Genomic DNA, 57,671 nt, shown 5'->3' on the forward strand with positions numbered 1-57,671 from the left:
AACCACGCTCGCTGACCTGCTTGACCGCCTCGGCCTTGAACTCGTCTGTGAATCGCTTGCTCGCCATAGATCCTCCGATCCTCAAAAGACACTATCAGGTGTCTACGGAATCGGGGGCGTACCAGGTTGTACGCCGCTCGTCGGATCGGCAGAGAGCACTTACTCAGGGTTGTGTCCCCTCCAGCTACTTGTATAAGCGCCGTCAAGAACAAGCAACGGCTGCTATTCTGAAAGCCTTCCGGCTTCGCAAGTTTCCCTCGGGATGAGCGCCTATGAAGAATGCCAATGCTCAAGACAAATCTGCCGAAGAACTGCAGACTGCTGTCAGCGTCGATGACTGGCTTCGCGAGCAGGTGCTTCCAATTGCACACTCTGTTAAGGACGGTTCCATAGTTCTTCTGAGCTCGCAAGAAGTTCGCGAAATCCTAAAGTCACACCGTGAGCTCCGTGAATCTAGGCGAGCTCAGAAGAAGTCATGATGGTCAACGACTCGATTTAGCGTCAAGGTTTCAAACAGCTATGTTTGAGCATTCTGGCTCTGAGAGCGCCGGTTGTTGGATGTACTTCCAGAGGGGAGATCTGAATCAGCGACCTCCAGGCTGAAGAGGCCGAATTCCTGTAGATGAAGTTCTTGAACTGATTCGTTCTCTCGAGCCGAGTTGGCGTCTTGCCGCCTCACAGAGGCGCGTTTATTGCCCGGAGTGCTTTGTCGGAAAGGGCAGTAGCAGGCGGTGGCCGACACTAGCTAGCTGGCTTGATGCCCGTCAGTTGCGCTGCACTACGCATGGAGTGGTACTCGTTTACTTGGATCCTATGCACGGTCAGGATCCTGGGTACGCTCAATGCCAAATGGCCCCAGAGTTGCTAGAACTCTACGATTGGACCCAACAATGGCTTCGGATGGAAACCGAAGCAGTGTTGCGTGCGCAGCAAGAGTGCTTGTGGCGTCGCGATCTTGTTCACTTGATATGTCGTAACGGACGTCGGCGAGGTGCCACTCTGCTGCAGGGCTGGGAGCGTGGCAGCTTTGGCATTTGGGTTGGTACGGTCATGAGAAAGGAGGGAAGCTCAGTGCCGGCGAGCCGGGCAGGGTGGGCGTTCTGTCTGCTCCCGAACGATTGGGCACGCTCCTACTGGCTCATCGTGCCTGGCACTGCTTCCGCGGTGAAATCTCCGCCTTCCCCCAACTTCCGGCTATAGCTTGGCGATGGCTGGCACGCAGGTGGACTCCGAGACTGCACGGACTTCCCAAGAAGAAGTTCATAGAAATGATGGAGAACCTACTCGCGCATGCTAAGTGAAGCAGTCCAGTCGCCTGGCCATCATGATTGGGGCAACGAGCTAATCAGGGATGCTTATCGGGAGTAGGGCAGGTCCGCTCTCGACCCACGGCGAGCATTGGATATCGGGCCAAGTGCTGGGCGGTTGTTCTTTCGCGGCACTCCAAAGGACGGTGGCCGGATTGCCGGCCACCGCCCAGGATTACCGGACGATCTTTCCATTGATGATTGGATAGTAGATGGAAGGCGTCTCTTCGTTGAGATCGATCTCGACCAGGCTGGAGTCGGCGTGGTTCACCGTCAGCTCCCAGCGACGGCGTTCGCCTGCCACGTAGGCCTCGATGTCAGGGAACAGCTGTTTGATCAGTTCGCCGCGCGAGATCGGATAGGGCTTCGGGTTGGCCGGCGAGACGCTGACGATGACGAAGTCGTAGTCGCCGTTGAACTGGTGGCTGCTCAGCACGTACAGCGTGCTGCTGATCGTTGTGCCGTGCTTGATCTGCGCGTCCATGATCGGGCGGTGCCACTTCTTGTACAGCGCTAGCCATTCGTCGTGCTTGCCTGGCGGCACCTTGTAGTAACTGATGCCGACGCGGGGGCGGTCGGGCAGTGCGCGGCCAGAGAGCGCCTGGGCGGCCGCGCTCTGGATGCCGGCGACGGTGAGGGCCAGCAGGGCCAGGGTGGTGAGTAGTCGGGTCTTCATTCAATGTCCTCGAGTGGGTGGTGGATCAGAAAGTCGCCGTCAGGCCAACAAAGTACTGGCGGCCGAAGATGTCGTAGGTACTCGCGTGAGTGGCGCCGGGCGTGCCGCCGACCTGTGGCGGTGCCTTGTCCAGCAGGTTGTTGATGCCGGCGCGCAGCGACAGTCGCTCGCTGACCGTCCAGTCGCCGAACGCATCGAAGTAGTGGTACGCGTCGACGCCGGGCGTGGTCGAGGCCGGATTGGTGACCTTGGAGCTGTGCTGCTGCGCGCCGATGTAGCGCCAGCGCAGGCCCGCGCCGAACGCGCCCTGGCCGTACCGCACCTGGCTGACAGCCTTCCACTCGGGCACGTAGCCGACTGCGCCGGCGTAGTCGTAGACCACCCCGAGGGTCGGCAGGGATTCGTGAGAAATACAGCCGAATCCGCTTTAAGTTTTTGATGTTGCGTGCTTTTCTTCTTCATACGCCGCTGAGGCCACGAAGTGGCCTATTAGCACTTCGCGTCGAAACTGAATAGACAGAGTCCGCTACCCTCTCGGCTCGGCGATCTGCGTCCAGTGGGGCTCCAAAACGATCTCGGTGAATTGGAGAGGCGCGACCTTACGTTCCAGGTCGAGCGTGTAGTCTCCGAACCGATTGATGTGGCTGGTCCGATACGGCGACAAGCCGCCCAGAACCTCGGGATTCAACTCCATCCCCTCCTCCTGCAGGCTGGCCAACGTGCGTGTCATCTGGTCTACGTTGTGCAGGATGATCATATTGGCCACGAGCTGGTTGTACTTCACGACCTTTCGCTGCTCATGAAGCACGTTCTCGGCAATGATCCCTTCTCCGCCGAAGAAAACCCATTTGACGAAGCCATTGAACTCTTCGCTTTTGTTGGTGGCCGCCTGGATAGTCCGACGCATGTCCACGTCATCGATGTAGCGCAGCAAGAACAGCGTGCGAATGACCTTCCCAAGCTCCCGGAAGGCGAAGTACAACTTGTTCTTCCGGCTGTAGGTTCCCAGCCGGCGAAGGATCGTCGAAGCGGTGATCTTGCCCAACTTGATCGACACCGTGACCCGCAGCATGTCGTGCAGATGCGTTTCGATCAGGCCCCAGTCGATGCTGTCGCCGAACAGCGCCTGGATGTTCTTGTACGGGCGACCCGCCTCCGCGCGGAAGAAGGTCAGATCCTTGATGTTGCGAATACGTGGCATCAACTGAATGCCCAACAGGTAGGACAAACCAAAGACCGGATAACTCTGGGCCTGGGTATCCCCATGCACGATTTCAGGCTGGATATCAGACGTGTTGGCCAGCAATCCGTCCAGAATGTAGATCGCTTCGTGCACACCGCACGGAATGAAGTGACTGAACAGCGCCACGTACTTGTCAGAGACGTGGTAGTAGCCGATGCCGCCATAACCACCGTAGCGGATGTGGTACTCCGAGAGCAGGTTCTGCTCGTACATGCTCCACTTGGTGCCATCGGCCGACGCACTCTTGCCCGAGCCCCAGTAGCCAGGCAGATCGAACTTGTTGAACGTATTGATCACCTGCACGATCGCCTTGTCCAACGTGTCTTCAGTGACGTACTTGAGGTTAAGCCAGGAAATCTGGCGCCGACTGAAGCCCTTGATTGAGCGCGCAGTCTGGGTCGGGCCCAGGTTGCACCCGTAGCAGAACAGCGTAGTGATCACCCGGCGCATGAGATCGTCCACGCGCGCATTGGTGCCCGCAATCGGCCGGAAATGACGGTGCAGCTTGAGCCATTGAGCCGCATCGATCAGCACGTCTACGATACTCATCGCCGGCAGCCTCTCGGTGATAAGAGCATCGACCGTGGCAATGGCGCTGGAGATCTCAGGCCGTTGCAGCTTCCGGAGCACCAGGCGCCCATCCACCACATCGGCGTGGACGTTCTCCGGAAAACGTGCATCCACCGTGTCGGCCAGTGAGCTCAGCTCTTGCTGCAAATGGCGCACGAACTCGCTGGCCTCGGTGGCCAGACCAGATACCTCACCGTAGGCCTCCAGTTCCTGGGCGAATGTGGCCTCATCCACCAGTTGCTCTCGGTAATCGTCGTAGCGCTCCCCGTGGGGAATGAACAGATCACCGGATTTGAGTTCGTCTTTGATCTGGGCCAGCACAGCTAGCTCAAAGTACTTGCGATGCACCCAGCCCGGCCCCAGCGAGTCCGCTTTGCGGCCGAAGACGTGCCTGCGCCAGTTGACTGACAACCAGCCCAGATCCTTTTCAACATCCAGACCGATCGAGCTGGCCTCAATCATGTCCCGCCGCTGACCGCGGAGCGACAGCAGAGCAGCGATCATGCGTTCCATGCCCGCGTCCTGGCTGGTGGAGCGCAGTTGCATGATCTCCAGGCAGTTGAACAGCAACGGGCGGACAACGCTGTAAGGCTGGATCAGGAATGGCAGGTAGTTGCGGCCTGCGTACGCCATATGTTCATCGCATTCGGCCAGCAGTGTGGAAATGTCCGCCACCAGACTCAGTCCGATGGCATCCACACGCTGTGTGTCCGTTCCGTCGATCTGATAAGCCTGCAGGATCTCCTTGAGCTGCGCGATAAGCGTATCAGCACGCTTGCCGTGCTCTACTTGGTAGGCCAACAGTCTTTGCTGGGCCGTGTTCTCCAGGTTCTGCATCAGCCGGATGTACAGGTCGGCCGCATCGTCCAATGTCTTGGCGTACTGGGACCGAATGAAGATCGTCGCCAAGGCATAGCGCTTGGCCGGCTTGAGTTCGGCCAGTTCGCTGGCATCGAGCGCACGCGCCATGGCGCGGAACTGCTTCAGCTTCGGAACCGGAATATCCACGGCCGGCAACTGCTGGGCCAGATGTTGCAGGCGTTGGATATGTTGCAGATAAAAGCGCACTTCCTTATTGGTGGGCCGTTTGGGCTCGCGCTTTAGCGCATTCCAGCCGGTATATGTGGCATTGGCCGGTGCGGCCAACAGTTCCTTGATCAAGCTCTTGGCTGGCGCGGTCAAGGCCTCATTGATGCTGCGGTAATACTGCTCATGCACCTGCTCGCGGGCCTGAACCGCAATCTTCTCCAGCGTACTGAAGCCCGGCAGCTCAAAGCGATGGTGAACCAGCTCCTCCAGCAGCACGTTGATGATGTCGGCGATGACATGCTTGGTTTGAGCGGCGGCCTGGGCCACCGTTGCCAGCCATTCCCTCCCGCTGACATCCAGCGGACGAACGCGCAGGAACTTTCGCAGGCGCGCCATATGGGCGCGTTTAGCGCCGGAGACGTCGTAGCGATTCAAGTCTCGGATGGATAGCGCCCGGCGCAGCCCGGCTGCCTGGGCAATATGTTGCCGAATCCGTTCTGGGACATCGGCTAGGATCACGAAGTAGCCCAGCCGCTGGAACATCTTCAGGTGAATGAGCACAGCCAACTGAGTGGTTGGCTGGGTCGCCATGCTACGTGCGAGGCGCACTTCGCCGCCGCTGGGCGTGTAAATCTCGTCCAGTTCCTTGGCCGTGGGATCAGGTTTCAGGCGCGGATACGCGGTCTCGTGCAGCGTCGCCATGCAGTGCCCTGGTCAGGGTTGAGGTCAATCCCAGTGACGCCCGTCCTCGGCGCGCACGGAGGCTTCCAGAAAGCAGTGGTGGTTATCGGCAACGCGATGCATCTCATCCAGCAGCATGGCCATCCTCTCGTCCATGTCCGCGGCGTCGACCACCGGCATCGTGAGTCGGTACTCGCTTCCCTCGGCATCAAGCCGATGGGCTTGAAACGGGGATAGGCACATCGCCTCAATGCGTGCCCGAGCGCGGCCAGCGCCCCTGCCTCGGGGCGTAAACGGGCTCACTAGCAGGCGCAGCGTCAGGCTCACGGTCGCGGCCGGCGCTGGCAGCGCCGCCGAGGCGAGCGCGGGGGGCGGCGCGGCCTGGAGGCCGGCTTCAACGCGTTGGCGGGCGAACGGATCGCGGCCCTGGATGTAACGCATGGCCGAGTGCACGTCTCGCCATCCGACGTACTCCATCAGGGCTTTCACGTCCCAGCCGTTGTCATTGGCCCAGCCCGCAAAGCCCCGGCGAAGGGAATGGCTGCTGTAGCCTCCCACGGCCTCCAGACCTGCGGACTGAAACAGGTCGCGCAGCAAGGGGATCAGGCTGTTCGGATGCAACCCTTGGCTGCCGACGTTGCCCCATTGATCGACACGCCGGAACAGCGGGCCTTGAGTTAGCGCGGCTGCCTGCACCCAGGCCTGCGTGGCACTGACCGCGCACAAGCGCGACAGAGCGGGCACCTTGTACGTATTGCCTGCCGACTGTCTGTCGCCCTTGCTGCGCGGCAGGAAGCAGATCATTCCCTGCTCGGGTACCAGTTCCAAGTACTCAATCTGCAGCCGGATCAACTCATCGCCGCGGAATCCTCGCCAAAAGCCCAGTAACACCAGCGCCTTGTCGCGCATGGCACGCAAGGCATACGCGTGGTCGGCGCGCTCCTGGGCCGCCAGCGTGGCTTGGTCCAGCCACCCGACTACTTGGGTCAGCTGGGCCAGCTGCAACGGCGTGGCCTGCTTTTCGATTCGGGGGTGTAGCGTCTGAATGCCCTTGAGGACCTTGCGTACCAGCGGCGTACGCGTGGGATCGACGAACCCGTGCTCGGCGTGCCAATGCGCCAGTGCTGCCAGTCGTTGCTTCAGCGTGTTGATTGCTGCCTTGGGGGCCTGCTCGGCCAGATAGCGGGCCACGCTATCGGGCGTCGCCGGCAGATGGCCACCCCATTCGACCTCGAAGTGGCGCAGCGCCGAGGCATAGCTGCGCTGCGTGTTCTGACGCGTGGCCGCTTCGAGGTAGCGGTCCACATCGCTCACGCCTGGCAGCACTCCGCCGACGCGCAACCGGCCGGTTGTCGCAGCGTAGAGAGGATCGTGCACTCGGCACGTTGTCCGCCATGGCAACTGGCGATCACCCGCTCCAGTTCCCGGGCCATCCTGCGCAGATCCTCCATCCGGGCCTGGATATCAGCCAAATGACTGCGTGCCAGCCGATCTACGTCCATGCAGGACATCTGGTCGTCCCCGGACAACTGCAGCAGGCTGCGGATCTCTTCCAGACTGAAACCCAGATCCCGGCCGCGGGTAATGAAGCGCAAACGCTCGATATCGGCAGGCTCGTAAACGCGATACCCGCTGCCGGTGCGACCAGGTTGGGGTAACAGGCCGATCCGCTCGTAATAGCGGATGGTTTCCAGATGGCACCCACTGGCCTCGGCGGCCTGACTGATCTTCATGTGGCGACTTGACTCTGTAGTAGCTACGGACTTTACCTTGCCCCCTGTCCAGCCGCCAGCCTCCCGCCCGCGCGCCTCTACCCGTGTCCGGAGCTCTCCATGTTGCGCTCACGCCTGATCCGGTATGCCGCGTATCCCGCCCTGATGGGCGCGGTTCTGGCCGGCACGGCCGCAGTATTGGCCGATGGCCTGCCGGCTTGGCCAACCTTGGCGATCCTGGCGACCGCGGGCATTGCCATGGTGGCGCTGCTGGAGTGGCTGCAGCCCTACGAGCCGTCTTGGCGCCATAGCCAAGGCGACCTCAAAGCCGACTTGATGCATGGCGCCGTCAACTTTGGCCTGCTGGCCGGCACCGCCTATGGATTGCATGCCTTTCGCGGCCTGCTGCCCGCCGGCAGCCTATGGCCGACCCAGTGGCCCCTGATCGGGCAGATGCTGCTGGCGGGGCTGGTGATCGACTTGGGCCTGTATGCCATGCACCGCTTCAGTCATCGGGTGCGATGGGCATGGAAACTGCACGCTATCCACCACAGCGCTGAGCGCTTGTATTGGCTCAATGGAGAACGTCGTCACCCGTTGAGTGCACTGCTGATGGCCGGCCCGGGCTTGGGGTTGACTGTCGCCTTGGGTGCGCCGCCGCTGGTGATCAGTGCGTGGCTGACACTGATGAGTGTTCAACTGGCTTTCCAACACGCCAACTTGGACTACCGCGTTGGCCCGCTACGTCGCTGGCTAGGCGTGGCCGAAGTACATCGGTGGCATCACAAGCGTGACTATGAAGATGCCCAGGTCAACTTCGGCGAGTTCTTCATGATCTGGGATCGTCTGTGCGGCACCTTCCTTGATCGCCCTGAAACGCTGCGCGCCGGCGAGGTCGGGTTGCGCGAGGAAACGATGCCTGCCAGCTATTGGGCGCAGATGTGCTGGCCGTTTAACGAGGCTCCAGATCAACGGGATACGGCCTTTGCGCAATATCTTTGGCAAGGCGATCAAGCGCTACAACAAGGCGATCTCACGACGGCCTACAAACGGTACGAATTGGCCCACGTGCTCTCGCAGCACCGCACGCGCTTGCACGTGCGTAGTCATTGGGCGTTCGCAAGATGGGCGTGGCAAGCCCACGACATGCGCGAAATGGCTGGACAACTGCTGCGCCTGATGGCCGCTGCGACCCTGACATGGGTGTGGATGCCTAAAGGCAATACCGGTGGCGCTCGGGTAAACGCCTTGCGCACGATGCCGATTCCTTCAGAACTGCGTAATTACATGGAGAACACCCGATGAGTGACTGTGGCTGCCATCACGAGGCCAAGAACGCCCAGGAGCGACGTGTACTGTGGATTGCCTTGGTCCTCAACGCGGCCATGGCCGTCATTGGTGGCATCGCCGGCTGGATTGCCCATTCCACAGGTCTGCTGGCTGACGCGCTGGATATGCTGTCTGATGCCACCGCGTACGCCATTGGATTGGTGGCCATCGGACGCACGGCCCGCTTCAAGGCCAATGCCGCTTGGCTCAGTGGCAGCATTCTGCTGGTGCTGGGTATTGGCGTGCTGGTGGAGGTCGGACGACGGGTACTACAGGGCGCCGAACCACTCAGCGGATGGATGATCGGCACCGCGCTGCTATCGCTTGTAGTCAACGTCATCGTGTTGCGCATGCTCTCGCCGCTGAAGTCCGGGGAGGTCCATCTGCGAGCAACGTGGCTGTTTACCCGAGCCGACGTGGTGGCCAACATCGGCGTCATTCTTGCGGGCGTACTGGTGTGGTGGCTGGCCAATCCCTATCCCGACTATGTGATTGGCACCCTTATCGGTTTGTACGTGATCAAGGAAGCCATCGAGATCCTGCGTGACGCACGTCGGGCCAGCACGCAAGTGGGCAAGCCGACCGCGTGAAGATGCGTGTGCGAGCTCTGCCCGCGTTCCGCTGGCTGCTGGCGCTGAGCCTGGCACTGGGTGCCATATGGCACCCGGTGCTTACGGCGGTGGGCGAAATGCACGAGGCAGCCCATACGTGGTCCGGCGCTCACGCAGTGCTGATGACGTCCCACGCGGCCGCTGATGAGAGCGCCTTGGGCAAATCGCTCCATCAGTTACATCAACTCGCGCATTGCTGCGCGCACGCAGTCGCCGCTCCGGCGATGACTTGGGCGCCACCTCCTGCTCCGCAGCAGCAGGCCGTAGAGCCACACGCGGTGGAGACGGTGCCCACAGGGCCATTGGTCGATCCGTTCCGACCGCCTATTGCGGGCCAAGCGCTGGCGTAGGCCAGTCCTTAACCATTGGTCTGAACTTCTGGAGTGTTGCTATGCAAGTGCGACGTGCGGCGCTGGCCGCTTGGTTGCTGCTGGGTGCAGGGATACCTGCCTGGGCGGTCGACCCCATGACATTGGACGACGCATTCGACCGCGTTGCCCAAGCCCATCCAGACCTGCGCCTGGTGCAGGCACGTACCGCGGTACTGGCGGCCGAGCACGAGGGCGCCAATCAGCGCCCGCCTTGGACATTGGGTGCCGAGGTGGAGAATGCCCTGGGTACCGGAGATGCGAGAGGCTTGGACAGCGCCGAGTTCACCGTGAGTCTGAGCTCGGTGCTGGAGCGAGGCGGGAAACTGGATGCGCGCAGGGCCCTGGCGCAGAGCCGCATCGATGCGCTGGCTGTTCAGCGGGAAGCTCGTCGGCTGGATCTGTTGGCTGAAACGGCGCGGCGCTATCTGGCATTGGTTGCAGCGGACAAGGCCGCCAAGATTGCCCAAGTCGATATCCAACAGCGCCAGCGTACCGTGGCCGCTGCTCGTCAACGTGTGCAGGCCGGCGCCTCACCCGAGTCGGTGCTGTTGACTGCACAGGCTGCCTTGGCAAGAGCCGAGCTGGCCCAAGCAAGGGCCTCCCAGCAAGCCAGCGCTGCACGCCAGCATCTGGCCGCCCTCTGGGGGGAGCGTGAACCCGTGTCGGCGCCGGTCGCTGGCAACCCGCTCGCACTACCGGCGATCGGTTCTCTGGAAACCCTTTCCTCAGAACTGCAGCGTTCTCCCGAGCTGGCCCAGTTTGTCGACGAGCGGCGCATTGCCGAAGCACGTTTGAATCTGGCTCGCACAGCAGGCACGTCGGATCTGGCTTGGCAAGTCGGCGTGCGTCGGATGCAGGACACAAGCGACACCGCGCTCGTGGGGGGCATCTCGCTGCCTTTGGGTGCTCGAAGCCGGGCGCAACCAGAGATTCGTGCCGCTGAGGCGGAGTTGGAAGTGCTTTCGATCGAACGTGAGGCGCAGGGAATGGCGTTGTATTCCACCCTGGTCGAAGCCCACGGCCGTTACACCGTCGCCCGTGACGAAGTGGCCCGTCTTCAAGACGATGTGCTGCCCAAGCTGACCAAGGCTGAGCAAGCGGCCGAGCGTGCATATCGCGCTGGGGCCATCAGCTATCTGGAATGGGCGCAGCTGCAGTCCGAAAGGACCGCAGCTCTGCAGCAACAACTGGACGTCGCGCTCGATGCGCAACGTGCCCTCATCGAAATCCAACGGCTCACCGGCCAGGCCATGGTTGCCTCTGCCGCTGCCGCCACCTCCGGAGAGTTGACCCCATGAGCCGTTTCCCCTGGATCGCGCTGGCCCTGACATTGGCCCTGACGGCTTGTAGTGGCCCGGCACCCAATGCCCGTGGCGAGGCCGAAGAAGGCCATGAGGCCGAAGAACAAGGCGAGCACGAAGAACTGCCCCAACAGACCACGATCGAGGCCCAAACGGCACAGTCCGCCGGCATCCGCGCCGCCCGCGTGGGTCCTGGCCAGATCGCCGATGAGCAGGAAGTCCAAGGGCTGCTTACGCCGGTCGAAGGTCGCATCGCCCTGGTGACTGCACGTTTCCCCGGTCCTGTGCGTGCCGTTCGCGTAGGCGTGGGCGACCAGGTCAAGGCAGGACAGGTGCTCGCGACGGTGGAGAGCAACTTGAGCCTGACGACCTATTCCGTTACCGCCCCCATAAGCGGCGTGGTGATGGCGCGGACCGCCTCGGTCGGCACGTCTGCCGCCGAAGGCGCGCCCTTGTTCGAGATCGCAGATCTGTCCACCTTGTGGGTAGATCTGCATATCTTCGGACGGGACGCCGGGCACATCGAAGCTGGTGTGCCGGTGACCGTGAGCCGATTGAGTGATAGCGTTTCCGAGCAGACGACCTTGGAACGCGTGCTGCCCGGCACCGCCACGGCCAGCCAAAGCACGATCGCACGCGCGAGCTTGCGCAATGCCGATGGACGCTGGCGGCCAGGTTCCGCCGTTAAAGCACGCATTACCGTTGATCGCGCAGAAGCGGATCTGGTAGTCCCCGTGACCGCGCTGCAGACCGCCGAAGATCGGGACGTGGTGTACGTGCAACAGGGCGAGGTCTATCACACGCGCCCGGTGAAGCTAGGCCGACGCGACGCCGAACGGGTGGAAGTCTTAGAAGGCCTGAAGGCCGGTGAGCAGGTGGTGGTGGCCCAGAGCTTCCTGGTCAAGGCCGACATCGAGAAGTCCACCGTCGAAGAAGAAGAGTGAGGCCCGCCATGCTCGAACGCCTCATCCATTTTTCCATTCGCCATCGCTGGCTGATGCTGGTACTGACCGCAGCGCTTATTGCGCTCGGCGTGTGGAGCTATCGTCAGCTGTCCATTGACGCCACGCCCGACATCACCAACGTCCAGGTCCAGATCAACACCCAGGCGCCAGGTTACTCGCCGCTGGAAGCCGAGCAACGGGTGACATTCCCCATTGAAACGGCGATGGCCGGCTTGCCCCAGTTGGACTACAGCCGCTCGTTGTCTCGCTATGGGTTATCGCAGGTGACGGTCGTCTTCAAGGATGGGACGGACCTGTACTTCGCGCGCCAGCAGGTCGCCGAGCGCCTGCAGCAAATCACGTCTCAGCTTCCTGAGGGGCTAGATCCTGAGATGGGGCCGATCTCTACCGGTCTAGGTGAGATCTTCATGTACACGGTGGAAGCCGAGCCCGATGCCCGCAAGCCCGATGGCTCCCCGTACACGGCCACGGACCTGCGGACGCTGCAGGATTGGGTGATCCGCCCGCAACTGCGCACCACGCCTGGGGTGACCGAGGTCAACACCATCGGTGGCTTTGAACGGCAGATCCACATCACTCCCGATCCAGCGCAACTGGTAGCCCTGGGATTCACGCTCCAAGACGTTGTTGGCGCGGTGATGCGCAACAACCAGAACGTGGGAGCCGGCTACATCGAGCGCAACGGGCAGCAGTTCCTGGTGCGCGTACCGGGCCAGCTACGGGATGTGGACGCGGTCGGCAGCATCGTGCTGGATCGTCGTGATGGCGTCCCGATCCGCGTGCGCGATGTCGCCACCGTTGGCGAAGGCAAGGAGCTGCGCACCGGCGCGGCCACGCAGAACGGGCATGAGGTGGTCGTCGGTACGGCCTTTATGCTGTTTGGCGCCAACAGTCGCGACGTTTCTCGGGCCGCTGTGGCCAAGCTGGAGGCTGCCAACGCCAGTCTGCCCAAAGGTGTGCACGCCAAGGCGGTGTATGACCGCACGGCGTTGGTAGATCGCACCATAGGGACCGTTGCCAAGAACCTGATCGAAGGCGCGCTTCTGGTGGTGGTGGTGTTGTTCCTGTTACTGGGCAATGTCCGGGCGTCGTTGATCACCGCAGCTGTGATCCCGCTGGCCATGCTGTTCACCATCATCGGCATGGTGCGAGGCAACGTATCGGGCAATCTGATGAGCCTGGGCGCGTTGGACTTCGGGCTTATCGTGGATGGTGCGGTCATCATCATCGAGAACTGCCTGCGTCGTTTCGGCGAGGCGCAGAATGCGCTGGGCAGGCAACTCAACGATCAAGAGCGATATGACCTGACGGCTTCGGCAACGGCGGAAGTCATTCGACCGAGCCTGTTCGGCCTGGGCATTATCGCGGCCGTCTATCTGCCGATCTTTGCCCTCTCCGGCGTCGAGGGGAAGATGTTCCACCCCATGGCCATTACCGTCGTCCTGGCGCTGACCGGCGCGATGATGCTGTCGCTGACGTTCGTGCCAGCGGCCATTGCAACCTTCCTGCGTGGACGCGTGGCCGAGCACGATAACCGACTGATGCGCTGGTCACGAGCTCGCTACACGCCGCTGCTGGATTGGGCGCTACGCCGTCGATTGGCCGTACTGGGCGGCGCCACGGTACTGGTGGTCGCGTGCGGCATCCTGGCCACGCGGCTGGGATCGGAGTTCGTGCCCAGCCTGGATGAGGGCGACATCACGCTGCAGCCGATGCGGATTCCAGGCACGAGTCTGGAGCAATCGGTGGCGATGCAGGAAACATTGGAGAAGCGATTGGCGCAGTTTCCCGAGGTGGCCAACATTTTCTCCAAGATCGGTACCGCCGAGGTAGCCACCGATCCGATGCCCCCCTCGATGGCCGACACGTTCCTCATGCTCAAGCCGCGGGATCAGTGGCCAGATCCCCGCAAGCCCAAGGCAGAGTTGATCGAAGAACTGGAGCAAGCCGCCAAGAAAATCCCCGGTAGCAACTATGAGTTCACCCAGCCCATCCAGATGCGCACGAACGAACTGATCTCCGGCGTCCGCTCGGACGTGGCGATCAAGGTCTATGGCGATGATCTGGATCAGCTCGCACGACTTGCTGGCCGCATCGAGCGGGCAATGCGTGAAGTGCCTGGTGCTGAGGACGTGAAGTCTGAGCAAGTGAGCGGACTGCCGTTGCTCACGGTAACCCCAGACCCGGTAGCGCTGGCACGGTATGGATTGAATCCAGGAGATGTGCAGGAGACGGTGGCCACCGCTATCGGTGGTCAGGTAGCGGGCCAGTTCATTGAAGGCGATCGTCGCTTCGCTCTCGTGGTCCGGCTACCCGAAACATTGCGCTCAGATCCGGCGGTGCTGGCAGACCTGCCGATTCCGTTGCCCGAGGACAATAGTCCCGATGAGTCCAGCCGTGAGGCGACATGGCGTGGCGGTAGCCCTCGGACCGTGCCGTTACGTGAGGTCGCTACCATCCAAGTCGAGCGTGGACCGAACCAGGTGAACCGCGAGAACGGCAAGCGACGCGTGGTCATCACGGCCAATGTGCGCGAACGCGATCTGGGAAGTTTCGTGGGAGATTTGCGCACCAAAATCGGCGAGGAAGTGAAGATGCCGGAAGGCTACTGGGTGGCCTATGGAGGCACGTTCGAGCAATTGATCTCCGCCAGCCAGCGCCTTTCCGTAGTCGTTCCGGTCACCTTGGCTCTCATATTTGCTCTGCTGTTCATGGCCTTTGGGTCGGCAAAGGACGCTGCGATCGTGTTCAGCGGGGTACCGCTGGCGCTGACCGGCGGCGTCATCGCGCTGGCGCTGCGCGGAATTCCGTTGTCCATCTCCGCCGGCGTGGGCTTCATCGCCCTATCGGGCGTGGCGGTGTTGAACGGCTTGGTCATGATTGCCTTCATCCGACGCCTGCGCGAACAAGGCGATCCGCTGGATGAGGCCGTGCGCGATGGTGCGCTCGGCAGGCTGCGTCCGGTGCTGATGACCGCGCTGGTGGCTTCTTTGGGCTTCTTGCCGATGGCTCTCAATGTCGGTGCGGGTTCGGAAGTCCAGCGGCCCCTGGCGACCGTGGTGATCGGTGGCATCTTGTCCTCGACCGCCTTGACCCTGTTTGTATTGCCCGTGCTGTACCGGTGGTTACACCGAGAGCGCGACCGGCCCGTTCTCCCGACCACGGCGCTCGCATGAGGCAGCATCATGCCCAAGCCTGACCTGGAAATTGTGCGTGCGGCGATGTTCGCCGATCCCGGGGTGAAGGCGGTCGACGATCTGCGGTGGATGCCTGCCGCATCCGGGCTGGGCATTCAGGCCACGGTGACAGTGGCCTCATCGGCGGTGGACCTGGCCACAGTGCAGGCCGTCGTGGGCCAGATTCTCGCCACTCAGTTCGGCGTAACAGAACTACACCTGACATTCAACGATCCCGGGCCGGCACCGGCGCAACCGACCCGTGGGCCTATCGAAAAGAGGTAAAGCGGAGGGCGGCATTGCCGCCCTCCGAACCCTCAACCAATCCAACCGAAGGCAAACACCGTTCCCAAGGTCGTGCTGAGCGCTGCTACGCCCCACAACCCAAACGCTGATCCGTCGCAATCGCGTGCAGGTGGCGGCCAGCCTGGGGTCGGCTGGGCACGGAGGAGCGCGTGCTCGCCATAGCAGTGCGCCAGAGAGCGCCAGCAGGCCAAAGGCCAGGCCGAACACCAACGCCTTGTGCAGCCCACCGGGCGCGCCGGCAGCGTGGGAGCAGCACCCGACTAGTCTCGGGACTCATAGACTTGGTGCCCTGGCCAGGCGCAGGCGCCTGCCAGGACAAAGGCCACGCTTTGCCGGGCCCGCGTGAACGCCACGTAGTACTTCGCCGGTGAGGTGATACGGGAGGCGTCAGCGGTGCGCAGGAACTGGGCCAGGGGGCCATTGGGATAGATCAGCACGCGGGAGTATGTCCATCCCTTGGCTTGTCCAAAGTTGACCGCAGGATAGCCATCGCAGGCTTCCCGCCGGTCGTAACGCAGGACGGTGGGCGCGAACTGCAGTACATATTTTTGCACCAGAGTGGGTGCCACCACATAAATGCCCTCATGCCCGGTCAGCTCGCTATTTCCTGACTCGGTGCGCGGCATCTGCGGATACAGCGCATCGGCCAGATCACACAGCGACTGCGCACAGCGGTGGCTGATCACCCGATGCTGGATCTGACACAAGTTCCGCGCCTGCCAGGCTTGGAAAAGCCCCATCATGGCCACACCACGGTATTGCTGGTGACGCGGAGAATGGTTGGTGGCGTAGGTCGCCTGGCGGGTATCACCCACCAGCGTGATCTCGATGCCGCTGGAGAGCAGGCGCTCGACCAGGTCCAGGTCGTAGCCGGCCAAGTCCTGGACCTCATCGATGTAGAGCTCGTCGTACATGGCCGCCAAACGCTCGATGACACGGCCTTGGGTAAGCTCATCGCAGCGCACGGCAAAGTCAGCGGCGCGATCGGAATATATTCGATCGCCGGCCAGATAGTGACGAGCCACCTGACTACGGGGAGCACGATTGTTGGTCCTGCCCTCAACGAAGAGGATGGACTCCACGCGGGGCTGGGCACACAGCGCCGCCTGATAGGGCCGAATGCACTCGCGCAGCAGAAAGCTGTACCAACTGTAGAGCGACACGTGCGCCGGCACGGCGCCAGCCTGCCGTTCAAACGCGCGCCTGATCTCTTCCAGGTTCTCAAGCGTGTAGGTCAGGATGGCGATCCGGCGTTGCGGGCGCGCCAGGGACTGGCGCACCAACATCGTCGTCTTGCCCGAACCGGCCGCCGAGAGCAGTACCTGATTAGGCGATGGCACGCTGGACATAGTCCGGAAACACGATCGAGTGGGGACTATTGAAGATGGCCAACGCTGTATCGGTCTTGTTGCCCTTCATGAACTTCAACAGCGCCGCCTCATCGGCGAACGTTTTATCCAACACCAGATTCAATTGCGCCAGCGTATTTGCCTTGATCAATTGTTGCTCCAGCGAGGGTGCGTCCTCATCGGAGTCATAGTAGATGTAGTTCAGGAAATCAGCGTAGCGTTCCTGCAGCAGGGCTACGTCGCCGTCGTTGTCGGTAACGACAGCGGTTGGGATATCCAGGCGTTGGGCGATCTGCAGAAATCGCTTGAAGGCCAGGGAGTTGACCGAGATCACGTCCACGCCACGGGCCAACGGCGACACGCCGTGGTGATCCTTGAAGGCTCGCTGGACGATCAACTCGTCCGAGGGGCCCTCGACAAGGATCGCCTGCTTGGCCAGGATCAACCGCAGGGTGTCATGACCCGGCAGCTTCATGAAGTAGTCGTGCGTATCGGTCGGCAGTTGGTCCAGTTTTATGTGTCCGCGTGCACTGAAGAGGATCACGTTGTCCACGCCGAGCTTGTTCAACACGAAGCTGCTATGCGTTGCAATGATGACTTGCTGGGCGGTGGACAGAGCTGCGATCTTGTCGATCAGTTGGGTCATACTGGAGAAGGACAGATGATTCTCGGGCTCTTCTACCAGCAGCACGTGCGCAGCACCGGCCGCGCGCATGGCCAGTTTCGTTTTGACCGCACTCTGTTCGCCTTTGCCGGCGTGGGTGAAAGGAAGATCGTCCAGGTAGGGAGACAGACTGGCCTCCCACGTCGACCGCGCCGAGGTGTCCACACCCACGGTCAGCGTCTTATTGCTGACATCGCCCGCATTTTCGGCCAGGAACGTGTTGATGGCCGCCACGTCCGTTTCCTGGGAAAAGCTCTGCCGCATGCGGCGATAACTCAGCGACAAGGCCACGCGCTGAGCCGGAGAAAGCACCTGGTCGATGATGCTGCCGATGTAGCGATCCGTGCCTGAAAAGGTCTTGGCACTGGTGGTATCGATTATCGTGGAGTCGAATGGGATGCTGCGGGCGGTGACGCCATTGTTGGCGAAGGAATACCAGCGGACGGTGTAGTACTCCACCGGCAAGCTGCCCCCCTGGTGCTCGCGCAAATAGGCATCGAACTCGGGGCGATAGTCTTCGTTGAGTTCGATCAGCAGCCGAATGCCGGCCATGTCAGCGCCGAGGGAGTTGTTGGTACCCCGCAATGAAGCCAGGGTGGCATCCCGTCCGAGGTAAGCCTCGATCACGATCCGCGGAGGCGAACCAGGCTGTCCATCCCGCAGACGTGCCAGATACTCGTCGACAGCCGGTTGGTGGAACAGGTAGGGGGTGATTTCGTAGGCGATGCCTCGTCCGTGCAATTGGCCGGTCACGACAGCATGAATAGCTTCCAATAGCGTGGACTTGCCGACCTCGTTGTTGCCCACGATCAGGTTCATGTGGGGGTTGAGCGGCAAATCCAGGTGGCCAAACGCCTTGAAGTTCTCGATGACGACTCGTTCGATCGGCATGGTTCATCCCTGTACGACTGCAGCGCGAGCACGGCGCCCGGAGCCATCCGGACACGCCGGCATGGCGTTCATACTAAACCGGGCCAGTGGGGCGGATTTCGTACGGGTGAGACACCCCGGAGGCGGCTGGCGGCCGATCACGCGGGATAATTCAACATTATCCCGCCTGAGCAAAGCCGCCGCCGAACGGCCGCCTGCACTCTTTATTAGTATGTAATTACATGGTATGTAATACATTACGAAATAATTGGAGAACAGCATCATGGCGCGCGCAGGACTCTACAAAGGGGATGTCCAGAAAGCGCGTGACGCGCTGCTGGCCCAAGGCAAGAAGCCTTCCGTGGACGCGGTTCGGGTGGCTCTGGGCAACACGGGCTCCAAGACCACGATCCATCGCTACTTGCGTGAACTGGAAGAGGAGGAGGGCGGCGGTCCGTCACGTGCGGTGGCCGTGAGTGAGGCCTTGCAAGACTTGGTCGCGCGCCTGGCTGCGCGACTTCAAGAGGAGGCAGAAGCGATCCTCACCAGGGAGCGAGAACGCCATGGGGCCGAACTCCAGCGTCAGCAACAAGCGCTTTCCACCGCCCAACAGGAAGCCGCTGCCCTGGGCAGTCAGCTGCAGCGCACTGAGACCAGCTTGACGCAAGAGCAAGCCGCTCACGCCCTACTTCAGCAGAATCTGCGCGACAAGGTCGCGGAAATCGCCCAGTTGAATGAGCGCATCGCCGGCATGACGGTGCGGCTGGCTGATTACGAGGCGCATACGCGTTCTCTGGAGGACAAGCATGCCCACGCCCGGGAAGCGCTCGAGCACTACCGCGCTTCAACCAAAGAGCAGCGCGAGCAAGAGCTTCGCCGTCACGAGCATCAGATCCAAGAGCTGCAAGTAGCCTTACGTCAGGCCAATGAAGCCTTGGGCGCGAAGAATCAGGAGCTGTTGGTGCTTAACCGCGACAATGGCCAATGGCTGGAGCGCCATGGGCGGATTGAGCGTGAGCTTGTCCAGTTGAGGCAGGTCCACGAAGGCCAACACAGCGAGATCGTGGCGTTGCGCCAGACCGCAACGGACCACATGGCACTGCAGGAGCGCTGGAAGACTGACGTCAAGGCCTTGGATGCCCTGCGCAGCGAGCTAGCTCAAGTCCAAGACACCCTTGCGCAGGAGCGTGAGCGCCGCCAGAGCGCTGAAGCCGATGCGTTGCGTGCCAACGCGCGTCTTGAAGCGCTGGAGCCCCTGCTGAATCAACTGACGCCGGCACAAAATACGGTGAAGAGAACCCGGCGCAGCAGTACGCAGGGTGGGGGAGCGGACTAACGAGGCTACTCGTTTGCCTGCTAGCGGCCGGGATAGCGCTCCCCAGTCCAGTACGCCCATTCCATAGGTACGACCCAGTCTACGAACAGCTTGGCTACTGAGGACTCCGGTGCCAGATGGTAGGGCTTGAACATGCCTTGCTGGGGCGAACTGGTCATCAGGTAGCGCAAGCGCTTCTTGACCTCTTGAAAGATGGCCTCGCGCACATGGGCGCTGTCGTGCACGCCAAGACGCATTGCCACCGACGCGCCTTGGCGTACCGCCGCCCAGCAACAATAGCGCCACTGCGCGATCGGCAGACCCCGCGGTCCGGATTGAAACGCGAACCCCACATCACGTGCCCAGCCTGGGTCGAAGTGATGTTTGAGCAATTGCTGCTCTAGAAACTGCTCGGTCTCCCAGAGTGCAAGTTCATCCCACAGCTCTAGTTTTGCGTCCGCCAGTTCTACATCGTGTGCCATATCACCGAGTTGGTCTTCCAGCACCGGGAGCAGGTGCCTGCGCTCGTGGGTAGACCAGGCGAAAGCCCATTGCAGATCTTCGATGGGCGTGACCTCGGCATCGGGTCGGATCTGCCATCGATCCGCTGGCCAGGGAACTTGGATCAGGGCCAAGTCTCGCAAGGCGTCCAGCACCAGCAAGGTGGAGCGGCGTGTGGGCGCCACCGGTATGCGTCGTAGCTGCGCGGCCAGCAGCGCGGCAAGGAAAAGGGTGCCACGAAGCCCCAACGCCTCGATGCTGGCGACCCCAGATGGCGTCATTGACGAGGTTCCGGGCATGCGGGTTCCGGGGGTGAGGGAGCGGCGTGGCTCCTGGCGATGGCAGCGCTACCGGGGTCGCCGGTTGCCTCAAAGCTAAGAATATCTTAGTATGCAAGGCAGGGTACATCCGCCATCCTTATGGGGTCTCCATGGGGTGCGCGCGTGACTTTGTCAGTCGACTCAACACCGACCTTCGCTCGACGCCTCAAACAAGCCCGCCTGCACACGGGCTTGTCGCAGAAGGAGTTGGGCATCCGGGCCGGTCTGGATCCTCACGTGGCCAGCCCCCGAATCAACCAGTACGAGCGTGGCAAGCACGAGCCGAAGCTGGAGACCGCTGAGCGGTTGGCTCAAGCGTTGGGGATCCCCGCCGCGTTGCTGTACACTGATGATGATCTGCTGGCGAAGTTGCTCCTACGCTGGGGCTCGCTCAGCAAGCAGCAGAAGCGCGAGCTGGTGAAGCTGATCGAGAGCACATCCGAGAAGTAGGCCGTACGGTCGCTCGCTTTATGGGCAGCACTTCGCTTCAACCCGGCCCTTTGGAGCGCCCCCGGATGGAACACCAGTGGGCGCGGCTAGCGCGACTAACGGGGCGCGGCATCTCAGGCCTGCCTGAGATTTTGTTCACGACCGATACACGCGCGCCTTGTCTAAAGTGATTTACCATGTCGCCCGTGTCAGCCTCCTCACTTCTACTGCGACTGATCCTGATCGCCATGCTCGTGCTTAACGGGGCGTGGTCGGCGTTTGCGTCGGTCAGTATGAATCCGGTGATGGAAGAGCAGGCCAGCGAAGTCGCTGCCGCGGTGCAAGTCGCCGAAGACTGCGTCGCCCATCACAGTGCTGAGCATCATCCCGATGCCACATCGATTGAAAAGGCTGGCACTGGGCACGGCGATCATGCCGGCCCCGACTGTTGCAAGTCGTCTGCGTGCCGGTGCGCCTGCGTGCACGCGTGCGCGAGCGCATTGCCTGCGCGCCTGCATGTTTCGGTACAACTGGCCTTGGGCCTGGATGTCATGCCGCTGCCCTTGGGGCATCCGGCGCCTGCCTTGCCTCATCTGATCCGACCACCGATCGGCTAAGCGTCCCTAGGCGCCGCAATGGCGCCGTTGGTGTGGCTTGCATGCCTGTATAGGCCAGCCACCCGCTCTGTACCACCGCCTGCCGGTGGCAACACGACGCTTGGAGCATTTACATGTCGCATGATGATTTTCGTGGTCCACATGGTGGACCGCTGCTGCCTTCGCGGCGGCGATTTGTCCAAGGCTTGGCCTTGGGAGGCGCAGTCGCAGGATTGGGGTTCTGGCCCAAAGCCAGTTGGGCGCTCAAGGGCCCCGGACAAGCCAACGTATTGTCGGGCACCGAGTTTGACCTGACCATCGGCGAGACGCCGATGAACTTCACCGGCAAGACCCGCACCGCGATCACGGTCAACGGGTCCGTTCCGGCGCCGTTGCTGCGGTGGCGGGAAGGCACCACGGTCAACCTGCGTGTCTCCAATGCATTGCCGGCCAACTCCCTCCATGGCACGGATACTTCCATCCATTGGCACGGCATCATTCTGCCGGCCAACATGGACGGCGTGCCGGGCCTGAGCTTTGACGGCATCGGACGTGGTGAGACCTACCACTATAGGTTCACCCTGCATCAGGGCGGAACCTACTGGTACCACAGCCACTCAGGTTTCCAGGAACAAGCTGGGCTTTATGGACCGATCGTGATCGATCCACTGGAGCCAGAGCCTTTCAGCTTCGATCGCGACTACGTCGTGATGCTGAGCGATTGGACAGACCTGGACCCGACGGCCCTGTTCGATCGTTTGAAGAAGATGCCGGGCCATGACAACTACTACAAGCGCACGGTCGGCGATTTCGCGCGCGATGTGAAGCGCAATGGTCTGTCGGCCACGTTGGAAGATCGCAAGATGTGGGGCGTGATGCGAATGACGCCCACGGATCTGTCCGACGTCAACGCCAACACCTACACCTACCTGATGAACGGCACGACCTCTCTGGGCAACTGGACCGGGTTGTTCCGCAGTGGCGAGAAGGTGCGTCTGCGTTTCATCAATGGCTCTGCCATGACGTACTTCGATGTGCGTATTCCGGGGTTGAAGATGACCGTGGTCGCGGCGGATGGCTTGTACGTCCATCCGGTTTCGGTCGACGAGTTCCGCATTGCAGTAGCAGAAACCTTCGATGTGATCGTGGAGCCCTCCGGGCAGGACGCATTCACCATCTTTGCCCAGGACTCCGGTCGCACCGGCTACGTCAGCGGCACGCTCGCCGTGCGCGAAGGACTACGCGCGCCTCTTCCGTCTGTGGATCCCCGGCCGCTGCTGACGATGGCAGACATGGGCATGGATCATGGATCGATGGATATGTCTGGCGGCAGCAAGGGCATGGAAGGCGGCTGTGGTGCAGCCATGGGCATGCCCGGCATGACCCCACCTGCCAGCGGCAATGAGGCCTCGGCCCATGCGGGTCACGCGATGCCCGCCGCCGGCGATGGTGCCATGGCCGGCATGCAGCATGGGGGCATGCAATCACACCCTGCCAGCGAGACCAACAATCCGCTGTTGGACAACCAAGCCATGAGCGTGACTTCGCGCTTGGACGATCCGGGCAATGGCCTGCGCGATAACGGCCGTCATGTACTGACGTATTCCATGCTCAAGAGCACCTTTGAAGACCCTGACGGACGCGACCCCGGTCGCGAGATCGAGCTGCATCTGACCGGACACATGGAGAAATTCTCCTGGGGTTTCAATGGTCAGAAGTTTTCCGATGTCGAGCCGCTACGGCTGAACTACGGCGAGCGCATGCGCATCGTATTGGTCAACGACACGATGATGACCCACCCGATCCATTTGCACGGCATGTGGAGCGATGTGGAAGACGATAGCGGCAACTTCATGGTGCGCAAGCACACGGTGGACATGCCGCCAGGCAGCCGACGTACGTATCGCGTGCGTGCCGATGCGTTGGGCAGCTGGGCGTTCCATTGCCACCTGCTCTATCACATGGAAGCCGGAATGATGCGCACGGTGAGGGTCGACGAATGAACATCAATAGACGCAATACCACCCTGACTGCGCTGACCCTGGCTATCTCGCTGGCCCTGGCCAATGCGGCCAGCGCCCAATCCATGCAGCACCGCTCCATGCCGATGGAGCAGGGCGCCCAGACCCAGGCTCAGGATCACTCTGCACATCAGGCGCCGACATCAAAGCCTGCGCCAGCCCCCAAACCTACAACACCGGCCAAGACCAGCGAAGCGACTATCGATCATGCGGCGATGGGCCATGCCGCGCCGCCGGCTCAAGCAGCCGAGCCTGCCATGCAGGGCATGGACCACTCGCAGATGGGGCACAGCTCGCCCGCGAGTACACCTGCAGCGCCCAAAGCGCAGACGCAGCCGATGCAGGGCATGGATCACAGTCAGATGGCACAGCCCGCTGCGTCCGACGCCTCCAGCACGTCCACGCCTGCGATGCAGGGGATGGACCATTCGCAGATGGGCCACGGTTCGCCCGCATCCGCTACGCCAGAAGCTGGCATGCAATCGATGGAGGGCATGGACCACAGTCAGATGGGACATGGGCCTGTCGCACCAACGCAGCCGCGCACCCCGATTCCTGCGGTGACCGAGGCTGATCGTCAGGCGGCCATCGCGCCTGCACACGCGCATCCGGTGCATGACAATTCGATCAAGAGCTACGTACTGCTCAATCGCCTGGAAGCCTGGGATGCCGATCCGGGCACCGGGCTGGGTTGGGAGGGTCAGGGTTGGATCGGTACGGACCTCAATCGCGTCTGGTTCCGCAGTGAAGGCGAACGCACAGATGGTCAGACCGAGTCGGCTGATCTGGAAGTGCTCTACGGCCGCAGTATCTCCACGTGGTGGGATGTGGTGGCCGGTGTGCGCCATGACTTCAAGCCGGGGGCTTCGCAGAACTTCGCCGCTATCGGCGTACAGGGCTTGGCACCGATGAAGTTCGAAGTATCCGCCACAGCCTATCTCGGCGAAGGCGGCCAGACTGCTGCCAATGTCGAGGCCGAGTACGAACTGCTGCTGACCAATCGGCTGATCCTGCAGCCGCTGGTGGAGGTCACGGCGTATGGCAAGAACGATCCATTGCGCGGAATAGGTTCGGGTCTGAGTACCGCTGAGGCGGGCCTGCGACTTCGTTATGAGTTCACCCGAAAGTTCGCTCCCTACATCGGCGTGGTGTACGAGCGTGCGTTTGGCAATACCGCAGACATGCGACGCGAGCATGGCGAGTCTTTTGAAGACACGCGCTTGGTCATCGGCCTTCGTACCTGGTTCTAAGGGGAACTGACAATGAAATCCAACAAGAAGATGTGGGTATGGCTCGGCGCCGGCGTGGCATTGGTTGCGGTGGTCGCAACCGCCGCGGTCTCTCTGGGCGTGTACAACGTGGCCGCTGATGATCCGCATAGTCGCCCGGTGTATGCGCTACTTGAAACGGCGCGTGAGCGTTCCATTGAGGTGCGCGCCGCCAAGCTTCAGGTACCCACGAACCTGGATGATCCTGAGCGTATCCGCCAGGGTGCGGGCAACTACAACGCTATGTGTGTGACCTGTCATCTTTCGCCAGATGCGGCGGCCACCGAGATGAGCAAGGGTCTGTACCCCGCGCCACCAAACCTAAGCAAGCACCCGGTGGGTCCAGCTGAGGCGTTCTGGGTGATCAAGCACGGCATCAAGGCCAGCGGCATGCCTGCGTGGGGCGGCAGCATGGACGATGAGTTCATCTGGAACATGTCGGCCTTCCTGCAGAAGCTGCCCAAGCTGGACAAGGCCGGCTACCAGGCGTTGGTAGCCAGCAGTGATGGCCATTCACACGGTGGCGGTGAGACCGGCGGGCACTCGCATGGCGAGGAAGCGGGTGCAGATCACCATGGCGGCGGTGATAGCGAAGAGATGGGTGATGGCCATGGCCATGGCCAGGGGCATGAAGCAGGTGGCATGGGCATGGACATGAGCAAGCCTAAGGAAGGCACCACGCATGTGCATGCCGACGGCAAGACGCACGTGCATGCGGCCGAGCCGGCAAAGCAACCTGCGCAGGCCAAGTCCGAGGGCGAGCACGATCAGCACGGCTCCATGCCAGCCAAACCAGCCGAGCCAGCTCCCAAGGCCGATGACGGCCACGATCACCAGCATTGATCCCTTCATGGAGCTGCCCCGGCTCCACGCCCGAGCGCCTCGGCGCTCGGGCATCTCTTAAGGAAGCATGATGAACACTTCACGCAGCTGTCTCTTTCTGCTGGCCACGGCCTTGTCGCTGACCGCATGCGCGCGCCCCGAATCGGCTGTCAATTCAGAGGCGGCATCGGACGCCCAATCTCCGACATCGGCGGCTGCGCAGCAGGTCACTCAACCGCAGCGTCCGTTGCCGTTGGTCAAAGTACATAAGAGTGCGACCTGCGGTTGCTGCCAACTGTGGGTGGAGCATCTGGAGAAAGCAGGTTTTACGGTTGAGGTGCACAACAGCGAAGACCTCAACCCGATCAAGGCGCGCTTGGGCGTTCCCTATGGACGCGGCTCGTGCCATACCGCCGAGATCGATGGCTACATCGTCGAAGGTCATGTGCCGGTGCAGGACATCCTGCGCCTGCTGCGTGAGCGCCCGGTAGGCCGTGGATTGGTGCTACCGGGGATGCCTGCCGGTTCTCCTGGCATGGAGATGCCCGACGGACGCGTTCAACCCTATACGGTGGAGTTCGTACTGCCCGATGGCACCACGCAGCCTTACGTCCTGCACGGTCAACGCAGCTGACAGTTTGCTCGCGATCCCTTCTTCCAGACCAGAGTGATCCATGTCCCCTCATTCCCACGATGAAGCCGGCAAGGCGATGCCGCAGGGTGCCAGCGATGGTCCAGACTCGGTGCGTGATCCGGTATGCGGTATGCAGGTCTCCGCGGCTAGAACGCCGTACCACGCCCTGCATGGCGGAACGAAGTATCACTTCTGCTCAGCCAAATGCCGAGAGCGGTTCATCACCAATCCCGTCCGCTCTACGGACGATGCTCCCCAGCAAGTTGAAGTGACCGCCCCAGCAGCGGTGGTCCAACCCAGCGGTACCCACGCCACGGTCTACACCTGCCCGATGCATCCGCAGATTCGTCAGCCAGGTCCCGGCACCTGTCCGATCTGCGGCATGGCGCTGGAGCCGGAGATGCCCTCGCTGGAGGGGGACGACAATCCGGAGTTACGCGATTTCACCCGAAGGTTCTGGTGGACATTGCCCTTGACCTTGATCGTCCTAGTCTTGGCCATGCTGGGACACCGTCTGCCCGGCTTGTCCACGCAGGCGCGCACCTGGATTGAGCTCGTGCTGAGCGCTCCAGTGGTGCTCTGGGCGGGGTGGCCATTCTTTGAACGCTGCCTGCAGTCCATCGGCAATCGCAGCCCCAACATGTGGACGCTGATCGGCATCGGCGTGGCCGCCGCGTTTGGCTACAGCGTGGTGGCCACCGTGGCACCGGGCCTGTTTCCGGACTCTTTCCGCGAGCATGGACGGGTAGGGGTCTACTTCGAGGCGGCAGCGGTCATCGTCTCGCTCACCCTGCTCGGACAACTGCTGGAACTGCGGGCGCGTTCCAAAACCTCGGCGGCCATCAAGTCCCTGCTGGGATTGGCGCCCAAGACGGCTCGCCGCGTCAAACCCGATGGTGGCGAAGAGGACGTTGCGCTGGATCACGTGCACGTGGGTGATCTGCTTCGCGTACGACCGGGCGAGAAGGTGCCGGTCGATGGGGAAGTCATCGAAGGCCGCACCAGTGTTGATGAGTCGATGCTGACCGGTGAACCCATTCCGGTGGAGAAGGCTGTCGGTGATCACGTTATAGGCGCCACGCTCAACGGGACGGGCGCCTTGGTCATCCGGGCGGACAAAGTGGGATCCGGGACGGTACTGGCGCAGATTGTGCAGTTGGTAGCCCAAGCCCAGCGCTCCCGCGCGCCGATGCAGCGTATGGCGGACAAGGTGGCGTACTGGTTTGTCCTGGCCGTGCTGGCCACGGCGGTGCTCACGTTCTTCGGATGGGGCCTGTTTGGACCCGAACCGTCCTGGACCTTTGCCGTCCTCAATGCCGTATCGGTTCTGATCATTGCGTGCCCGTGCGCCCTAGGTTTGGCTACCCCCATGTCGATCATGGTCGCCACCGGCCGCGCTGCACAGGTCGGGGTCCTGTTCCGCGATGCTCAGGCGATCGAACAGCTACGTCTGATCGACACGTTGATCGTGGACAAGACCGGTACGTTGACCGAGGGGCGTCCAGCCTTTCGCGACACGCTCTCCTACGCCGGCTTCGATGCCGATCAGATCCTCAGCTTGGCTGGCAGCTTGGAGCAGGGCAGTGAGCATCCCTTGGCCGAGGCCATCGTGGCTGAAGCCCAGCGACGTGGCTTGAACCTGGTGGCCGCCCAAGATTTCGATTCGCTCACCGGTCAAGGCGTTCGCGGGCGCGTGTCCGATCAGGATGTTGTGCTTGGCAACCAAAGCTTGATGGCATCGATAGGGGCTGATGTTGCGCCCTTGCAGAGCAGCGCTGAGCGTCTGCGCAAGGAAGGCGCCAGCGTGATGTTCCTGGCGGTCAATGGACGATTGGCCGGTGCCATTGCGGTAGCAGATCCCATCAAAACCACGACCTTGCCTGCCTTGAACCTGCTACGTGCCGATGGCCTGCACGTGGTGATGGCCTCCGGTGACGCACAGGCGACGGCCGAGGCCGTGGGGCGCACGCTGGGCATCGACGATGTGCGTGGCGGCGTCAAACCTCAGGACAAGGCCGAACTGGTCCAGCAACTCAAAGCCCAAGGGCGTCGTGTGGCCATGGCCGGCGATGGCATCAACGATGCGCCGGCCCTGGCGGCAGCCGATGTGGGCATCGCGATGGGGACGGGCACGGATGTGGCCATGTCCAGCGCCCAGCTCACCCTGGTCAAGGGTGATTTGAGGCGCATCGTGCAAGCCCGTGCCATCTCGTCTTCGACAGTGGCCAACATGAAGCAGAACCTGGGCTTCGCCTTCGTCTACAACGCCATCGGCGTGCCCATCGCCGCCGGCCTGCTGTACCCCAGCTTCGGCCTTTTGCTCAGTCCGATGATGGCGGCCCTGGCCATGAGCCTGAGCTCGGTTTCGGTGGTCACCAATGCCTTGCGTTTGTCCGGCTCCACCGTTGTTGCCACCTCTCACCCTGACCGCGCCGATGAGCCTGCGCGCGGCCATTCCTGTCACTGATGGCTCATATCCCACAAGGAGTACTGCAATGAAGCGTTATGCCTCCCTCTCGATGATGGCCCTGTTCCTGATGGCCGGCGCGGCCTTCGCCGGTGGCCAGACCACCACGCCCACCACCGACCACGGCCAGCACAAGCCGATGGATCATAAGAAGCAGGAGCATGGTCAGCACAAGCCGGCCGCGGCCGATGCCGACTTCACTAAGCTCGATGCCAACAAGGACGGCTCGTTGTCCAAGGAAGAGCTGGCCAAGCACAAGCTGGCACCCCACTTTGGCATGCTCGATAGCAACAAGGACGGCAAGCTGAGCCCGCAGGAATTCGCTGCCGGCAAGGGCATGTAAGTGTTGTCGGCCTGGGAGCCGCATCAGCGGCTCCCAGGTTCTTCTGCCGTTCTGCCATTCCCACGGAGATTGTTATGACCTCTTCGCACGGTACGCACGAAAACGCGCACGACCCGCAGTCCCGGCACGCAAAGCCGCACGCCTCGCACCCACCTGCCCACCAGGCCCAGCAAGGGCATCAAGGCCACTATGGCCGCCTGTTGTTGATGATGGGCCTGTCTTTCGTGGCCATGTACGCCTTGATGTACGCCATGGTCGATCAGTGGGCCAACGTCTATAACAACGTCAACCAGTTCTACATGGCGGGCCTGATGGCCGCTCCCATGCTGCTGATCGAGCTGTGGCTCATGTCCAGCATGTACCCCGATCGTCGACGCAATCTGATTCTGGCTGCTCTGACGCTCGCGTTCATGCTGTTCTGCTGGTGGGGAATTCGCACGCAAGCAGCGGTCACTGACAAGCAGTTCATCCGTTCGATGATTCCCCACCACGCTGGCGCCATCCTGATGTGCGAGGAGAATCGCCTGAAGGACCCTGAGTTGGTGAAGCTCTGCCAAGACATCATCACCTCGCAGACACAGGAGATCGCGCAGATGAAGCAACTGTTGGCTGAGCGCTCCCGCTAGCTCACTGCCTTTTGCCAGCCGGTATCACCCCATTGAGCGTGCGCACTGACCATGCGGTGGATCAAACGCGCGGCCACACGTGCGGTGGCCTGATCCGGATCCAAGGGCGGACACAGTTCCGCCACGTCGACCACACGTACCTTGCCCGAGGCCATGACCAGATCCAGCAGGGCTTCCAGGACCTCCAGACTCACTCCGCGTGGGTTGGGGGCACTCACGCCCGGGGCCACAGCCTGCGGCAGCACGTCCAGGCACAGCGTCAGGTAGATCACGTCAACCGCCTCACACCACGCACGCAGCACCTCAGCCTGTGCCAGCCAGTTCCAGGTGCACAGCACGTCATCGGTGAGGTAATGGGCGCCTTCGCGCTCGGCCGTGGCGAATAGACGCGGTGTGTTGCCGGATCGACTTACACCAATGCAGTGATACTGCAGCGGGGAGCCACTTCTGCGGGCATGCTCCAGTGCCTGCAGGAAGGGCGTGCCCGAGCTCGCACTGCCTTGCTCACGCAGATCAAAGTGTGCATCGAAGTTGAAGATGCCGATGCGAGCGTTGGATGCGCCCAGGTGACCCCGCAGTGCGGCGTAGCTGGCATAGCCGATCTCGTGCCCGCCGCCCAGACCAATCACCCAATGTCCCTGATCCAGCAGTTGCTGCGCTCGATGGGAGTAGTGGGCCTGCGCCAACTCCAATGCCTGATCCGCGCAGGTGATGTCGCCCGCATCGTAGAGCGGAGCACAGTGGAGCACGGGCAGGTTGGCCAAGGCGTTGCGAAGTGCACCGGGTCCTTGTGCGGCGCCCAGTCGGCCGCTGTTACGACGAATCCCTTCATCGCTGGCAAATCCCAGCAGAGCAATGCCGGGCGCCTCAGGCTGCGGGTCCAAGACCACCCGTTGGTGCCAGCGTTGCGTATCGGCGGTGGCCGGCAGGTCCACGCGTCCGTGCCACGCCAGATTCACGCGCGCAGATCCTGCAGCGGCCAGTCCAGGAACGCGCGCAAACCGCCCCGCTCGATCAAGGCTTCCATCGCCTGCATTTCCGGGGCCAGATAGCGATCCTCATCGTAGCGGGGGACCTCGCTACGCACCTGTGCATGCACTGCCTCCAATGCCTGCGAAGACGCCAGCGGCCGCCTGAACTCAATGCCTTGGCAGGCGGCGAGCAGCTCGATGGCCACGATCCGGCGCACGTTGTCGGCTACCTCGCGCGACTTGCGCGCGGCGAAGGTGGCCATGCTGACGTGATCCTCCTGATTGGCCGAGGTGGGCAGGGAGTCCACGCTGGCCGGGTGGGAGAGGGTCTTGTTCTCGCTGGCCAGGGCGGCCGCGGTCACGTGCGCGATCATGAAGCCGGAGTTCACGCCCGGATTGGCGACCAGGAAGGCGGGCAAGCCGGAGATCGTGGCATCGATGAGTAGGGCGATGCGCCGTTCCGACAGTGCGCCAATCTCGGACACCGCCATCGTCAGCTGGTCCGCGGCAAAGGCCACCGGCTCGGCGTGGAAGTTGCCGCCGGAGATCACCTCGCCGGTGTCGGTGAATACCAGCGGATTGTCGGAGACTGCATTGGCTTCGGTCAGCAGCACGTGGGCGGCGTGCTGCATGACATCGCGCACCGCGCCCATGACCTGAGGCTGACACCGAAGGCTGTAAGGGTCTTGCACGCGGGTGTCGTTGTGAAGGTGCGATTGGCGAATGGCACTGCCGGCCAGCAGCCGCTGGTAGTGCGCAGCCACTGCTATCTGGCCCGGCTGGCCACGCACGGCGTGGATGCGCGGATCGAACGGAGCATCGGAGCCGCATGCCGCATCCACGCTCATCGCGCCGGTTAGCACGGCGGCTGCATAGACTTGTTCGGCAGCAAACAGCGCCATCAGCGCAATACCCGTGGACACTTGGGTACCGTTGAGCAGCGCCAGCCCTTCCTTGGCGGCCAGTCGGATGGGAGCGATCCCGGCGTCTTGCAGCGCTTGGCTGGCCGACATGATCTGCCCGTCGACGCGTACCTGGCCTTCGCCCATGGCCGCCAAGGTCAGATGCGCCAAGGGGGCCAGATCACCGGATGCACCGACCGAACCCTGGGCGGGGATACAGGGCCAGATCCCGGCGTTGTAGACCGCGATCAGGGTGGTCAGCGTCTGCTCGCGCACACCCGAGTAGCCCCGCGCCAGGGAAGCGATCTTGGTGGCGAAGATCAGGCGCACGCAGGCATCGTCGAGCAATGGCCCCATGCCCACGGCGTGCGAACGTACCAGGTTGGTTTGCAACTGTTCCAGTTGCTCGCGTGGGATGTGGACCTTGGCCAGTTTGCCGAAGCCGGTGTTGATGCCGTAGGCCGGCTCGCCAGCGGCCACGATGGCCTGCACGGCCTGCGAAGAGGCGCGGACGTTGTCCCAGCAATCTGCGTCCAGGGCGATGGGATCAGCCCCTTGCGCGATCTGCCGCAGCTGGGCCAACGACAACTGGCCCGGTGTCAGGGTGAGCATGCGATTCACTCCAAAATGGCCGGCAGGGTCAGGCCATGCTCTCGGGCACAGGCCAGTGCTTGCTCGTAGCCCGCATCGGCGTGGCGCATCACGCCCGTGGCCGGGTCGTTCCACAGCACACGCGCCAACCGGCGGTCGGCTTGCTCGGTGCCATCGCAGACGATGACCACGCCTGAGTGTTGCGAGAAGCCCATGCCGACGCCGCCGCCATGATGCAGGCTCACCCAGGTGGCACCGCCACTGGTGGCTAGCAGCGCGTTGAGCAGCGGCCAGTCCGAGACCGCATCGGAGCCATCGCGCATGCCTTCGGTTTCACGGTTGGGGCTGGCGACCGAACCGCAGTCCAGGTGATCGCGTCCGATGACGATCGGTGCCTTGAGCTCGCCGGTGCGCACCATTTCGTTGAAGGCCAGCGCGGCCTTGTGGCGCTCGCCCAACCCAAGCCAACAGATCCGTGCAGGCAAACCTTGGAAGGCGATGCGCTCACGGGCCTGGTCCAGCCAGTGGTGAAGATGCGTGTTGTCGGGAAACAGTTCTTTGACCTTGGCATCGGTCTTGTAGATGTCTTCGGGATCCCCGCTCAAAGCCACCCATCGGAACGGGCCCATGCCGCGGCAGAACAGCGGACGGATACAGGCGGGCACGAATCCGGGGAAGGCAAAGGCATTGTCCACGCCCTGATCCAGCGCCACCTGGCGGATGTTATTGCCGTAATCGATCGTGGGCACGCCCATGGCGTGGAAATCGAGCATCGCGCGCACATGCGTGGCACACGAGGCCGCGGCAGCCTGCGCCAGCTCGCGTCGCTGACCATCGTCACCGCCGCGCGCCTGTTCCCACTGTGAGAGGGTCCATCCGGCGGGCAGATAGCCATTGATCAGGTCATGCGCTGAGGTCTGATCGGTCACGGCGTGAGGGCGGGAACCTCCATTGCGCGCGCGCGCGACGAACTGCGGCAACAGTTCGGCCGCATTACCCAGCAAGCCCACCGATACCGGCGTCGGGCTGTGTTCGATGATCTGCAAGGCTTCATCGATGGAGTAGGCCTTGTGATCGACATAGCGGGTGCGGATACGAAAATCGATCCGAGACTCCTGGCACTCGATCACGATGCTGCTGGCCCCGGCTAAGGTCGCCGCCAACGCCTGCGCGCCCCCCATACCGCCCAAGCCGGCGGTGAGGATCCACTTGTTTTGCCAGTTACCACCATAGTGCTGGCGACCCAGCTCAACGAACGTCTCGTAGGTCCCCTGCACGATGCCCTGGCTACCGATGTAGATCCAACTGCCGGCGGTCATCTGCCCGTACATCATCAAGCCCTTCTTATCGAGCTCGTTGAAATGCTCCCAGGTCGCCCAATGAGGCACCAGGTTGGAGTTGGCGATCAGTACGCGCGGTGCATCCGGATGCGTGCGGAACACGCCTACCGGTTTTCCCGATTGCACCAACAAGGATTCATCGTCCTCTAGCGCCTGCAACGTGGCCAGGATGCGATCAAAACTTTTCCAGTCACGCGCGGCACGACCGATTCCACCGTAGACCACCAGATCTTCCGGGCGCTCGGCCACGTCGGGATCCAAGTTGTTCTGGATCATGCGGTAGGCCGCTTCAGTCAGCCAGCTCTTGCAGTGCAACTGGGTGCCGATCGGAGCGCGAACGGTGCGCGTAGGGGAAGCGGAGCGTTCCAAGGTATCCATCAAATCCTCAAGGGGTCAGGGGGGCGCCAACCTGGAAGGTGCCCACAAAGCGGTAACGAGATGCCGGGTGAATCAACCGCACAAAGCTGGCCACCTGTCCGCGCGACCACGTACGTCGGGTCAGCACCAGCAACGGATCGCCTTCGTTGATCTTCAGTTGCGCGGCCAGACGCTTGCTTGCCGTCTCGGCTTCGATCACATGTTCGGCGCGCTCCAGCGGCGCAACACGCATCAGGTACTGGTGCGGAATCTCGGTGTGGAAATCGATGTCCAGGTAATCCGGCGCCACGCTGGGTTGCACGAAGCGATCCTCCAACTGCACCGGCTTGTCATCGCTGTGGTGGAGCAGGCGACTGTGGAACAGCTCCGTACCGGGTATCAGGCCGAAGTTGGTCGTCACACTGGAGCGCGCCTCGACCGTCTCGCAGATCAGCACTTGGACCGAGTGTGTCTGGCCGCGTGACTGAATCTCTTCGCGAATATTGCGCACCTCGAACATCGCCGATTCGGCCTTGGGGCCGGCGACGAACGTGCCGACGCCTTGCACCCGGGTCAGTACGCCGGCATCGGTCAACTCGCGCAGCGCTCGATTCACTGTCATGCGAGACAAGCCAAACTTGGCCGTCAGTTCGTTCTCGCTGGGGACGCGACTGCGCGCGGGCCAGTCGCCGTTGGTGATGTGACGCAGGATGAAGTGCTTGAGCTTCTGGTAGTGCGGCTTGGGTTCGTCCATGGCCCAAGCATTACATGTCTATACAACCAGTCCAACCACTTTCGATGCTGTGCTGCACAAGCAGTTGACACTAAGAATTTCCTCGTGTTATTGCTGTGGTATAGACAACCTGCGGGTTCGCCACACGCTCATGCCGTCGCTTCGCGTGCTACTGCGTATGTTCCTGATCCTCGTGCTCTGCGCGGATGGGATCCTTAGCGCGCAGGCCACTACGCGGATGGCCGTGCGACACATTCCTCCCCCAGGCGCGGTGAATGGCACCCACTCGGTGCATGGCGGCGCGCGTGTCAATGAACGCGCCAAGATTAGTAACGATTGCAACAAAATTCTTCCCGGCGGCAAGCAAGCCGGGCAGGGTGATCAGAACGATCATCAGTGCGACTGCAGCACCACCTCCTGCGACTGCAGCTGTGTGCTCACCTTTTTCGCCGGGCGTGTGCCGGTCATCTTTGCCGCCCGGCACGCCCTGACGAGCACCTACCTACCTACGCCCGAGTTGCCGCCGCTGCGACGACAGGTATCCCGGCTGTTCCGACCTCCCATCGGCTAATGCTGCTTGGTCGCCATTGATTGGCGACGTCTACGCACGCCCTGATGTCGCATAGGCCCCCACGTCTGGGGCACCAGGGTCATACGCATGCATTGCCCTTCGGGGGAGAGAGAACCCATGTACTTCAAGCGCAATCCTTTGGCGGTATCCGTCGGTGCCCTTTTGTGCGCCGGTTTTTCCACGGTGGCTCTGGCTCAGCAGGCTGAACAGGGCGCGACGAGCGAGTCGGCCAAGACGCTGGACACCGTCCAGGTCACCGGCAGCCACATCAAGCGACTGCAACTCTCCGGTGTTGGTCCGGTCAGCGTGGTTGATGCCGAAGCCATCGAGCGCTCCGGCGCCACTTCGGTGGAGACGCTGCTGCAGCGCCTGCCGGCGTCGGCCGGCTTTGCCGGCAGCCAGTCCAACGCCTACTGGGCCGAGAACGGCTACGGCACTACTCAGGTCAATCTGCGCGGCCTGGGCATTAACCGCACGCTGGTTCTGCTCAATGGTCGTCGTGTGGTCAATGGTGGCACCGGTGCCAACAGCTCGGTGGACCTGAACATCATCCCGGTAGCGCTGATCGAGCGGATCGAGGTCCTCAAGGATGGTGCCTCAGCCATCTACGGTGCCGATGCCGTGGCGGGCGTGGTGAACATCATCACCAAGAAGAACTACGACGGTGCCGAGGCGGCAGTGCGTTATGGACAGACCTTCGAAAGTGATGGCGAAGAAAAGTCGTTCGATTTCGCCTGGGGCATTACGTCAGACCGCGGCTCGTTGATGGCCGGCATCAACTACTCGGAGACCGGCACGGTCAACATGGCCTCACGCGCACCGTGCGGCTTGGGTGAGGTCGACGGGCAACTCGAATGTGTGGGCAGCTCGGCCACCATCGGTGGTCGCGCATTGCTAGCCGACGGCTCGCGCGTGAACTTCAATCAGGATCCCAATGGTGACGGGGATTTCTATGAACCGTATTCGGCAGCCAAACATAACTACAACGGCAATCCCTATCTCAATGCCGTCAATCCGATCAAGCGTTTGAGCTTCAGCCTATTCGGCGACAGCACGGTGAATGAAACCACGCGCGTGTTCACCGAGTTGATGTTCACCAACCGCCAGTCCGACCAGTTGGCCACGCCCGGCAGCTTGGGTGTCTATCGCCCGATCAACATTGCGGCCAGTCACCCGACCAATCCGACCGGACAGGACCTGCTGCTGCAGCGCCGCCGTCTGGAAGAGGCCGGTCCGCGCGAGTTCTTCCAGGAGACCAATACCTTCCGCGTGGTCGCGGGCATCGAAGGCCAACTCGGCATGAACTGGGACTGGTCGGCCGCGCTGAACTGGGGCCGCAACACCGGTGTGGATGGCTCGACCAATGTGGCCAATCTGGACCGGGTGGATGACACGCTCAACACCGCGCTGTGCAGCAACACCCCCGGTGCCGCGATTCCGTGCGGTGACTACCTCGGCTACGGCGATCTGACCCCCGAGGTCCTCAACTACATCCTTTTCAGGACGCGCGACAACGGCGGCAACGACCAGAAGAGCTTCACGGCCAACATCAGCGGCCAGCTCTTCGAGATGCCGGCCGGCTGGGTGGGCTTTGCCTCGGGCATCGAGGTCCGCAAGGAGCGTGGTTGGCGTGATCCCGATCCGCTGACGGTGCTGGGCATTGCCAACACGAATCAACAGGATCCGATCGCCGGTGAGTACACGGCCAAGGAAGCCTTCGCCGAGTTTGCCGTGCCGCTGCTGCAGGACAGCGTGATCGCCGAGAGCCTGACGCTCAATGCCGCCGTGCGCTACTCCGACTACGACCTGTTCGGGGAAGACGTGAACTACAAGGTAGGCCTGGATTGGCAGATCGTGCCGTCCTTGAAAGTGCGCGCCAACTACGCCACGGCTTTCCGCATCCCCAACATCCCCGAGTTGTTTGGCGGCGTGGCCGAAGGCAACCTGACCACGACCGATCCCTGTAGCGGCTGGAGTAGCTTGCCGGCTGATTCGGTAGTGCGTCAAAACTGCCAGTCGTACGGTGTGCCGGCAGGTTACGTGCAGCCGGGCAACACGATCCTCACCACCTCTGGCGGCAATCCTAACCTGGAGCCGGAAGATGCCAAGTCCCTGACCGTGGGTGCGGTCTGGACCCCGAGCTTCCTGCCGGGACTGACGCTGACGGTGGACTACTTCAACATCAAGATCGACAACGCCATCCAGCGCATCGATGGCTCAACCAAGCTGTCGATCTGCTACAACACCCCGGGCTTGGCGCATCCGTTCTGCGGCAATGACAACTTCACCCGCAACCCGATCACCGGTGAAGTGGACTTCCTGTCGTCCCAGCCGGTCAATGCCGCCAATGAGCGGGTACGGGGCATCGACCTGGGCGGTCTGTACGAGTTCGCGGTCGCTGGGTTCGATTCGACTCTGAGTGTGGATGTGTCCTACCTGGACCAGTACGACGTGCGGCCGTTCCCGGGCGCGGAGGTGATCGAGTACGCCGGCAAGATCACCGGTGGCCGTGGCAGCTTCACTCACTGGCGCGCCTTGACCTCGCTGACGATGGAGCGCGAAGCCTGGTCCGGCTCATACAGCTTGCAGTACATCGGCAAGGCGGATGACATCAACGCCAGCCCCGGCGACATTGGCGATCATGCCCCCAGCGTGACCTACCACAATGTCCAGCTCAAGTACGCACCGAACAAGACCTTCGATGTGTCCTTCGGCATCGACAACCTGTACGACAAGAAAGCCCCGTTCATCCAGAGCTACACCGACGCCAATACCGACACGATGACGTATGACCTGCTGGGTCGTCGTTGGTATGCACGCGTGGGTTACCACTGGTAAGGCCCGCTTCACCTGTCCCCGTCCGTGTGACGGGGGCAGGTGTCGTCTTCCTGTCGAACGAGATCACTATGAAATCGGCTTTCTGGGCGCGTAAGGCCCACAAATGGATTGGCCTGATCATCGGCGTGCAAGCGCTGCTGTGGATGATCAGCGGCGTTTACATGACGGTCATTTCCCTGGACATCATCCATGGCGATCACCTGGCCCATGCGCATCAGCAACCGCTGGTAGCACCCACACACTTGTCAGGTGAGGAACTGCAACGCCGCTACCCGGGCATGACCCAGGTCAAGCTCAAGCGCCTGCTAGAGCGGGATGTCTATGAGATCCATGCCCGCGATCAGGTGTACTTGCTGGACGCCACGACGGGGGAGGTGCTCTCCCCAGGTGATCAGCAGATGGCGATCGCCTTGGCAAAAGATGTCTATCAAGGCCAGGCACCCGTAGCTCGGGTCGAGTGGGTTACCCAGGCGCCGCAAGAAGTGGCCACCCGCCCGGTTCCCATGTGGGCGGTGCACTACGCCGATGCCGGTGAAACCACCCTGTATTTCTCGCCCTACAGCGGCGAGTTACTGGCGCGGCGGCACAGCCTGTGGCGCTGGTTCGATTTCCTGTGGATGTTCCACATCATGGACTACGAGGCCCGTTCGGACGTCAACAACACCTTGTTGCGCGTGGCCTCGGCGGTTGGCTTGGTGTTCGTGCTCAGTGGTGCTTGGTTGCTGTTCTACAGCTTTCGCAGGAGGGCCGCAGCATGACGCCCTGGATGAGAACGCTGCACAAATGGGTCGGCTTGATCATCGGCCTGCAGTTGCTGCTTTGGATGGCCAGTGGCGTGATGATGAGCTGGCTGGACCACGATCAGGTACAGGGCCATGAGTTCCAGGCCCACGAGCATGCGGCCCATGAGTGGCCTGCCAATGCCCGCTCGCCGGCCAGCTTTCTGGGTGGCAACAAGAAAATCAGCCGCGTGAGTTCGGGCTGGCTGTTGGACACGCCGGTGTACCAATTGGCCGATGCGCAAGGTATCACCTTGGCCAACGCCGTTACGGGCCAGCCGATCTCCTTGGATTCGGCCTGGGCCACGCGCCTGGCCCAAGCTTCCTACACCGGACCTGGGACCCTGAAAGCGCCGCGCCTGTTGGAGTGGAGTGGTGAGGTGCGCGATCACGAAGGGCGGCTGTGGCGCGTGGATACCGACGATGGTCAGGACACCACGGTGTACCTGTCTGCCCAGACGGGCGAAGTGCTCTACCACCGCAACAAGACCTGGCGTCTGTTCGATGTGTTCTGGATGTTGCACATCATGGACTACACCGGGCGCAAGAACTTCAACAACCCGCTGGTGGTCACGGCCGCAATCGGCGGTCTGTGGTTGGCCCTGACCGGCATCTGGCTGCTGTTTGCCAGCTTCCATTGGAGCGAGTTCGTGCCGCGCCGCTGGCGTCCGGCCCGCGAGTTGTCGGTATTCGGTCCGGATGGGACACGGCTGCGCACCGTACGAGCGTCGGCAGGCGACAACGTCTACGTCTCGCTGGCACGCGAGGGCGTGCAACTGCCTTCCAACTGTGGAGGAGGGCAGAGCTGTGGTCTGTGCGAGGTGCGCTTCCGCGGCGTGGCGCCCAAAGCTACCGCGGCCGATCGCGCCCACTTGGGTGCCAGCAAGGTCAAGATGGGCTATCGCCTGGCCTGCAACTTGGCCGTGACGGAAGATACCGATGTCGAGGTGGCTGGCGGGGCCAGCCTGTGGACCGAGTATGGCGCCACCGTGGAACAGGTCACGGCGGTGACGCCTTTCCTGCGCGAGATCGTGCTCAAGCCCGACGAGGCCCCCGGTCCTGAATATCAACCTGGCGCTTATTTGCAGGTGCATGTGCCCAACTACGAGGTACCGGTGAACAAGCTCGTGCGGCCCGAGCACCACCATCAGGAGTGGGCGGGCGTGGACCTGCCCGAGAAGTTGGTCAACCGCGAACCGGTCCGTCGGGCGTATTCGCTTGCTTTGCCTGTCGATCAGGCACAGGGGCGACTGACCTTGCTGGCCCGCTTCAGTCCTGGACGATCGGACAAGAAACGCCATCCTCCTGGCAGGGGCTCGACCTACCTGTATACGCTCTCGCCCGGGGATCGGGTCTGCTTCAGCGGCCCCTTCGGCGACTTTGCGCTCAAGCCTCACGGACGGGAGAAAGTGTTCATCGGCGGCGGCGCTGGCATGGCCCCGCTGCGCGCGATGATTCGGACGCTGTTGGCGGGGCAGGGCGTTGAGCGGATCCACTTCTGGTATGGGGCGCGCAGTCTCAAGGAAGCGCCCTACATCGAGGAGATGGAGCGCCTGGCCCAACAGCACGACAACTTCAGCTGGCACTTGGTGCTGTCGGATGAAGCGCAGAACGACGATGCGCTATTGCGGGGCCTGGTGCATGAGGTAGCGCATGACCGCCTGCTCAAGGCTCATCAGGCTTTGGCCGATTGCGAGTTCTACCTGTGCGGACCGCCAGCCATGCTTAAGGCCACACGCGAGCTGCTGACTCGGCTGGGTGTACCCGACAGCCAGGTGGCCTTCGACGACTTCAAGATCTGAGGCAGTCCCGCCGGCCGAACGTGCCGGCGGGGTGAGGCGTACCGGATTTTTCCCATGCACTCGTCCCAGTGATTGGACGTGCTTGAGCCTGCCTGATGAATCAGCGAGTACCCCGGTGACCACGGCGCTGGATGAGTGGTTCATATCCCATGTCCTGCCCCTGGAAGGCTTGATCCATGCCTTCCTGCGCCGGCATGGACATGAGGACAGCGAGATTCCTGATCTTAGGCAGGAGGCTTACGCACGCATCTATGAAGCCGCGCGACGGGGCTTGCCCGCGCAGACCAAGCCCTTTGTCATGACCACCGTACGTAACCTGCTCATCGATCGTATTCGCCGCTCTCGCATCGTATCCATTGAAGCGATGGCCGATGTGGAGCAGGCGGTCATGCAAAGCGATGAGGTCACGCCGGAGCGACACTTAGGCGCTCGTGATGAACTGCGCCGCTTGCAGCAAGGCTTGCAGAAACTGCCCCACAAATGTCGACAGATCGTGGAACTTCGCAAGATCTACGGCCTATCCCAGCGCGAAGTGGCCGGACGGTTAGGGATCGCCGAAGATACGGTGGAGCGTCAGACCCTGTTGGGCATGCGGGCCTTGGCCGACTTCATGCTCGGCGGTACCGGCAAGATTCAGCGTCCGTCACGGCGCTTCAACAAGGAACGTTCGCAGCCATGAGCCCACACAAGGACATCGAACAGGTCGCGGCGCAATGGATCAACCGTGCCGAGTCCCCGCAATGGACTGCACAGGACCAGATGCAGCTGCAAGCCTGGCTGGAACAGGACACCGCCCATCGTGTGGCCTGGCTTCGTTTGAAGTCGGTGTGGACGCGCGCAGACCGGTTGGCGGCGGTACGCGCCGTGCAGCCGCCACGCATACACCGTTGGCGAGAGCCGATGCGCTGGGCCATTGCCGCCAGTGTTGCCATGCTGGCGGTGCTGTTCACCCTCACGGGGTGGGGCCCTGGCACGCGCTACAGCACCGAGGTTGGCGGCCGGGAGGTGATCGCCCTGTCGGACGGTTCCCGCCTGGAGCTCAACACGCACACGCAGCTGCGCGCGCAGGTGGACCCCTCGCTGCGCCACGTGTGGCTGGACAAGGGCGAGGCATTTTTTGATGTGAAGCCCGATCCCGCGCACCCGTTCGTCATCCACGCCGGCGAGCATCGTGTCGTGGTATTGGGAACAAAGTTCTCGGTCAGGCAGGAACGCGAACGCCTGGAAGTGGCCGTGCTGGAAGGCAAGGTGCGCGTTGAGCCGCTGGTGGCCAAACCGGGACGGCCGCCGGTGATCGTGCAGGGCGGGGGGCTGCTGTATAGCAAGCCGGCGGGCACGCTGGTGGCGGTCAACGCCCAGGACAAGGTGCGCCGGTCCTTGAGCTGGCGCCATGGCACCCTGGAGTTCGATCAAACCACGTTGGCGGATGTGGCGGCCCAGTTCAATCGCTACAACGATAAGCAGTTGGTACTGATGGATCCGGAAACGGCCCACATGCGTGTGGGCGGCAGTTTCGATGCCACAGGTGTGGATGCCTTCGCACGTCTGCTGGCCACCGGCTTCAACCTGCGCGTGGAGACGCAGGGTGATCAGATTCGCGTGTCCCAACCGCACTGAGACGCCAGCAGACATCAATCTGAAATATTTCATACCGGAAGCGTGCCGTCCTCTCGTCACAGATATCAGGCCGATTCGCGCCGACCTGGGGAAAATGCATGGCACGTACGAAAGTGGCGAGGACAGCGTTGGCTGTCATGTGTGGTCTGGTCATCGCGGCCTCCGCCGCTGCACAAACGAGCAGTTTTGATATTCCAGAAGGGGATCTGAAAGTCGCGCTGGAAGCCTATGCCCGGCAATCGGGTGTTCGTCTGGTCTACTTGAGCGAAGATGTTCGTGATCGACGCACCGCAGGCGCGCGTGGGGACATGTCCCAGGATGCAGCGCTGAACCGCCTGCTCGCCGGAACCGGACTGACGGTCAAGCGCGATCAAAGCGGCGCGCTGGCGATCGTGCGAGAAGGTGCCAACACGCCGACGCCTACGCGCAACGCACCGACCTCCGGTGTAGGGCAAGCCGGTCCCGATGCCTCCTATAGCGCCTCCCTCTCCGGCGGCGCCGACGCCTCAACGCCGTCGGCCGCTTCACCCACCACCTTTGATGCGGTCCAGGTGACCGGCAGTCACATCAAACGCGCCCAGATGTCTGGAGTGGGCCCCACCACGGTCATTGATGCCGAGACCATCCAGAGCTCCGGTGCCGTCTCGGTCGAGACGCTGCTGCAGCGCTTGCCTGCATCGGCCGGTGCAGCCGGCTCGCAATCCAACAACTTCTGGACGGGTAACGGTAACGGCACCACCCAGATCAACCTGCGTGGCTTGGGCGTCAACCGCACCTTGGTACTGCTCAACGGCCGACGCGTGGTCAACGGTGGTACCGGCGCCAACAATTCGGTGGATCTGAACGTGGTGCCCTTGGCCCTGGTTGATCGCATCGAGATCCTGAAGGACGGCGCATCGGCGATCTACGGCGCCGATGCCGTGGCCGGTGTGGTGAACATCATCACGCGCAAGGAAATGGATGGCGTGGAGCTATCCACCCGCTATGGTCAGACTTTCCAGGGCGATGGCGAGATCGGCTCCTTCAACCTGGCCTTCGGTACCATCGGCGAGCGCAGCTCAATGTCGGGTGCCCTGACCTATGCCGAAAGCGGCACGATCACCATGGCTTCGCGGGCACCGTGTCCGTTGGGTGTGGTGGCCGGCACCCTGCAGTGCGTGGGCAACTCGTCCACCATCGGTGGGCGAGCCCGGCTGGCCGATGGTCGCGTGGTCAACTTCAACCAGGACCCCAACGGGGATCCACGCTCCTACGAGCTCTATGATCCGGCCAAGCACAATTACAACTACAACTTGTTGCTCAATGCGGTCAGCCCGATCAAGCGAGTGGGCTTGAGTGGCTTTGGTCAATTCGACCTGACCGAGAACACCCGTCTGTTCACGGAACTGATGGCGACCAATCGCCAGTCCAATCAGCGCGCTTCGCCCAACACCTTGGGGGTGTATCGCACCATCCGGATCGCCGCCACCAATCCCACCAATCCCACCGGCCAGAACCTGACCCTGGAACGTCGGCGTCTCGAAGAAGCCGGGGCGCGCATCACCGAGCAGGAGGTCGATACGTTCCGCACCGTGCTAGGGCTGGAAGGGCAGTGGGGCGATAACTGGGCATGGAATGTGGCGTTGAACTGGGGGCGCAATTCGGCCACCGACAGCTCGACCAACATTGCCAACCTGGACCGGGTGGAAAACACTCTCAATACCAGCCTGTGCAGCAACACCCCGGGCGCGGCCATTCCTTGCGGCAACTATCTGGGCTACGGCAATCTGACGCCTGAAGTGCTGGACTACATTCTGTTTACCCAGCGTGGCTCGGGTGGCAACAGCCAGCAGGGCTTTAGCGGCACCATTTCCGGCGCCCTGTTCGATCTGCCCGCCGGCAGCGTCGCCTTCGCCTCGGGCGTGGAGTTTCGCAAGGAACGCGGTTGGCTGTATCCGGACCCGCTGGTGGTCAACGGCAGCGCCAACATCGTGCGTCAAGATCCGATCGAAGGCGAGTACTCGGCCAAGGAAGCGTTTGTCGAGTTCGCCGTCCCGCTGTTGCAGGACATTCCGCTGGTGGACTACGCCACCTTGAACCTGGCCGGCCGCTATTCGGACTACGACCTGTTCGGCAGCGACACCAACTACAAGGTGGGGTTGGATTGGCAGGTGGCCGAACCTCTCAAGATCCGTCTCAACTACGCCACGGCTTTTCGCATCCCCAGCATTCCGGAGTTGTTCGGTGGCATCGGCCAAGGCAGCTTGACTACGCTGGATCCGTGCAGCAACTGGAGCACGTTACCGGCCGACTCGGTCATTCGGGCCAACTGCCAAGCCGCGGGCGTGCCGACCAACTTTCGTCAGTTGGGCAACACCATCCTCACCACGACCGGCGGCAATCCCGACCTCAAGCCTGAAGATGCGCGGACCTTCACGGCAGGCTTTGTGTGGACCCCAGGGTTTGCGCCGGGGCTGACGCTCACGGCCGATTACTACCGTATCCGCATCGAGAATGCGATCCGTAGCATTGAAGGCTCGGTCAAGCTGCGTGCGTGCTACACCACACCGAACTTGGCCCATCCGTTCTGCTCACCGGCCAACTTCACCCGTGATTCGGTCACCGGTGAGGTCAACTACCTCTCGTCCCAGCAGGTCAATGCGGCCAGCGAGGAATCCGAAGGTGTTGATATCGGCGTGCTGTATCAGTTCGATGTGGCCGGCTGGCAGGCCAGCGCGAGTCTGGACGCCTCGTATCTGGAGCGTTACGACGTCACTCCCTTCGCCGGTGCCACCACCATTGAGTACGCCGGCAAGATCACCAGCGGCTTGGGTAGCTACACCCAGTGGCGTGGCTTGGGCTCACTGCGCATGGGCAAGAACCGTTGGACTGGCGTCTATTCGGCGCAGTACATCGGCAGTGCGGACGACATCATCGCCGTGCCCGGAACGATCGGCTCGCATGTGTCCAGCGTGGTGTACCACAACCTGCAACTGAGCTACGGCATCAAGAAGAAATGGGACATCTCCGCCGGCGTTGAAAACGTGCTCGATAAGAAGGCGCCGTTCGTGCAGAACAACCCCAACGCCAACACCGACACCATGACGTACGACTTGCTGGGTCGTCGCTGGAATGTCCGCTTTGGTTACCACTGGTAAGCCACGATCCCAAGGAGCTACACATCATGAGAAACACGCAACTATCCGCCGCACTACTGCTGTTCGCGGTGGCCGGCAGCGCCGGCGCGCACGACCTGTTTGTCGCGTTTTCCAAGCCCGGCACCGCAGCGGGCGAGGCGAACACAGCGTTGGTGAACAATGGCACCTTCGATGAAAGTGCAGGTGCAGTCACCCGAGCGCGTCTACAGGACGTTTCGCTGAGTCAGGGCGGCGCTAAGGCTGCACCGGACTTGGCCAGTTGGAAAGAGGTCGGCAAGCAGAGCCAGCTCACCGTGCATCCGGCGGGCGAGGGCACCTATCTGCTGGGGGTCTCGACGATGGCCTCCACCAGCACGCGTACGGCCAGCGAGTTCGGCAAGTACCTGGAGTTGGAAGACTTGCCCGATACCCTGGCCACCTATGATGCGAGCAAGTTTCCCAAAGGGGTCACCTATAGCTATACCAAGCATGCTCGTGCTATTGGACAGGTGGGCACAAAACTGACCGACGATTTCGCTGCCTCGCTGGGCTATCCGCTGGAGATCCGCTTGGCCCGCAATCCTGGAAGCGTGAAGGTCGGCGAACAGCTGTCGTTCCAGGTGCTGCAGCAGGGCACGCCAGTGCCCAACCTACGCGTGTACGTCGGTCATCGTGCTGACGCACCGGTCAAGGGTGGGCACGGTAGCGCTACGCTCCTGGGCACCGATGCCCAAGGCCAAGCCAGTTTCCAGGTGACCACCGCCAAGACCTGGTACATCCACACCAATCACATGGTGCCCTCTACACAAAAGGGTTTGGATTTTGTGTCGGATCGGGCGTCGCTGAGCTTTGAGATTTCCCCGCACGCCGGGCACTGATAAGTAAGCATGTAGGCGGTACTCTCCCCTTTGACGCCAGTCATGACTTCTTCCATGACTGGCGTCTTTTTGTGGGGACTTACCTCAAGTGCTCAGTCTGTCTCTCATTGGTCGCCCCGCGCCGCGCGCAATCCACGTCGCCGCACTAGATAGAACGCTGCGGGAATCACCACCATAGAGAGCACCGGTGCGGTGAGCATGCCACCCAGCATCGGCGCGGCGATACGTTGCATGACCTCCGAGCCGGCACCGGCACCGACGAAAAGCGGAAACAACCCGGCCAGGATGACGGCTACCGTCATCGCCTTCGGGCGCACCCGTTGCACGGCGCCTTCGTAGATAGCCTCTTGCAGGGTAGACACATCTTCCGGCGCACCGCTGGCCAAGCGCTGCTCCCAGGCATGACGCAGGTACAGCAGCATGATGACGCCGAACTCAGCCGCAACGCCGCCCAGGGCGATGAATCCGATCATGCTGGCCACCGAAATCGCATGGCCCAGCCCCCAGATCAACCAGAAACCGCCCACCAACGCCAAGGGCAAGCTGAGCAGGATGATGGATACATCGCTAAGCCGGCGAAACACCATCCAGATGACCAGGAAGATGATCGCCAACGCCGCGGGCACCACCCATTGCAGGCGTGCCAAAGCCCGTTGCAGATACTCGTACTGCCCCGACCACGCCAGACCATAGCCGGCAGGCAAACTCACCTGGGTCTGCACCGCGGCTTGCAGGTCCTGGACCACCGATCCCAAGTCGCGATCGGCCACATCCACGTAGATGTAGCCCACCAACCGGCCGTTATCGCTCTTGAGCATCGGCGGGCCTGGGCTGATTGACAGCTCCGCCACCTGGCTCAAGGTCAGTTGCACACCGCCTGGCGCGATCAGCGGCAGATCCTGCAAGGCCTGCAACGAGTCACGCTGGCCACGGGGGTAGCGCAAGACGATGGGATAGCGTTCGCGCCCCTCGATCGTTTCCCCGATTGGATCACCGCCAACGACCGTGGCAATCAGTTGCTGGAGTTGGCCTTGAGTGAATCCGTAACGTGCAGCGATTTCCGGGCGCACCTGTACATCGACATAGCGCCCACCCGTGACGCGTTCGGCCAGTGCCGAACTCACGCCGGGCACAGTCTTGGCCACCTGCTCGATCTGCTGGCTCAGGCGCTCGATCTGCTCCACATCGGGTCCGGAGACCTTGATCCCAATCGGGCTCTTGATGCCGGTGGCCAACATATCGATGCGATTGCGAATGGGCGGGACCCATAGGTTGGTCAGACCGGGAATCTTGACCGCTGCGTCCAACTCCTGGCGTAGCTTCTGGGGGGTCATGCCCGGGCGCCATTGATCCCGCGGCTTGAAGGTCACGGTGGTCTCAAACATTTCGATCGGTGCCGGATCGGTCGCACTTTCGGCACGGCCCGCCTTGCCGAACACGTGCTCAACCTCCGGTACGGTCTTGATCATCCGGCCCGAGAGCTGGAGCAACTGACGGGCCTTGTCGGCGGACAGGCCGGGCAGGGCCGTGGGCATGTACAACAGGCTGCCTTCTTCCAAGGGCGGCATGAACTCACTGCCCAACCGGCTAAAGGGGATCAAGGTGAGCACTAGCAGCAGGCCGCTGAGCAGCAAGGTGACACCGGGATGTTTGAGGACCCACAGCAGGATGGGCCGATAGCCAGCGATCAGGATGCGATTGATGGGGTTCTGCTGTTCCGGGCGGATGCGGCCGCGGATCAGGTAGCCCATCAAGACGGGGATCAAGGTCACCGACAACCCTGCTGCGGCGGCCATCGCGTAGGTCTTGGTGTAGGCCAGAGGCGAGAACAATCGCCCTTCCTGCGCCTGCAGGGCAAAAACCGGCACGAAAGACAGGGTGATGACCAGCAAGCTGGCGAACAGGGCCGGTCCGACCTCGGCCGCCGAGCGGGCCATCAGCTGCCAGCGCTCCTCACCCTGAGGTTCCCGGCCGTGCGCCTCCCGCCAGTGCTCCAGATGCTTGTGTGCATTTTCGATCATCACCACCGCTGCATCGACCATCGCACCAATGGCGATGGCGATGCCGCCTAATGACAGCAAGTTGGCGGAGATCCCCTGGGCGTGCATCACGATGAAGGCCGCCAGGATACCCAAAGGCAGGGTGATGACGGCCACCAACGCCGAGCGTAGGTGCCACAGGAACAGCAGGCATACCAGCGCTACGACCAGAAACTCTTCGCCAAGCTTGTGGGTGAGGTTGCGTACCGCATCCTGGATCAGCTCGGAGCGGTCGTACACCGGCACCACTTCCACGCCCTCGGGCAAGCTGGATTGCAACGCCTGCAGTCGCGCTTTGACGTTCCGAATGGCCCCCAAGGCATCCTTGCCGGTCCGCAGGACGATCACGCCGCCGGCCACCTCACCTTGACCATCCAACTCTGCGATACCACGACGGAAGACCGGCCCGCGACTGATCGTGGCCACCTCGCCGAGCAGGACGGGGATGCCGTCGTTGCCGGTTACCGGCACCTGTTCGAACGCCTCCTGTGTGCGCAGGTAGCCTTCGCTGCGCACCATCAGTTCGGCTTCGCCTTGTTCGATCACCGAGCCCCCGGTAGCGCCGTTGGCCGCATCCACCGCCTCGATGAGCTCGGCCACCGTCAGTCCACGGGCCGCCAACGCCTGCGGATCGGGCTGGATCTGCCAGGCGCGCACCGCACCGCCCACACTGGCTACTTCAGCCACGTCCGGCACGGTTTTTAGCTCATAACGAAGAAACCAGTCCTGCAACGCACGCAGCTGCCCCACATCACGTTGACCTGTCCGATCCACCAAGGCGTACTGGTAGATCCAGCCCAGTCCTGTCGCATCAGGACCCAGCGCCGGATTCACATTCGGCGGAAGTCGATCGCGTACCTGGCTCAAGTACTCGAGCACTCGAGAGCGCGCCCAGTAAAGATCAGTGGCATCGTCAAACAGGATGTAGACGAATGAATCACCGAAGAAGGAGAAGCCGCGTACCGCCTTCACGCCCGGCACGGACAACATCGTGGTGGCCAACGGGTAGGTGACCTGGTCTTCGATGATGCGCGGGGTTTGCCCCGCCCATTGCGTGCGGATGATGACCTGGGTATCGGACAGGTCCGGCAGCGCATCCAGCGGCGTGTTCTTTACCGACCAGATACCGACCACCGCCAGCAGCGCGGCGGCAACCAGCACCAGCACGCGATTGGCGATGCAAGCATGGATCAGGCGCGCGATCATGGTGTGCCCTCCATCGCTTCGGACATGACCTCGCTTGCCTGGCAATCAGCGGCTGCGGCGGGGCCGAACTTGGGTACCAACTGCATATCCATGAACGGTGACTTGCCCGGCTTGTCGAAATGCTTCTCCGGCACCATCGGGTCATACCAGTACTGCACCGGGCAGCGCGGCGGCGTAGAGGTGGAGGTGTCTGGCGCGACAGGCGCCGGCTGTCTGGACGGTGACGGCACGACAGTGCGTGGTTCGTGCCCGGCGTCATGGCGCTCGTGCACACCTGATGCGCTGGCAGGGCGTGTCGGTTGTGCAGCACCCAGGCGCTCCAACGCACCGGAGAGACTGGCTTCGGAGTCGAGCAAGAACTGACCCGAGACGACCACGCGTTCACCACCGACCAAGCCTGCCACGATCTGCGTGCGCCCTTGCACGCTACGTCCCACACTCACCCGCACTGGCCGGAAGCTCCCGTCCGGATCCTGCACGATGACCCGGCTGTCCCGCCCGGTGGCGATCAGCGCCTCCGTGGGAACGACTGGCAGGGCCTGCTCGGCGTCGGGCTGCACCAGAACCTCGGCGAACATGCCCGGCACCAGCCGACGCTGCGGGTTGCGCAGCACAATTCGCGCCCGCTGCGTGCGACTAGCCATGTCGACCTGGGGAAGCAACGCCTGGATCTGTCCGGCAAAGCGCTCTGCCGGCCAGGCACTGACCGTGGCCTGCACTGAGGTCCCCGGCCGCAAGGTGCCCAGCGCTGCCTGGGGTACCGAGGCCTCCAGCCACAACGTGTCCAGCCCATTGATCTTGAACAGTGGCGTACCGGGCATCACCGTCTGTCCCTCGCGTGCCAGGATCTCGGTCACGACACCACTGTGGTCTGCGCCAAGCACGACGCCACTTCTGGCCGAGGCGCCAGAAGGAACACCCAACGAACGCAAACGTTGTTGCGCCGCACCCTGCAGCTCACGCGCGCCCGCGGACTGAGCTTGGCTCAGGGCATGTGCTTCGGCGATGGCCGCGTTCCATGCCGGGGCCTGCACGGTGGCCAGCGCTTGACCACGACGAACCTCGGTAAACGGCGCCTTTACCTGCACGTGGGTGATCAAGCCTTCCATGCGCGCACTGACCACGGTTTCCTGGGTCAGATCCCACGTCAGTGTACCCGGCACGCGTACGGCGGTACCTAGTGACTCTACCGTCACTTCCTGAGTGCGTATGCCCACGTTCTGCTGCAGGCGCGGATCGATCTGCGTTCCGCCCCCTATGGCCTCATCTGCGTATTTGGGCAGCAACTCCATATCCATGAACGGAGATTTGCCCGGCTTGTCGAATCGCTGCTCCGGCGCCATGGGGTCGTACCAGTACAGCACCTTGCGTGCTTGATCTGCGCCGCTCGTGCCGGTGGGCGGGGTGGTATCAGAGGTTCGAGTCATCCAGGCGTAGCCGCCGGCAAAGCCGAGCGCCAGCAACCCGAGGGCCACGGCGAGCTGTGTGAGACGCGTTTTGGTCGGGCTCATGGCGTGTTCTCCTCATGGGGCAGCAGATAGGCCAGTGCCGCCCAGGCACGGCCCTGTTCGCCCAGCAGACGGGCGTTCTCCAGTTGCAATTCGATCTCATCGCGCCGCGCTTCCAGCCACGGCTGCAGGTCGGCACCGGCGCCGTAGGCGGCCAACGCCGTGCGTGCGCGATCGCGCGCCAAAGGCAGGCTCTGCGTGTTCTGACGCTCCAACTGGCCGGTTAACCCGCGCCATCGCGCTATCGCGCGTTGCACCGACTCGGCTTGGATGCGTCGGGCCTCATCGCGCTCTGCGGACACCGCCTCCAGCTCGGCCCGCCGTGCCGCGATGCCTCGTGCTTGGCGGTTCTTCTGGAACAGCGGCAGGCCCACACCCACTTCCACCATAAGCATGTCGCTGCGCGCCATGCCGTCGGGTGCGCGCTCGCGACGTCCGTAGGTGAGCTCCACACTCCAATCCGGGCGGGTTTCGGCCACGGCCGCATCCACCTGGGCCTGGGCTAAGCTCTGGCGTGCCTCCCAGCCCAGTAGTGGCGTGTGCTGGTCCAGTTTGGCCAGCAGTTGGGTGGGCTCCAATGGCAACTGCGAAAAATCCGGTGCCACACCACTGGCCAAGATCGCCTCTGGTGCAATACCCAACCAACGCGCCAGGCCGGCCTGCGCGGCGGCGTGCTCCGCATGTACCTGCTCCAGGCGATTGTCCAACTGCAGTAGGGCGGCCTGGGCGGCAAGCACGTCACTGGCCCCGGCCGTGCCACCTGCCAAGCGAGCACGCGCCGCACGCTCGGCTATGCGTGCCGGCTCGCGCAATCCTTCCAACGCATCTACGGCTTGCTGCGTACTCCACAGCTCGATCCAGGCCAGCGCGGCCGCTTGGGCCACCATCTGCTGTTCGGCCATCGACAGTGAGCGCGCTTGCGCCAGCGTCGCTTGCGCCAGCGCGTGCTCGGCACGTCGTTTCGCACGCGCAGGAAACTCCTGCATCAGACCGACTTGCTGGGTGGTCATCTCATCGGCCCGCAGGCTGAAGGCATCGGGTCCACTGACGGGCCAGTTCGCCAGCCCCACGATCAAACGTGGGTCGGGCAGCGCGCCAGCACGCGCGGCTTCTTCGGTACTGGCATCGATCTGGGATCGGCGCGCCTGCAGGGTAGGGGCATTAGCAAGCGCCCGCTGTAGGGCTTCTGTGTAGCTGATCGGGATAGCGGGCGGTGCTGCCACCACAGGACCACTGAGCGCCAGGGCAAGCGCGAATCCACACGCCATCCTGCGCCTTGCACGCAAGAAGAAAGACATCTCCATAAGACCTCCGGACAAAGGACAACGAGCGCGCTGCAACGCATGCAGCACGAGCACGGGTCAATCCAGGAGGGGGCTTAAATCAGCAGGCTACAGAAGCGCTGCAGGGGAGGCGGATCGGACACGCACACCGGAACATCCCGATAGAACTGCGCGTGTACCGGTGGCAACAGAGCCTGCACCAGCGCGAAGGCAACCAGTGCCGGCTGGTAAGGCACTTGAGGGGCCTTCGCATCGGCCGTGGCGATGTGATCGCGCTGGCAATGCTGGTCGCACAACGCCGGAGCATCGGGATCCGGCGCGGACATCTCTTCGCAACCGACCATCAGGGTCGCTTGTCCAGCTTCCACCGATTCCAGCGGACAGGCGTAGGCCACCAGCGCCAGCTGCTGCAACAGCAGCGCCCACAGTCCCAGCCATGCCAGTCGGGCACGAGGACGGGAACGCCGCCATCGCCTGAGCAGCTTCACCATGACAACTCCCGCACGCCCGAAGCCGCGCCTGCGGACACTGGGCGGATCAGGGTAGGGGACGTGCGAGCTCTCATGATGGCCAGACTAGCTCTCTTGGGGCCGACTGGCATTGATCAAGATCAAGCCGCAGCAAGGTTCCAACATAAGGCAAGCTGCACAAATAGCGGTATCCGAATGGCCTCCGCGGCCTGCCTGGCTCCGGATCTAACACCATTCGTCCTGAATAGTCGCCTTGCACTTTGAAAATTCCCCGCTCCAATCAACTCAGAGGAGAGCGGGGTAAAGGAAGCTTGCAGTCTGCCATTTACCTCGCTGCCGCCTCGGCTTCGTGGAGCTTTGCAAGCTCCTCGTATTCCGTAGCGGCTTCTTCCTTCAACTTGACCAGCTTATCGCAGTGTCTGGCCAGAGTTTGGTCCGTGGCCGTCCCACTCTTGAAGGCTTGATGATTATGGCGATACGTGTTGCGCATCGTCTTGTGCGTTTCGGCTTCTGCCAGGGCTTCGCGGGCCAGCGTGCGGTAATACGCGGCGATGGCCAGATGGTTCTCCGGCTTGTCCGCGATATCGTTCAGGAGCGTTATGACCGGTTCTTCGGTGGGCTGCTGCGCATAGACCGGAATGGCTACGGCGAACATCGCACACAACATCATGACCCAAGACGCTTTGACAGACTTCATTGAAATCTCCTGATGGGCTGGGGAGGTATGCCCGGTGCCAGCCTAGGAAAGCTCTTCTTTCATCTGAATGACCCATTCATTACATTTCTGCAATGCGCTGGTCACTTCGGAGGCGGCTGAGTGCGTCCACGAGAGGAGCGAATTCAATACGCGCATCATTGATCCAAAGGTCTTGGTTGAATGACGAGACGATTGCAGCATCGTAATGGCGGGGTCATCCCGTCGACAGCTTGCCGTACGTAGGGTGGAAGCGAACAAGCCGGCCACAGACGCGGACCGGTTTCTTTTGTGGGTGCGCCGCATCCGCCGGTTCCCGATGGGAATCGCCGCCAACTTATCGGAGGTTGTCATGAGGCATTATCGTCGGCCGTCACTGGTGATCGTTTGTTTGCTTGGTGGGATGCTCGCCGGCTCAGCGCTGGCCGATGACGACAAGCACAAGCATGGTCAGTCAGGCGCCATGGGGCAGTCGCCCGCCAGCATGAGCGCCCCAGCGGCGCCCCATCCCCCGGCGGCACATGCTCCGGGTCCGCAGTCGCCTGCTTCCCCGAATTCGCCTGCCACGCCCGACGTCATGGCTTCGCATATGGAGGAAATGGCAACGATGATGCGTGAACGGGGAAAGGCCATGGAAGCGATGGGCCGCCAGATGCAGGAAGGCAGCACGCAGATGCATCAGCAGGCCATGTCGATGAAGGCAGGAGACACGTCCACGCACAATGACATGGACATGTCCGCCGCGATGCAGCACATGGAACAGATGAAGAAGGATATGGAGAACTGCGAGCGGCAGATGCAGCAAGTCGATTCGACCATGCAGAAGATGGATTCGAGCATGGGCGGCGGCATGGCCAAGAAGAAGATGGGCCATATGTAGGAGGCGGCCGCTGTGTCGACGGAGAGCTTCATGGGGTGGAGGCGAATCGTTGCCCTGGCCGTGCTGGCGATGTCGCTGGCGTATGCTGCGGCCGGCGCTCAGACAACCGCCGATCCGCACGCTGTTCATCCACCGAACAAGACCAACAGCACGGCGGCCGCTGGAACGACAGCCGCGCAAGACAGCAGTTCGATGGGTGGCATGCCGATGGAACCCGCGCCGTCGGCTGACGCGCCGATGGGCGACGACGATCACGCTGACCAAGCCGCAAACATGGCGGCGCCGCAACCGGCTGTCGGGGGCGCATCGATGCAAGGCAGCAGCCCGATGCAGGGCATGCCGATGGGCACCCCACCCCCGGCTGACGCAGGCATGGGCGATGACGACCATGCCGCGCATCACCCTGACGCGGCTGGCGGCATGCCGGCTGCGGCAGGTGCGTCGATGGGCGGCTCCATGGGCGGCATGATGGACGACATGATGGACGACATGATGCGCGGCTGCCGCGGAGACGAGTGCGGTCGCGATCGGCGCCTCAACAAGCTGCTGTATCCCCAACTGATGGCTCTGCCGGACCTTCCGCCGGAGCGGCGTGCCAGCGTCGAGCAGCTCGCCCACCATCGGATGCACGAAGGCATCCAGCAGTTGGCGACCCTGTCGTCGGAGGCGTCGCATGCGGTTCAACGCAACGACTACGCCGGCTTGCAGGAGGCGTCTGATCGGATGCGCGTGGCCTGGGGCGAGTTTGACAGCGGCCTGTCGGCCTACCGCGCGCTGGCCGAAGGACAGGCGCCGCGCGGCATCGCGTTGGACTGGTTCCGTCGCGAAATGAATCTGACCGATCCCCTGACCACGGTCCCGGCGCACGGGGTCTTCGGCCTGTCGGGCTTTCACTACTTCACGATGGCGCTGCTGTCGGCTTTTGCCTTGCTGGGTGCGTGGATGTACGTCGCCCGCAACCGGCGTACGAACGCGGTGCTGGCCACGTTGCGCACGGGAGCACCGGCGTCTCCGGCGTCCTCCCCGGCACCGCGTGCCGGCGCATCGCCAGGCCCCGCGGTACAGGCACCTGCCGTTGCTTCGCCCGAAGGCGCCCCGCAGGCGCGCACGCCTGCGTCCACCACGGGCAGTTGGGTCGGCAAGCTGCGGGTCGCGCGCATCTTCCCGGAGACATCCCGGGTCAAGACGTTCCGCCTGGCACCCGTCGAGGGGACAGGTGCCCTGCCTTTCGAGTTTGAGCCCGGCCAGTTCCTCACGCTCTCCGTGCCCTCGGAAGGGAAACAGGTCAAGCGCTCTTATTCGATCGCCTCATCGCCATGCTGCCATGGCTGGTGCGACTTGACCGTCAAGCACGAAAGCGGCGGCATCGTGTCCGGATACCTCCACGAACACGTCCAGGAAGGCGATCTGCTCGATGCGTCCGGCCCGTACGGCCGCTTCACCTTCCGCGGCGTCGAGTCCGACAGCGTCGTGCTCTTGGGGGGCGGTGTCGGCATCACGCCGTTGATGAGCTCGATCCGCTACCTGACCGACCAGTGCTGGAACGGCCGGATCGACCTGGTCTACGCCTGCAAGGACCTGGAGAACGTGATCTTCCATGACGAGCTGAACCAGCTTGCCCGTCGGCATCCGAACCTGCATGTGTCCATCGTGTTGAGTGAGGAGTCATCAGAGGAGTGGACCGGCGCACGCGGGTTCATCACCGCCGAACTGCTGGGGCAGATCCCCGAGATCCGCTCGCGCCGCATCCACCTGTGCGGTCCGCCGGTGATGATGGATGCGGTGCGCAACGAGCTGGGCAAGCTGGGCATCGATCCGGCGTCGATACACTCCGAGCTGTTCCTGAGCCCGCCCAAGCCGGCGACGCCCGAACCGGGCCAAGCCGGCGACACCGCTGCGGCCGTGACATGCCGCTTCGAGCGATCCGGGAAAAAGGCGCCGCTGATCGCCGGCCAGACCGTCCTCGAGGCCGCCGAAGAAGTCGGCGTCCCGATCGAGTACGCGTGCCGGCAGGGCTACTGCGGCATCTGCAAGGTGAAACTGCTCTCGGGCGAGGTCACCATGGCGGTGGACGACAGCCTGACCCCGCTCGACCGCTCGTCGGGGATGATCCTGGCCTGCCAGGCGAAAGCGTCGGCCGACATCTCGGTGGATGCCTAGATGGGCAGGCACGATCGCATCGCCGCGACGATCATCGTGTCGATGCTGGCGGTGCTGTGGCTGGGCTTCCTGGTACACCGCGCTCCGTTCTTCGCCGGTAGCCTGTGGGGTGGCGTGTTCGGCGTCGTGGGCGCCGCGTTCTTGCTGGTGCCGCTCGTCTACACCGTGGTCAAGCGCAGCGCCACGCTACGCCGCGCATTCACCCGCGAGCACAGCTTCGCCGCATTGCTGCAGGCGCACGTGTATTTCGGCCTGATCGGCGCGCTGCTGGCCATCATCCATAGCGGGCACAAGTTCCAGAGCGTGCTCGGGATCGCGCTGACGGCGTCGATGCTGCTGAGCGTGCTCACCGGGTTCATCGGCCAGCATTACCTGCGCTACGTCGCCGAGAACATCCGCGAGAAGAAGACACAGCTCGACGGCCTGTGGCGCCTCCTGGATGGGGCGTACTGGGCCTACGCGCAGGCGCCGGCAGGCGGCGCCGGCACGGCCAAGGCCGGCGCCGAACTGCTGCCGCTGGCGTCCGGCGCCGGCGACCTGCAGTACTCAATCCAGTTTCAGGAGCGGGTGCGCAAGCTGTTCACCGGCTGGCTGTCGGCGCACATCGCGTTCTCGATCGTCTTCTATCTCCTGCTGGCGCTGCACATTTGGGCCGGCATCTACTTCGGGCTGCGCTGGTTCAGATGAGTCGAAAGGGAACGATCATCGTCGCGCTGCTCGCGGTGCTGGCGTCGGTGGCAGCACTCGCGCTGTGGAAGGCGGTGCCGCAGACGCTGCACGTCGCGACGTGGCAGAGCATGGCCTCGCCTGGCCCACTGTCCAGCGCGCATGCGTTCCTGCAGGAGGATTGCGCGGCGTGCCACACGCCGGTCAAGGGGGTGCAGGATGCGACCTGCGTTGCCTGCCATGCCAACGAAACCGCCCTCCTGCAGCGGCAGCCGACGGCGTTCCATGCCGACATCGCCGAGACGAACAACTGCGTGGCCTGCCACAAGGAACATGACGCCGGTCGCAGCCTGCGCGGCATGGACCATGCGGCGCTGACCGACATCATCGTGCGATGGCTCGATCGTGCTCCGGAGCGCCACGAGGGCGCGCTGCTGCTCGCGCACGTGAAGGCGCACAGGCCAGAGGCGCTGCCCGGCAACGTCTCGCTCGCCAGCGGCATGACCTACAAGGAGACGCTGCTGGACTGCGCGAGCTGCCACAAGACCACGGACCCTCACGTCCAGGTGTTCGGAAACGATTGCGCGACATGCCACGGCACCGGCACGTGGTCGATCGCCGGGTTCAGGCATCCCTTGCCCAGTTCCACCGAGTGCGGCCAGTGCCATCTCGCGCCGCTCAGCCACTACAAGGAGCACTTCTCGATGATGTCCAAGCCGATTGCGGGTGTCCGGAATGCGCAGCCCGAGCAATGCTACCTCTGCCACC

45 protein-coding genes (1 of these 45 running past the window's edge) are annotated in these 57,671 nt (G+C 62.6%); 28 read left to right on the forward strand and 17 right to left on the reverse strand.

What is annotated here, in order from left to right:
- Positions 1-1,482 precede the first annotated feature (1,482 nt).
- The 5 genes from ASD72_RS04195 to ASD72_RS04215 form a co-directional block, all read right to left on the reverse strand.
- Positions 1,483-1,983: a hypothetical protein gene (locus tag ASD72_RS04195; RefSeq protein WP_056878739.1), complete on the reverse strand. Its 501-nt coding sequence runs from the start codon at positions 1,981-1,983 to the stop codon at positions 1,483-1,485.
- Positions 1,984-2,008: 25 nt separating this feature from the next.
- Positions 2,009-2,365: a TonB-dependent receptor gene (locus tag ASD72_RS04200; protein ID WP_056878740.1), complete on the reverse strand. Its 357-nt coding sequence runs from the start codon at positions 2,363-2,365 to the stop codon at positions 2,009-2,011.
- A 144-nt stretch (positions 2,366-2,509) separates the two neighbouring features.
- Positions 2,510-5,527 (reverse strand): Tn3 family transposase, encoded by a 3,018-nt coding sequence (locus ASD72_RS04205; protein ID WP_046933271.1) that lies wholly within the window; start codon positions 5,525-5,527, stop codon positions 2,510-2,512.
- A 24-nt stretch (positions 5,528-5,551) separates the two neighbouring features.
- The gene (locus ASD72_RS04210) at positions 5,552-6,820 is read right to left on the reverse strand and encodes a site-specific integrase (protein ID WP_046932193.1); all 1,269 of its coding nucleotides are present in this window, start codon (positions 6,818-6,820) and stop codon (positions 5,552-5,554) included.
- A complete protein-coding gene (locus ASD72_RS04215; protein WP_046932166.1) occupies positions 6,817-7,239 on the reverse strand; it encodes a helix-turn-helix domain-containing protein in 423 nt (140 codons plus the stop codon). Before ASD72_RS04215 ends, ASD72_RS04210 begins: the two co-directional genes overlap by 4 nt.
- Positions 7,240-7,338: 99 nt before the next feature.
- Between ASD72_RS04215 and ASD72_RS04220 the strand changes: the two genes are divergently transcribed.
- The 6 genes from ASD72_RS04220 to ASD72_RS04245 all read left to right on the forward strand — a co-directional run bounded on the left by ASD72_RS04220 (position 7,339) and on the right by ASD72_RS04245 (position 15,256).
- Positions 7,339-8,523 (forward strand): DUF3703 domain-containing protein, encoded by a 1,185-nt coding sequence (locus ASD72_RS04220; protein WP_127170488.1) that lies wholly within the window; start codon positions 7,339-7,341, stop codon positions 8,521-8,523.
- The gene (locus ASD72_RS04225) at positions 8,520-9,137 is read left to right on the forward strand and encodes a cation diffusion facilitator family transporter (RefSeq protein WP_046932167.1); all 618 of its coding nucleotides are present in this window, start codon (positions 8,520-8,522) and stop codon (positions 9,135-9,137) included. Before ASD72_RS04220 ends, ASD72_RS04225 begins: the two co-directional genes overlap by 4 nt.
- A 412-nt stretch (positions 9,138-9,549) precedes the next feature.
- On the forward strand, positions 9,550-10,827 hold the full coding sequence (locus ASD72_RS04230) for a TolC family protein (protein WP_056878741.1): 1,278 nt from the start codon (positions 9,550-9,552) through the stop codon (positions 10,825-10,827).
- The gene (locus ASD72_RS04235; RefSeq protein WP_080948168.1) at positions 10,824-11,774 is read left to right on the forward strand and encodes an efflux RND transporter periplasmic adaptor subunit; all 951 of its coding nucleotides are present in this window, start codon (positions 10,824-10,826) and stop codon (positions 11,772-11,774) included. The genes ASD72_RS04230 and ASD72_RS04235 overlap by 4 nt, the downstream gene beginning before the upstream one ends.
- An 8-nt stretch (positions 11,775-11,782) precedes the next feature.
- Positions 11,783-14,971 (forward strand): CusA/CzcA family heavy metal efflux RND transporter, encoded by a 3,189-nt coding sequence (locus ASD72_RS04240; protein ID WP_056878742.1) that lies wholly within the window; start codon positions 11,783-11,785, stop codon positions 14,969-14,971.
- 9 nt (positions 14,972-14,980) lie between these two features.
- Positions 14,981-15,256 (forward strand): hypothetical protein, encoded by a 276-nt coding sequence (locus ASD72_RS04245; protein WP_046935218.1) that lies wholly within the window; start codon positions 14,981-14,983, stop codon positions 15,254-15,256.
- Positions 15,257-15,537: 281 nt separating this feature from the next.
- Here the strand turns inward: ASD72_RS04245 and ASD72_RS04250 are convergent, their stop codons facing one another.
- Both ASD72_RS04250 and ASD72_RS04255 read right to left on the reverse strand, forming a co-directional pair.
- Positions 15,538-16,626: a UvrD-helicase domain-containing protein gene (locus ASD72_RS04250; RefSeq protein WP_056878743.1), complete on the reverse strand. Its 1,089-nt coding sequence runs from the start codon at positions 16,624-16,626 to the stop codon at positions 15,538-15,540.
- Positions 16,604-18,181, reverse strand: a complete 1,578-nt coding sequence (locus tag ASD72_RS04255) for an AAA family ATPase (protein ID WP_056878744.1) — start codon at positions 18,179-18,181, stop codon at positions 16,604-16,606. Before ASD72_RS04255 ends, ASD72_RS04250 begins: the two co-directional genes overlap by 23 nt.
- Before the next feature lie 262 nt (positions 18,182-18,443).
- On the opposite strand from ASD72_RS04255, the gene ASD72_RS04260 reads away from it, so the two are divergent.
- Complete coding sequence (locus tag ASD72_RS04260) at positions 18,444-19,496, forward strand: DNA-binding protein (protein WP_054668669.1); 1,053 nt, start codon at positions 18,444-18,446, stop codon at positions 19,494-19,496.
- Between the two features lie 20 nt (positions 19,497-19,516).
- Here ASD72_RS04260 and ASD72_RS04265 read toward each other — a convergent pair whose 3' ends face one another.
- Positions 19,517-20,275 (reverse strand): hypothetical protein, encoded by a 759-nt coding sequence (locus tag ASD72_RS04265; protein WP_232310122.1) that lies wholly within the window; start codon positions 20,273-20,275, stop codon positions 19,517-19,519.
- Between the two features lie 120 nt (positions 20,276-20,395).
- Between ASD72_RS04265 and ASD72_RS04270 the strand changes: the two genes are divergently transcribed.
- From ASD72_RS04270 to ASD72_RS04310, 9 genes are all read left to right on the forward strand, one after another.
- Complete coding sequence (locus tag ASD72_RS04270) at positions 20,396-20,746, forward strand: helix-turn-helix transcriptional regulator (RefSeq protein ID WP_046934799.1); 351 nt, start codon at positions 20,396-20,398, stop codon at positions 20,744-20,746.
- 176 nt (positions 20,747-20,922) lie between these two features.
- Positions 20,923-21,342: a transcriptional regulator CopL gene (gene copL, locus ASD72_RS20420; protein WP_081420134.1), complete on the forward strand. Its 420-nt coding sequence runs from the start codon at positions 20,923-20,925 to the stop codon at positions 21,340-21,342.
- A 113-nt stretch (positions 21,343-21,455) separates the two neighbouring features.
- Positions 21,456-23,324 (forward strand): copper resistance system multicopper oxidase, encoded by a 1,869-nt coding sequence (locus ASD72_RS04280; RefSeq protein ID WP_046934797.1) that lies wholly within the window; start codon positions 21,456-21,458, stop codon positions 23,322-23,324.
- Positions 23,321-24,592, forward strand: a complete 1,272-nt coding sequence (locus tag ASD72_RS04285; RefSeq protein ID WP_056878746.1) for a copper resistance protein B — start codon at positions 23,321-23,323, stop codon at positions 24,590-24,592. The genes ASD72_RS04280 and ASD72_RS04285 overlap by 4 nt, the downstream gene beginning before the upstream one ends.
- A gap of 12 nt (positions 24,593-24,604) precedes the next feature.
- Complete coding sequence (locus ASD72_RS21395; RefSeq protein ID WP_228903386.1) at positions 24,605-25,453, forward strand: cytochrome c; 849 nt, start codon at positions 24,605-24,607, stop codon at positions 25,451-25,453.
- A 70-nt stretch (positions 25,454-25,523) separates the two neighbouring features.
- Positions 25,524-26,066 (forward strand): DUF411 domain-containing protein, encoded by a 543-nt coding sequence (locus tag ASD72_RS04295; protein WP_080955570.1) that lies wholly within the window; start codon positions 25,524-25,526, stop codon positions 26,064-26,066.
- Positions 26,067-26,142: 76 nt separating this feature from the next.
- Complete coding sequence (locus ASD72_RS04300) at positions 26,143-28,533, forward strand: heavy metal translocating P-type ATPase (protein ID WP_054665487.1); 2,391 nt, start codon at positions 26,143-26,145, stop codon at positions 28,531-28,533.
- 28 nt (positions 28,534-28,561) lie between these two features.
- Positions 28,562-28,876 (forward strand): hypothetical protein, encoded by a 315-nt coding sequence (locus ASD72_RS04305; RefSeq protein ID WP_046934794.1) that lies wholly within the window; start codon positions 28,562-28,564, stop codon positions 28,874-28,876.
- A 74-nt stretch (positions 28,877-28,950) separates the two neighbouring features.
- Positions 28,951-29,502, forward strand: coding sequence for a DUF305 domain-containing protein (locus ASD72_RS04310; protein ID WP_056878747.1), 552 nt, complete (start codon positions 28,951-28,953; stop codon positions 29,500-29,502).
- Here the strand turns inward: ASD72_RS04310 and hutG are convergent.
- The 4 genes from hutG to hutC are packed head-to-tail and all read right to left on the reverse strand — an operon-like array spanning position 29,499 to position 34,417.
- On the reverse strand, positions 29,499-30,461 hold the full coding sequence (gene hutG, locus ASD72_RS21400; protein ID WP_235577933.1) for a formimidoylglutamase: 963 nt from the start codon (positions 30,459-30,461) through the stop codon (positions 29,499-29,501). The genes ASD72_RS04310 and hutG overlap by 4 nt on opposite strands.
- Positions 30,458-31,996 carry a histidine ammonia-lyase gene (gene hutH / locus ASD72_RS04320; RefSeq protein ID WP_200948827.1) on the reverse strand — a complete coding sequence of 513 codons (1,539 nt, stop codon included), beginning with the start codon at positions 31,994-31,996 and terminating at the stop codon, positions 30,458-30,460. The genes hutG and hutH overlap by 4 nt, the downstream gene beginning before the upstream one ends.
- Positions 31,993-33,684, reverse strand: coding sequence for a urocanate hydratase (gene hutU / locus ASD72_RS04325; RefSeq protein ID WP_056878750.1), 1,692 nt, complete (start codon positions 33,682-33,684; stop codon positions 31,993-31,995). Before hutU ends, hutH begins: the two co-directional genes overlap by 4 nt.
- Before the next feature lie 7 nt (positions 33,685-33,691).
- Positions 33,692-34,417, reverse strand: coding sequence for a histidine utilization repressor (gene hutC, locus ASD72_RS04330; RefSeq protein WP_056878751.1), 726 nt, complete (start codon positions 34,415-34,417; stop codon positions 33,692-33,694).
- On the opposite strand from hutC, the gene ASD72_RS04335 reads away from it, so the two are divergent.
- The 8 genes from ASD72_RS04335 (at position 34,416) to ASD72_RS04370 (ending at position 45,997) form a co-directional block, all read left to right on the forward strand.
- The gene (locus ASD72_RS04335; RefSeq protein WP_155944463.1) at positions 34,416-34,967 is read left to right on the forward strand and encodes a CopL family metal-binding regulatory protein; all 552 of its coding nucleotides are present in this window, start codon (positions 34,416-34,418) and stop codon (positions 34,965-34,967) included. The genes hutC and ASD72_RS04335 overlap by 2 nt on opposite strands.
- Positions 34,968-35,150: 183 nt before the next feature.
- Entirely contained in the window at positions 35,151-37,805 is a 2,655-nt protein-coding gene (locus ASD72_RS04340) for a TonB-dependent receptor (RefSeq protein WP_200948829.1), read from the forward strand.
- Positions 37,806-37,873: 68 nt separating this feature from the next.
- Complete coding sequence (locus ASD72_RS04345) at positions 37,874-38,563, forward strand: PepSY domain-containing protein (protein ID WP_054668670.1); 690 nt, start codon at positions 37,874-37,876, stop codon at positions 38,561-38,563.
- The gene (locus ASD72_RS04350) at positions 38,560-40,386 is read left to right on the forward strand and encodes a PepSY domain-containing protein (RefSeq protein ID WP_056878753.1); all 1,827 of its coding nucleotides are present in this window, start codon (positions 38,560-38,562) and stop codon (positions 40,384-40,386) included. The genes ASD72_RS04345 and ASD72_RS04350 overlap by 4 nt, the downstream gene beginning before the upstream one ends.
- Positions 40,387-40,468: 82 nt before the next feature.
- Positions 40,469-41,065, forward strand: coding sequence for a sigma-70 family RNA polymerase sigma factor (locus ASD72_RS04355; RefSeq protein ID WP_200909222.1), 597 nt, complete (start codon positions 40,469-40,471; stop codon positions 41,063-41,065).
- Positions 41,062-42,003 carry a FecR domain-containing protein gene (locus ASD72_RS04360; protein ID WP_054665510.1) on the forward strand — a complete coding sequence of 314 codons (942 nt, stop codon included), beginning with the start codon at positions 41,062-41,064 and terminating at the stop codon, positions 42,001-42,003. Before ASD72_RS04355 ends, ASD72_RS04360 begins: the two co-directional genes overlap by 4 nt.
- Before the next feature lie 98 nt (positions 42,004-42,101).
- Positions 42,102-45,140, forward strand: coding sequence for a TonB-dependent receptor (locus tag ASD72_RS04365; RefSeq protein ID WP_081420135.1), 3,039 nt, complete (start codon positions 42,102-42,104; stop codon positions 45,138-45,140).
- Positions 45,141-45,166: 26 nt separating this feature from the next.
- Entirely contained in the window at positions 45,167-45,997 is an 831-nt protein-coding gene (locus ASD72_RS04370; protein WP_056878754.1) for a DUF4198 domain-containing protein, read from the forward strand.
- Between the two features lie 104 nt (positions 45,998-46,101).
- Here the strand turns inward: ASD72_RS04370 and ASD72_RS04375 are convergent, their stop codons facing one another.
- The 5 genes from ASD72_RS04375 to ASD72_RS04395 form a co-directional block, all read right to left on the reverse strand.
- A complete protein-coding gene (locus ASD72_RS04375; protein ID WP_005413407.1) occupies positions 46,102-49,242 on the reverse strand; it encodes a CusA/CzcA family heavy metal efflux RND transporter in 3,141 nt (1,046 codons plus the stop codon).
- The gene (locus ASD72_RS21410) at positions 49,239-50,753 is read right to left on the reverse strand and encodes an efflux RND transporter periplasmic adaptor subunit (RefSeq protein ID WP_054665516.1); all 1,515 of its coding nucleotides are present in this window, start codon (positions 50,751-50,753) and stop codon (positions 49,239-49,241) included. Before ASD72_RS21410 ends, ASD72_RS04375 begins: the two co-directional genes overlap by 4 nt.
- The gene (locus tag ASD72_RS04385) at positions 50,750-52,018 is read right to left on the reverse strand and encodes a TolC family protein (RefSeq protein ID WP_235577934.1); all 1,269 of its coding nucleotides are present in this window, start codon (positions 52,016-52,018) and stop codon (positions 50,750-50,752) included. Before ASD72_RS04385 ends, ASD72_RS21410 begins: the two co-directional genes overlap by 4 nt.
- A gap of 110 nt (positions 52,019-52,128) precedes the next feature.
- On the reverse strand, positions 52,129-52,524 hold the full coding sequence (locus ASD72_RS04390) for a hypothetical protein (RefSeq protein WP_056878755.1): 396 nt from the start codon (positions 52,522-52,524) through the stop codon (positions 52,129-52,131).
- Positions 52,525-52,828: 304 nt separating this feature from the next.
- The gene (locus ASD72_RS04395) at positions 52,829-53,200 is read right to left on the reverse strand and encodes a hypothetical protein (RefSeq protein WP_056878756.1); all 372 of its coding nucleotides are present in this window, start codon (positions 53,198-53,200) and stop codon (positions 52,829-52,831) included.
- A gap of 244 nt (positions 53,201-53,444) precedes the next feature.
- Between ASD72_RS04395 and ASD72_RS04400 the strand changes: the two genes are divergently transcribed.
- The 4 genes in view from ASD72_RS04400 to ASD72_RS04415 are tightly spaced (at most 30 nt apart) and all read left to right on the forward strand, a layout consistent with a single transcriptional unit that may run on beyond the window.
- Entirely contained in the window at positions 53,445-54,077 is a 633-nt protein-coding gene (locus ASD72_RS04400; protein ID WP_170298374.1) for a hypothetical protein, read from the forward strand.
- Positions 54,078-54,107: 30 nt separating this feature from the next.
- Complete coding sequence (locus ASD72_RS04405) at positions 54,108-56,237, forward strand: 2Fe-2S iron-sulfur cluster-binding protein (protein WP_200948831.1); 2,130 nt, start codon at positions 54,108-54,110, stop codon at positions 56,235-56,237.
- On the forward strand, positions 56,238-56,924 hold the full coding sequence (locus ASD72_RS04410) for a hypothetical protein (RefSeq protein ID WP_054665526.1): 687 nt from the start codon (positions 56,238-56,240) through the stop codon (positions 56,922-56,924).
- A protein-coding gene (locus ASD72_RS04415; protein WP_054665529.1) for a cytochrome c3 family protein crosses the window boundary here: on the forward strand, positions 56,921-57,671 show its 5' portion. Its footprint extends 53 nt past the window's final position; the window shows 751 of its 804 coding nt (coding positions 1-751); its start codon is at positions 56,921-56,923; the stop codon falls past the right edge of the window. Before ASD72_RS04410 ends, ASD72_RS04415 begins: the two co-directional genes overlap by 4 nt.

The sequence above is a fragment of the Pseudoxanthomonas sp. Root630 genome, assembly GCF_001427585.1.
Lineage (GTDB): Bacteria > Pseudomonadota > Gammaproteobacteria > Xanthomonadales > Xanthomonadaceae > Pseudoxanthomonas_A.

Bases quoted from the DNA above. Each gene is read 5' to 3' on its own strand.
- ASD72_RS04195 (WP_056878739.1), bottom strand. From the start codon at position 1,983: ATGAAGACCCGACTACTCACCACCCTGGCCCTGCTGGCCCTCACCGTC.
- ASD72_RS04205 (WP_046933271.1), bottom strand. From the start codon at position 5,527: ATGGCGACGCTGCACGAGACCGCGTATCCGCGCCTGAAACCTGATCCC.
- ASD72_RS04215 (WP_046932166.1), bottom strand. From the start codon at position 7,239: ATGAAGATCAGTCAGGCCGCCGAGGCCAGTGGGTGCCATCTGGAAACC.
- ASD72_RS04220 (WP_127170488.1), top strand. From the start codon at position 7,339: ATGTTGCGCTCACGCCTGATCCGGTATGCCGCGTATCCCGCCCTGATG.
- ASD72_RS04225 (WP_046932167.1), top strand. From the start codon at position 8,520: ATGAGTGACTGTGGCTGCCATCACGAGGCCAAGAACGCCCAGGAGCGA.
- ASD72_RS04230 (WP_056878741.1), top strand. From the start codon at position 9,550: ATGCAAGTGCGACGTGCGGCGCTGGCCGCTTGGTTGCTGCTGGGTGCA.
- ASD72_RS04235 (WP_080948168.1), top strand. From the start codon at position 10,824: ATGAGCCGTTTCCCCTGGATCGCGCTGGCCCTGACATTGGCCCTGACG.
- ASD72_RS04240 (WP_056878742.1), top strand. From the start codon at position 11,783: ATGCTCGAACGCCTCATCCATTTTTCCATTCGCCATCGCTGGCTGATG.
- ASD72_RS04245 (WP_046935218.1), top strand. From the start codon at position 14,981: ATGCCCAAGCCTGACCTGGAAATTGTGCGTGCGGCGATGTTCGCCGAT.
- ASD72_RS04250 (WP_056878743.1), bottom strand. From the start codon at position 16,626: ATGTCCAGCGTGCCATCGCCTAATCAGGTACTGCTCTCGGCGGCCGGT.
- ASD72_RS04255 (WP_056878744.1), bottom strand. From the start codon at position 18,181: ATGCCGATCGAACGAGTCGTCATCGAGAACTTCAAGGCGTTTGGCCAC.
- ASD72_RS04260 (WP_054668669.1), top strand. From the start codon at position 18,444: ATGGCGCGCGCAGGACTCTACAAAGGGGATGTCCAGAAAGCGCGTGAC.
- ASD72_RS04265 (WP_232310122.1), bottom strand. From the start codon at position 20,275: ATGCCCGGAACCTCGTCAATGACGCCATCTGGGGTCGCCAGCATCGAG.
- ASD72_RS04270 (WP_046934799.1), top strand. From the start codon at position 20,396: ATGGGGTCTCCATGGGGTGCGCGCGTGACTTTGTCAGTCGACTCAACA.
- copL (WP_081420134.1), top strand. From the start codon at position 20,923: ATGTCGCCCGTGTCAGCCTCCTCACTTCTACTGCGACTGATCCTGATC.
- ASD72_RS04280 (WP_046934797.1), top strand. From the start codon at position 21,456: ATGTCGCATGATGATTTTCGTGGTCCACATGGTGGACCGCTGCTGCCT.
- ASD72_RS04285 (WP_056878746.1), top strand. From the start codon at position 23,321: ATGAACATCAATAGACGCAATACCACCCTGACTGCGCTGACCCTGGCT.
- ASD72_RS21395 (WP_228903386.1), top strand. From the start codon at position 24,605: ATGAAATCCAACAAGAAGATGTGGGTATGGCTCGGCGCCGGCGTGGCA.
- ASD72_RS04295 (WP_080955570.1), top strand. From the start codon at position 25,524: ATGAACACTTCACGCAGCTGTCTCTTTCTGCTGGCCACGGCCTTGTCG.
- ASD72_RS04300 (WP_054665487.1), top strand. From the start codon at position 26,143: ATGCCGCAGGGTGCCAGCGATGGTCCAGACTCGGTGCGTGATCCGGTA.
- ASD72_RS04305 (WP_046934794.1), top strand. From the start codon at position 28,562: ATGAAGCGTTATGCCTCCCTCTCGATGATGGCCCTGTTCCTGATGGCC.
- ASD72_RS04310 (WP_056878747.1), top strand. From the start codon at position 28,951: ATGACCTCTTCGCACGGTACGCACGAAAACGCGCACGACCCGCAGTCC.
- hutU (WP_056878750.1), bottom strand. From the start codon at position 33,684: ATGGATACCTTGGAACGCTCCGCTTCCCCTACGCGCACCGTTCGCGCT.
- ASD72_RS04335 (WP_155944463.1), top strand. From the start codon at position 34,416: ATGGCCCAAGCATTACATGTCTATACAACCAGTCCAACCACTTTCGAT.
- hutC (WP_056878751.1), bottom strand. From the start codon at position 34,417: ATGGACGAACCCAAGCCGCACTACCAGAAGCTCAAGCACTTCATCCTG.
- ASD72_RS04345 (WP_054668670.1), top strand. From the start codon at position 37,874: ATGAAATCGGCTTTCTGGGCGCGTAAGGCCCACAAATGGATTGGCCTG.
- ASD72_RS04350 (WP_056878753.1), top strand. From the start codon at position 38,560: ATGACGCCCTGGATGAGAACGCTGCACAAATGGGTCGGCTTGATCATC.
- ASD72_RS04360 (WP_054665510.1), top strand. From the start codon at position 41,062: ATGAGCCCACACAAGGACATCGAACAGGTCGCGGCGCAATGGATCAAC.
- ASD72_RS04365 (WP_081420135.1), top strand. From the start codon at position 42,102: ATGGCACGTACGAAAGTGGCGAGGACAGCGTTGGCTGTCATGTGTGGT.
- ASD72_RS04370 (WP_056878754.1), top strand. From the start codon at position 45,167: ATGAGAAACACGCAACTATCCGCCGCACTACTGCTGTTCGCGGTGGCC.
- ASD72_RS04375 (WP_005413407.1), bottom strand. From the start codon at position 49,242: ATGATCGCGCGCCTGATCCATGCTTGCATCGCCAATCGCGTGCTGGTG.
- ASD72_RS21410 (WP_054665516.1), bottom strand. From the start codon at position 50,753: ATGAGCCCGACCAAAACGCGTCTCACACAGCTCGCCGTGGCCCTCGGG.
- ASD72_RS04385 (WP_235577934.1), bottom strand. From the start codon at position 52,018: ATGGCGTGTGGATTCGCGCTTGCCCTGGCGCTCAGTGGTCCTGTGGTG.
- ASD72_RS04390 (WP_056878755.1), bottom strand. From the start codon at position 52,524: ATGGTGAAGCTGCTCAGGCGATGGCGGCGTTCCCGTCCTCGTGCCCGA.
- ASD72_RS04395 (WP_056878756.1), bottom strand. From the start codon at position 53,200: ATGAAGTCTGTCAAAGCGTCTTGGGTCATGATGTTGTGTGCGATGTTC.
- ASD72_RS04405 (WP_200948831.1), top strand. From the start codon at position 54,108: ATGGGGTGGAGGCGAATCGTTGCCCTGGCCGTGCTGGCGATGTCGCTG.
- ASD72_RS04410 (WP_054665526.1), top strand. From the start codon at position 56,238: ATGGGCAGGCACGATCGCATCGCCGCGACGATCATCGTGTCGATGCTG.